The 56,635-nt window shown below is 72.2% G+C and carries 49 protein-coding genes and 1 riboswitch (1 of these 50 running past the window's edge); of the genes, 26 read left to right on the top strand and 23 right to left on the bottom strand.

Going from position 1 to position 56,635, the window contains the following annotated elements; translation table 11 throughout:
* From ACZ619_RS05105 to ACZ619_RS05070, 8 genes are all read right to left on the bottom strand, one after another.
* A protein-coding gene (locus tag ACZ619_RS05105; protein WP_469594515.1) for a DUF4240 domain-containing protein crosses the window boundary here: on the bottom strand, positions 1-467 show its 5' portion. It extends 52 nt beyond the left edge of the window; only the first 467 of its 519 coding nucleotides appear in the window; its start codon is at positions 465-467; the stop codon falls past the left edge of the window.
* Between the two features lie 56 nt (positions 468-523).
* A complete protein-coding gene (locus ACZ619_RS05100) occupies positions 524-1,513 on the bottom strand; it encodes a helix-turn-helix transcriptional regulator (protein WP_469594250.1) in 990 nt (329 codons plus the stop codon).
* Between the two features lie 135 nt (positions 1,514-1,648).
* Complete coding sequence (aceE, locus tag ACZ619_RS05095) at positions 1,649-4,351, bottom strand: pyruvate dehydrogenase (acetyl-transferring), homodimeric type (protein WP_469594248.1); 2,703 nt, start codon at positions 4,349-4,351, stop codon at positions 1,649-1,651.
* 312 nt (positions 4,352-4,663) lie between these two features.
* Positions 4,664-5,287 (bottom strand): GntR family transcriptional regulator, encoded by a 624-nt coding sequence (locus ACZ619_RS05090; RefSeq protein WP_469594245.1) that lies wholly within the window; start codon positions 5,285-5,287, stop codon positions 4,664-4,666.
* A 470-nt stretch (positions 5,288-5,757) separates the two neighbouring features.
* The gene (gene sucB, locus ACZ619_RS05085; RefSeq protein WP_469594243.1) at positions 5,758-7,566 is read right to left on the bottom strand and encodes a 2-oxoglutarate dehydrogenase, E2 component, dihydrolipoamide succinyltransferase; all 1,809 of its coding nucleotides are present in this window, start codon (positions 7,564-7,566) and stop codon (positions 5,758-5,760) included.
* Between the two features lie 60 nt (positions 7,567-7,626).
* A complete protein-coding gene (gene lpdA, locus ACZ619_RS05080; RefSeq protein WP_469594241.1) occupies positions 7,627-9,015 on the bottom strand; it encodes a dihydrolipoyl dehydrogenase in 1,389 nt (462 codons plus the stop codon).
* Positions 9,016-9,348: 333 nt separating this feature from the next.
* Positions 9,349-10,884 carry a leucyl aminopeptidase gene (locus ACZ619_RS05075; RefSeq protein WP_469594239.1) on the bottom strand — a complete coding sequence of 512 codons (1,536 nt, stop codon included), beginning with the start codon at positions 10,882-10,884 and terminating at the stop codon, positions 9,349-9,351.
* Between the two features lie 297 nt (positions 10,885-11,181).
* On the bottom strand, positions 11,182-11,964 hold the full coding sequence (locus ACZ619_RS05070; protein ID WP_469594237.1) for an adenosylcobinamide-GDP ribazoletransferase: 783 nt from the start codon (positions 11,962-11,964) through the stop codon (positions 11,182-11,184).
* A gap of 82 nt (positions 11,965-12,046) precedes the next feature.
* Between ACZ619_RS05070 and ACZ619_RS05065 the strand changes: the two genes are divergently transcribed.
* Positions 12,047-12,814: a hypothetical protein gene (locus tag ACZ619_RS05065; RefSeq protein WP_469594235.1), complete on the top strand. Its 768-nt coding sequence runs from the start codon at positions 12,047-12,049 to the stop codon at positions 12,812-12,814.
* Here ACZ619_RS05065 and ACZ619_RS05060 read toward each other — a convergent pair.
* From ACZ619_RS05060 to cobT, 3 genes are all read right to left on the bottom strand, one after another.
* Positions 12,709-13,476 (bottom strand): hypothetical protein, encoded by a 768-nt coding sequence (locus tag ACZ619_RS05060; protein ID WP_469594233.1) that lies wholly within the window; start codon positions 13,474-13,476, stop codon positions 12,709-12,711. The genes ACZ619_RS05065 and ACZ619_RS05060 overlap by 106 nt on opposite strands.
* 10 nt (positions 13,477-13,486) lie before the next feature.
* On the bottom strand, positions 13,487-15,271 hold the full coding sequence (locus ACZ619_RS05055) for a phosphatidylglycerol lysyltransferase domain-containing protein (protein ID WP_469594231.1): 1,785 nt from the start codon (positions 15,269-15,271) through the stop codon (positions 13,487-13,489).
* A 111-nt stretch (positions 15,272-15,382) separates the two neighbouring features.
* Positions 15,383-16,465: a nicotinate-nucleotide--dimethylbenzimidazole phosphoribosyltransferase gene (gene cobT, locus ACZ619_RS05050; protein ID WP_469594228.1), complete on the bottom strand. Its 1,083-nt coding sequence runs from the start codon at positions 16,463-16,465 to the stop codon at positions 15,383-15,385.
* A 153-nt stretch (positions 16,466-16,618) separates the two neighbouring features.
* On the opposite strand from cobT, the gene ACZ619_RS05045 reads away from it, so the two are divergent.
* Positions 16,619-17,575 (top strand): class I SAM-dependent methyltransferase, encoded by a 957-nt coding sequence (locus ACZ619_RS05045; protein WP_469594226.1) that lies wholly within the window; start codon positions 16,619-16,621, stop codon positions 17,573-17,575.
* 12 nt (positions 17,576-17,587) lie between these two features.
* Here ACZ619_RS05045 and ACZ619_RS05040 read toward each other — a convergent pair whose 3' ends face one another.
* Positions 17,588-18,787, bottom strand: a complete 1,200-nt coding sequence (locus ACZ619_RS05040) for a bifunctional adenosylcobinamide kinase/adenosylcobinamide-phosphate guanylyltransferase (protein ID WP_469594224.1) — start codon at positions 18,785-18,787, stop codon at positions 17,588-17,590.
* 176 nt (positions 18,788-18,963) lie between these two features.
* Between ACZ619_RS05040 and ACZ619_RS05035 the strand changes: the two genes are divergently transcribed.
* A complete protein-coding gene (locus tag ACZ619_RS05035; RefSeq protein ID WP_469594222.1) occupies positions 18,964-19,176 on the top strand; it encodes a hypothetical protein in 213 nt (70 codons plus the stop codon).
* 51 nt (positions 19,177-19,227) lie between these two features.
* Here the strand turns inward: ACZ619_RS05035 and ACZ619_RS05030 are convergent, their stop codons facing one another.
* The 3 genes from ACZ619_RS05030 to ACZ619_RS05020 form a co-directional block, all read right to left on the bottom strand.
* Positions 19,228-20,307 carry a S1C family serine protease gene (locus ACZ619_RS05030; RefSeq protein ID WP_469594220.1) on the bottom strand — a complete coding sequence of 360 codons (1,080 nt, stop codon included), beginning with the start codon at positions 20,305-20,307 and terminating at the stop codon, positions 19,228-19,230.
* A 73-nt stretch (positions 20,308-20,380) separates the two neighbouring features.
* Positions 20,381-21,082, bottom strand: coding sequence for a class I SAM-dependent methyltransferase (locus tag ACZ619_RS05025; RefSeq protein WP_469594217.1), 702 nt, complete (start codon positions 21,080-21,082; stop codon positions 20,381-20,383).
* An 83-nt stretch (positions 21,083-21,165) separates the two neighbouring features.
* Positions 21,166-21,840: a DUF3043 domain-containing protein gene (locus tag ACZ619_RS05020; RefSeq protein WP_469594216.1), complete on the bottom strand. Its 675-nt coding sequence runs from the start codon at positions 21,838-21,840 to the stop codon at positions 21,166-21,168.
* Between the two features lie 198 nt (positions 21,841-22,038).
* On the opposite strand from ACZ619_RS05020, the gene ACZ619_RS05015 reads away from it, so the two are divergent.
* The 5 genes from ACZ619_RS05015 (at position 22,039) to ACZ619_RS04995 (ending at position 27,718) form a co-directional block, all read left to right on the top strand.
* Complete coding sequence (locus tag ACZ619_RS05015) at positions 22,039-22,830, top strand: PspA/IM30 family protein (RefSeq protein WP_469594214.1); 792 nt, start codon at positions 22,039-22,041, stop codon at positions 22,828-22,830.
* Between the two features lie 28 nt (positions 22,831-22,858).
* Positions 22,859-23,137 (top strand): PspA-associated protein PspAA, encoded by a 279-nt coding sequence (pspAA, locus tag ACZ619_RS05010; RefSeq protein ID WP_469594513.1) that lies wholly within the window; start codon positions 22,859-22,861, stop codon positions 23,135-23,137.
* A gap of 128 nt (positions 23,138-23,265) precedes the next feature.
* Positions 23,266-24,510 (top strand): sensor histidine kinase, encoded by a 1,245-nt coding sequence (locus ACZ619_RS05005; protein WP_469594211.1) that lies wholly within the window; start codon positions 23,266-23,268, stop codon positions 24,508-24,510.
* Positions 24,507-25,190, top strand: coding sequence for a response regulator (locus ACZ619_RS05000; RefSeq protein WP_469594209.1), 684 nt, complete (start codon positions 24,507-24,509; stop codon positions 25,188-25,190). Before ACZ619_RS05005 ends, ACZ619_RS05000 begins: the two co-directional genes overlap by 4 nt.
* Before the next feature lie 182 nt (positions 25,191-25,372).
* On the top strand, positions 25,373-27,718 hold the full coding sequence (locus ACZ619_RS04995; protein ID WP_469594206.1) for a protein kinase domain-containing protein: 2,346 nt from the start codon (positions 25,373-25,375) through the stop codon (positions 27,716-27,718).
* A gap of 19 nt (positions 27,719-27,737) precedes the next feature.
* On the opposite strand, the gene nadA is transcribed toward ACZ619_RS04995, so the two are convergent.
* Positions 27,738-28,934: a quinolinate synthase NadA gene (nadA, locus tag ACZ619_RS04990; protein ID WP_469594203.1), complete on the bottom strand. Its 1,197-nt coding sequence runs from the start codon at positions 28,932-28,934 to the stop codon at positions 27,738-27,740.
* 277 nt (positions 28,935-29,211) lie between these two features.
* Between nadA and ACZ619_RS04985 the strand changes: the two genes are divergently transcribed.
* A complete protein-coding gene (locus ACZ619_RS04985) occupies positions 29,212-29,568 on the top strand; it encodes an iron-sulfur cluster assembly accessory protein (protein ID WP_030951236.1) in 357 nt (118 codons plus the stop codon).
* A gap of 72 nt (positions 29,569-29,640) precedes the next feature.
* Here the strand turns inward: ACZ619_RS04985 and ACZ619_RS04980 are convergent, their stop codons facing one another.
* On the bottom strand, positions 29,641-31,914 hold the full coding sequence (locus ACZ619_RS04980) for a hypothetical protein (protein WP_469594201.1): 2,274 nt from the start codon (positions 31,912-31,914) through the stop codon (positions 29,641-29,643).
* Positions 31,915-32,016: 102 nt separating this feature from the next.
* On the bottom strand, positions 32,017-32,226 hold the full coding sequence (locus tag ACZ619_RS04975) for a hypothetical protein (RefSeq protein WP_469594198.1): 210 nt from the start codon (positions 32,224-32,226) through the stop codon (positions 32,017-32,019).
* Between the two features lie 132 nt (positions 32,227-32,358).
* Between ACZ619_RS04975 and ACZ619_RS04970 the strand changes: the two genes are divergently transcribed.
* Positions 32,359-33,333, top strand: a complete 975-nt coding sequence (locus tag ACZ619_RS04970; protein WP_469594195.1) for a carbohydrate kinase family protein — start codon at positions 32,359-32,361, stop codon at positions 33,331-33,333.
* Between the two features lie 60 nt (positions 33,334-33,393).
* Here ACZ619_RS04970 and ACZ619_RS04965 read toward each other — a convergent pair whose 3' ends face one another.
* Positions 33,394-34,776: an aminotransferase class V-fold PLP-dependent enzyme gene (locus tag ACZ619_RS04965; protein WP_469594193.1), complete on the bottom strand. Its 1,383-nt coding sequence runs from the start codon at positions 34,774-34,776 to the stop codon at positions 33,394-33,396.
* Positions 34,777-35,097: 321 nt separating this feature from the next.
* Here ACZ619_RS04965 and ctaC point away from each other — a divergent pair, with 321 nt between their 5' ends.
* From ctaC to ACZ619_RS04945, 4 genes are all read left to right on the top strand, one after another.
* On the top strand, positions 35,098-36,057 hold the full coding sequence (gene ctaC, locus ACZ619_RS04960; protein WP_469594190.1) for an aa3-type cytochrome oxidase subunit II: 960 nt from the start codon (positions 35,098-35,100) through the stop codon (positions 36,055-36,057).
* On the top strand, positions 36,054-37,787 hold the full coding sequence (ctaD, locus tag ACZ619_RS04955; RefSeq protein WP_469594187.1) for an aa3-type cytochrome oxidase subunit I: 1,734 nt from the start codon (positions 36,054-36,056) through the stop codon (positions 37,785-37,787). The genes ctaC and ctaD overlap by 4 nt, the downstream gene beginning before the upstream one ends.
* Positions 37,784-38,182 (top strand): cytochrome c oxidase subunit 4, encoded by a 399-nt coding sequence (locus tag ACZ619_RS04950; RefSeq protein WP_469594184.1) that lies wholly within the window; start codon positions 37,784-37,786, stop codon positions 38,180-38,182. Before ctaD ends, ACZ619_RS04950 begins: the two co-directional genes overlap by 4 nt.
* Before the next feature lie 151 nt (positions 38,183-38,333).
* Positions 38,334-39,596, top strand: coding sequence for a L,D-transpeptidase (locus ACZ619_RS04945; protein WP_469594182.1), 1,263 nt, complete (start codon positions 38,334-38,336; stop codon positions 39,594-39,596).
* 41 nt (positions 39,597-39,637) lie between these two features.
* Here the strand turns inward: ACZ619_RS04945 and ACZ619_RS04940 are convergent, their stop codons facing one another.
* Complete coding sequence (locus ACZ619_RS04940) at positions 39,638-40,039, bottom strand: response regulator (RefSeq protein ID WP_469594179.1); 402 nt, start codon at positions 40,037-40,039, stop codon at positions 39,638-39,640.
* A 178-nt stretch (positions 40,040-40,217) separates the two neighbouring features.
* Between ACZ619_RS04940 and ctaE the strand changes: the two genes are divergently transcribed.
* The 6 genes from ctaE to ACZ619_RS04910 all read left to right on the top strand — a co-directional run bounded on the left by ctaE (position 40,218) and on the right by ACZ619_RS04910 (position 47,376).
* Complete coding sequence (gene ctaE / locus ACZ619_RS04935) at positions 40,218-40,838, top strand: aa3-type cytochrome oxidase subunit III (RefSeq protein ID WP_469594177.1); 621 nt, start codon at positions 40,218-40,220, stop codon at positions 40,836-40,838.
* Between the two features lie 77 nt (positions 40,839-40,915).
* Positions 40,916-41,728 (top strand): cytochrome bc1 complex diheme cytochrome c subunit, encoded by an 813-nt coding sequence (qcrC, locus tag ACZ619_RS04930; protein ID WP_469594175.1) that lies wholly within the window; start codon positions 40,916-40,918, stop codon positions 41,726-41,728.
* Positions 41,725-42,798 carry a cytochrome bc1 complex Rieske iron-sulfur subunit gene (gene qcrA / locus ACZ619_RS04925; protein WP_469594174.1) on the top strand — a complete coding sequence of 358 codons (1,074 nt, stop codon included), beginning with the start codon at positions 41,725-41,727 and terminating at the stop codon, positions 42,796-42,798. Before qcrC ends, qcrA begins: the two co-directional genes overlap by 4 nt.
* The gene (gene qcrB, locus ACZ619_RS04920; protein WP_469594172.1) at positions 42,795-44,432 is read left to right on the top strand and encodes a cytochrome bc1 complex cytochrome b subunit; all 1,638 of its coding nucleotides are present in this window, start codon (positions 42,795-42,797) and stop codon (positions 44,430-44,432) included. Before qcrA ends, qcrB begins: the two co-directional genes overlap by 4 nt.
* A gap of 132 nt (positions 44,433-44,564) precedes the next feature.
* Complete coding sequence (trpD, locus tag ACZ619_RS04915; RefSeq protein ID WP_469594169.1) at positions 44,565-45,629, top strand: anthranilate phosphoribosyltransferase; 1,065 nt, start codon at positions 44,565-44,567, stop codon at positions 45,627-45,629.
* Positions 45,630-45,735: 106 nt separating this feature from the next.
* Positions 45,736-45,852, top strand: a riboswitch (SAM riboswitch).
* A gap of 162 nt (positions 45,853-46,014) precedes the next feature.
* Positions 46,015-47,376, top strand: a complete 1,362-nt coding sequence (locus ACZ619_RS04910) for an aminotransferase class V-fold PLP-dependent enzyme (protein ID WP_469594167.1) — start codon at positions 46,015-46,017, stop codon at positions 47,374-47,376.
* Positions 47,377-47,539: 163 nt separating this feature from the next.
* Here the strand turns inward: ACZ619_RS04910 and ACZ619_RS04905 are convergent, their stop codons facing one another.
* Both ACZ619_RS04905 and ACZ619_RS04900 read right to left on the bottom strand, forming a co-directional pair.
* The gene (locus tag ACZ619_RS04905; protein WP_469594165.1) at positions 47,540-47,821 is read right to left on the bottom strand and encodes an Lrp/AsnC family transcriptional regulator; all 282 of its coding nucleotides are present in this window, start codon (positions 47,819-47,821) and stop codon (positions 47,540-47,542) included.
* Complete coding sequence (locus tag ACZ619_RS04900; RefSeq protein WP_469594162.1) at positions 47,818-48,561, bottom strand: rhomboid family intramembrane serine protease; 744 nt, start codon at positions 48,559-48,561, stop codon at positions 47,818-47,820. Before ACZ619_RS04900 ends, ACZ619_RS04905 begins: the two co-directional genes overlap by 4 nt.
* 153 nt (positions 48,562-48,714) lie before the next feature.
* Here ACZ619_RS04900 and ACZ619_RS04895 point away from each other — a divergent pair, with 153 nt between their 5' ends.
* From ACZ619_RS04895 to ACZ619_RS04875, 5 genes are all read left to right on the top strand, one after another.
* Entirely contained in the window at positions 48,715-48,954 is a 240-nt protein-coding gene (locus ACZ619_RS04895) for a hypothetical protein (protein WP_009309707.1), read from the top strand.
* Between the two features lie 39 nt (positions 48,955-48,993).
* Complete coding sequence (locus tag ACZ619_RS04890; RefSeq protein WP_469594159.1) at positions 48,994-50,337, top strand: NYN domain-containing protein; 1,344 nt, start codon at positions 48,994-48,996, stop codon at positions 50,335-50,337.
* A 212-nt stretch (positions 50,338-50,549) separates the two neighbouring features.
* Entirely contained in the window at positions 50,550-51,584 is a 1,035-nt protein-coding gene (locus ACZ619_RS04885) for a C40 family peptidase (protein WP_469594157.1), read from the top strand.
* A 262-nt stretch (positions 51,585-51,846) separates the two neighbouring features.
* Complete coding sequence (locus ACZ619_RS04880) at positions 51,847-52,860, top strand: C40 family peptidase (RefSeq protein ID WP_469594155.1); 1,014 nt, start codon at positions 51,847-51,849, stop codon at positions 52,858-52,860.
* A gap of 30 nt (positions 52,861-52,890) precedes the next feature.
* Positions 52,891-54,087, top strand: coding sequence for a hypothetical protein (locus ACZ619_RS04875; protein ID WP_469594153.1), 1,197 nt, complete (start codon positions 52,891-52,893; stop codon positions 54,085-54,087).
* Positions 54,088-54,100: 13 nt separating this feature from the next.
* On the opposite strand, the gene ACZ619_RS04870 is transcribed toward ACZ619_RS04875, so the two are convergent.
* Positions 54,101-55,321, bottom strand: coding sequence for a glycosyltransferase 87 family protein (locus ACZ619_RS04870; RefSeq protein ID WP_469594151.1), 1,221 nt, complete (start codon positions 55,319-55,321; stop codon positions 54,101-54,103).
* 135 nt (positions 55,322-55,456) lie between these two features.
* Here ACZ619_RS04870 and ACZ619_RS04865 point away from each other — a divergent pair, with 135 nt between their 5' ends.
* Positions 55,457-56,599 carry a glycosyltransferase family 4 protein gene (locus tag ACZ619_RS04865; RefSeq protein ID WP_469594149.1) on the top strand — a complete coding sequence of 381 codons (1,143 nt, stop codon included), beginning with the start codon at positions 55,457-55,459 and terminating at the stop codon, positions 56,597-56,599.
* The last annotated feature ends 36 nt before the right edge of the window (positions 56,600-56,635 follow it).

Here is a 56,635-nt window from a genome sequence, read left to right as displayed (position 1 = left end):
TCGTTCTCCAGGTCGACCGGGGCGCCCTCGGGTTCGGAGGGCGCGGGGGCGATGCCCAGGTCCGGTGCCACCGTCCCGGTGAGCTGCTCGTACGCCTCGTCCGCCGCGTACCCCAGCTCCTCGCCGTCGCCGTCGATCTCCTCGTCGAAGTCGCCCAGCAGCTCCGCCAGCGAGTCCGGGTCGTGCACGGCGCCCTCGTAGACCTCCCGGCCCTGGCCGATCAGCCAGCACCGGAAGAAGTCGAACGCGTCGTCGCTGGCCCCGTCCAGGAGCACCCAGGCGGCGCCCCACAGGTCCCAGCGGTACGCGCGGTTGTAGCGGGCCTCGAAGTGACGGGCGAAGTCCAGGACCATGTCGGGGTCCAGCTGGAGCAGCCGCTCCACGAGCAGGTCGGCCTGGTCCTCGGGGTCGCCCTCGGCGCCGTCGCGCGTGGCGTCGACCAGCTCCCAGAACTCCGTCTCGTCCATCACTGGTCCAGCATCGTGCCTGGGCGGCGGGGCCGCACGCGGAGTGGTGCGGATTGTTATCCGCCGTCACCCCGCCGTGTGTACAGACCCGCCAGCCGGGCCGCGTCCGCGGCGAGACGCGCCCGCAGCTCCGGCGGCGCGACCACCTCGGCCTCCGGTCCCAGCGCGGTCAGCTGGCCGTGCGCCACCTCCAGGCTCTCCACCGGGAGCGTCACCGTCACCCACCCCCGCGCGTCCGGGGTCCCCGCCGCCGCGACCGCCTGCCGCGCGGCCACCGGATCGACGGCGTACGGCAGCCTCCGCACCCCGGCCGGCGACAGCCGCACCACCGCCTCGGCCCGCAGGATCGACCGCGCGAACTGCTCCGCCCGCCGCTCCCAGAACCCCGGCAGGTCGAACTCCTCGTCCCGCGCGAACCGCTCCTCGCCGGCCTCCACGGAGGCGAACCGGTCGATCCGGTACACCCGGTAGGAGTCGCCCTCCGCGACCCGCGCGCACAGGTACCAGACACCGGCCTTCAGCACGAGGCCGTACGGCTCTAGCTCCCGCCGCACCTCCATGTCGTCGCGCCGGTAGCGCGCGACCACCCGCCGGTCGTCCCACACCGCGTCGGCGACGGCGGGCAGCAGGGCGGGGGTCCCCGGCTCGGTGAACCAGCCGGGCGCGTCGAGATGGAAGCGCTGCGCGGCGGTGCGGGACGCGTCCCGCAGGGAGGGCAGCAGCGCGGCGGACACCTTCAGCCGGGCGGCACTGGCGGCGTCCTCCAGCCCCATCTCCCGCAGGGCACCCGGCACCCCGCTCAGGAACAGCGCCTCGGCCTCGCTCCGCGCCAGCCCCGTCAACCGCGTCCGGTACCCCCCGACCAGCCGGTACCCGCCGGCCCGCCCCCGGTCCGCGTACACCGGCACGCCCGCCTCCGACAGCGCCTGCGCGTCCCGCATCACGGTCCGCTCGGACACCTCCAGCTCCGCGGCCAGCTCACCGGCGGTCATGACGGACCGGGACTGGAGCAGAAGCACCATCTTGATGAGCCGCGCGGCACGCATGCGTCTCATGATGCCGGGACACACCGGCGGCGGGGACCCGGGCCGGGGAACGGCGGAACGGCGGGACGGCGGCTCGAACGGAACAGCGGCGGGCGGGAAGGCGCAACCGCCCTCCCGCCCGCCGCGCAGACGTTCCTACAGCCCGTACTTCTCCCGGGCCTCCTTCACCGCGGTCGCCTTGATCTCGCCGCGGCGGGCCAGCTGGGCCAGGGCCGCGACGACGATCGACTCGGCGTCGACGCCGAAGTAGCGGCGGGCCGCCTCGCGGGTGTCGGAGAGGCCGAAGCCGTCCGCGCCCAGCGAGGACCAGTCCTGCTCCACCCACTGCGCGATCTGGTCCGGGACCTGGCGCATGTAGTCGGACACGGCCAGCACCGGGCCCTCGGCGCCCTGCAGCGCCTGGCGGACGAACGGCACCCGCTCCTCGCCGCGCAGCAGGGCCGCGTCGGCCTCCAGCGCGTCCCGGCGCAGCTCCGTCCAGGACGTCGCCGACCAGACGTCGGCCGCCACGCCCCACTCCTCGGCGAGCAGCCGCTGCGCCGCCAGCGTCCAGTGGATCGCCGTACCGGAGCCGAGGAGCTGGATGCGCGGGGCGTTGGCCGGGACGGTCACGCCCGCGGACTCCGCCGTGTTGAAGCGGTACAGGCCCTTGACGATGCCCTCGTCGATGCCGAGGCCGGCCGGCTTGGCGGGCTGCGGCATCGGCTCGTTGTAGACGGTCAGGTAGTAGAAGACGTTGGAGTCCTCGCCCGGTGCCGCCTCGCCGTACATCCGGCGCAGACCGTCCTTGACGATCGCCGCCACCTCGTAGGCGAACGCCGGGTCGTACGTCAGCGCCGCCGGGTTGGTCGCGGCGATCACCGGGGAGTGGCCGTCGGCGTGCTGGAGGCCCTCGCCGGTCAGCGTCGTACGGCCGGCCGTCGCGCCGACGAGGAAGCCGCGGCCGAGCTGGTCGCCGAGCTGCCACATCTGGTCGGCGGTCCGCTGCCAGCCGAACATCGAGTAGAAGATGTAGAACGGGATCATCGCCTCGCCGTGCGTCGCGTACGCGGTGGACGCGGCGATGAAGTCGGCCATCGAACCGGCCTCGGTGATCCCCTCGTTGAGGATCTGGCCGTTCTTGGCCTCCTTGTAGTACATCAGCTGGTCGCGGTCGACCGGCTCGTACGTCTGGCCCTTGGGCGAGTAGATGCCCAGCGACGGGAACAGGCTCTCCATGCCGAAGGTGCGCGCCTCGTCGGGGACGATCGGCACCCAGCGCTTCCCGGTCTCCTTGTCGCGGACCAGGTCCTTGACGAGCCGGACGAAGGCCATGGTGGTCGCCACGTTCTGCGAGCCGGAGCCCTTGTCGAACGCGGCGAACGCCTTGTCGGCGGGGGCGGGCAGCGGCGCGAGGGCGTGCGTACGGCGGGCCGGGGCCGGACCGCCGAGGGCGGCGCGCCGCTCCTGGAGGTAGCGGACCTCGGGGGAGTCGGCGCCGGGGTGGCCGTAGGGCACCTTGCCGTCGACGAAGGCGCTGTCCGGGATCGGCAGCTCCAGCAGGTCCCGCATCACCTTGAACTCGTCCACCGTCAGCTTCTTCATCTGGTGGTTGGCGTTCTTCGACGCGAAGCCCTCGCCGAGGGTGAAGCCCTTGACCGTCTGGGCCAGGATCACGGTCGGCGCGCCCTTGTGCTCGACGGCGGCCTTGTACGCGGCGTACACCTTGCGCGCCTCGTGACCGCCGCGCGAGAGGTGGAAGCACTCCAGGATCTTGTCGTCGCTCAGCAGCTTCGCGATCTCGGCGAGCGCCGGGTCCTTGCCGAAGAAGTCGGCGCGGATGTAGGCGGCGTCGCGGGTCTGGTACGTCTGCACCTGCGCGTCCGGTACCTCGCGCAGCCGCCGTACCAGCGCACCGGTGGTGTCGAGCGCGAACAGCTCGTCCCAGGCGGTGCCCCACAGCGACTTGACGACGTTCCAGCCGGCGCCGCGGAACTGGGCCTCCAGCTCCTGCACGATCTTGAAGTTCGCGCGCACCGGGCCGTCGAGGCGCTGCAGGTTGCAGTTGATGACGAAGGTGAGGTTGTCGAGACCCTCACGGGAGGCGAGTGCGAGGGCGGCCGTGGACTCCGGCTCGTCCATCTCGCCGTCGCCGAGGAACGCCCAGACGTGCGACTGCGAGACGTCCTTGATGCCGCGGGCCGTCAGGTAGCGGTTGAAGCGGGCCTGGTAGATGGCCGAGAGCGGGCCGAGGCCCATGCTCACCGTCGGGAACTCCCACAGCCAGGGCAGGCGGCGGGGGTGCGGGTACGACGGGAGGCCGTTGCCGCCGGCCTCCTGGCGGAAGTTGTCGAGGTGCGCCTCGGACAGCCGGCCGTCGAGGAAGGCGCGGGCGTAGATGCCCGGGGAGGCGTGGCCCTGGATGTACAGCTGGTCACCGGAGCCGTCCCCCTCCTTCCCCTTGAAGAAGTGGTTGAAGCCGGTCTCGTACAGCCAGGCGGCGGAGGCGAAGGTGGCGATGTGGCCGCCGACGCCGTGCTTGCTGCCCCGGGTGACCATCGCGGCCGCGTTCCACCGGTTCCACGCGGTGATACGGCGCTCGATCGCCTCGTCGCCGGGCACGGGGGCCTCGGCGGCGGTGGGGATGGTGTTGAGGTAGTCCGTCTCCAGCAGCTTCGGCAGCGCGATGCCGCCCGCCTCGGCGCCCTCCAGCGTGCGCCGCATCAGGTACGCGGCGCGGTGCGGCCCGGCCTCCCTGGCCACGGCGTCCAGTGAGGCCCGCCATTCGGCGGTCTCCTCAGGGTCGCGGTCCGGGAGCTGGTCGAGCGCGCTCGGCTGAATGGCGTTGGGGTCGGTCATGTCGCCGCCTTCCTCAGTCGAAGGGGGTTCCCTCATCGGTAAGGGTTCGGGTGTGCCCTTGGTCTTTGGCAGGACAGGGCGGAGGGCCCGGGTGTGAGCCCGTCGGCGACTCTAGCTCCCTGATCGATGATCGATCAAAGGGTTGAAGGGCAAAACCTCTCGATTCCGAGAAAGTCGGCACGGGGTGCCTTCGGCGGTGGCACCGGGTGACGCTCAGGGGGGAGATTTCCGCAGGTGGGACGGTGTGTGAGCGGGGGTGCGCTCGGGTGGGTGGGGGTGAGGGCGGGGGTGTGGGAGGGGCGGGCCGAGGCTTCAGGCCCGCGGGGCGCAGCCCAGCACATGGGCCTTGACGATCTCCGCGATGCGCGGGTCGCGGCGCTGGAAGGCGGCGACGAGCTCCTGGTGCTCCTCGGCGTAGGACTGCTGGACCGTGCCCAGCCAGCGGATGGACAGGGCCGTGAAGACCTCGATGCCCAGGCCCTCCCAGGTGTGGAGCAGGACCGAGTTGCCGGCCGCCCGGACCAGCTCGCGGTGGAAACCGACCGTGTGCCGGACCTGGGCCGTGCCGTCGGCGTTCCGGTCGGCCTCGTAGAGCGCGGCGACGTGCGGTTCCAGCGCCGAGCAGTCCTGCGCGAGGCGCTCCGCCGCCAGCTCCGCGGCGATCGCCTCCAGGCCGGCCCGCACCGGGTAGCTCTCCTCCAGGTCGGCCGCGGTCAGGTTCCGCACCCGCACGCCCTTGTTCGGCGCGGACTCGATCAGCCGCAGCGACTCCAGCTCGCGCAGCGCCTCCCGCACCGGCGTCTGGCTGACCTCCAGCTCCGTCGCGATCCGCCGCTCCACGATCCGCTCGCCCGGCTGCCAGCGCCCGCTGACGATCCCCTCCACGATGTGCTCGCGGATCTGTTCGCGCAGCGAGTGGACGACGGGCGCGGTCATGAGAGCTCCTTAAGGGCGTTTGACGTTTAGACAATAAGGCCGGACAGCCTTCCGGGAGCGGCGCACGGGGGCGCTTTCGCGCAGGTGAGACGAGACTTACACGCTCCCCGCCCCGACGCGATCCGCAAACCGCGGTGCGTCGGGGTGTGCCGCCGCCCGGCGGGGGACGGGCATCGGGGGAGAGGCGGCCGGCCGGGCGCCACCGTGACGTGCGGGCCCGCGGGGACGTACGGGGCGGGGGCCTGCGGAGACGCGTGGGGCGGCGGGACGGTCGGGTGCCGGCGGGACGGTCGGGTGCCGGTGGAGGGGGCGACCGTGTGCGGCGTGCGGGCGGGGCACGGTGGTGGCCGGCGTGGTGGGGCGTGCGGGCGGGGCATGGTGGTGGCCGGCGTGGTGGGGCGTGCGGGGAAGACGACGGTGCCCCGTCCGGAAGGGGTCCGGACGGGGCACCGTGGAAGGGCGTGCGGGGGTCAGAGGCCGAGCTCGACCTCGAACTCGCCCGCCTCCAGGATCGCCTTGACGGCCGTCAGGTAACGGGCCGCGTCGGCGCCGTCCACCAGGCGGTGGTCGTAGGAGAGGGTCAGGTACGTCATGTCGCGGACGCCGATGACCGTGCCCTCCTCCGTCTCGATGACGGCCGGACGCTTGACCGTGGCACCGATGCCGAGGATCGCGACCTGGTTCGGCGGCACGATGATCGTGTCGAACAGCGCGCCGCGCGAGCCGGTGTTGGAGATGGTGAAGGTCGCGCCGGACAGCTCGTCCGGGGTGATCTTGTTGGCGCGGACCTTGCCGGCCAGGTCGGCCGTGGCCTTCGCGATGCCGGCGATGTTGAGGTCGCCCGCGTGCTTGATGACCGGGGTCATCAGGCCCTTCTCCGAGTCCACCGCGATACCGACGCTCTCGGTGTCGAAGTAGGTGATCGTGCCCTCTTCGACGTTGATCCGGGCGTTGATGGCCGGGTGGGCCTTCAGCGCCTGGGCCGCCGCCTTCACGAAGAACGGCATCGGGGAGAGCTTGACGCCCTCGCGCGCGGCGAAGGAGTCCTTGGCCTGGGCGCGCAGACGCATCAGGCGGGTCACGTCGACCTCGACGACCGAGGACAGCTGCGCCTGCTCGTGCAGCGCCTTGACCATGTTGTCGCCGATGACCTTGCGGATGCGGGGCATCTTGACGGTCTGGCCGCGGAGGGGGGAGACCTCCAGCGCCGGGGTCTTCCTGGCAGTGGCGGCGGCCGGAGCGGCGGCCACGGGGGCCGGAGCCGCGGCGGCGGCCTTCGCGGCCGCGGCGGCGGCGAGCACGTCCTGCTTGCGGATACGGCCGCCGACACCGGTGCCCTTGACGGCGCCCAGGTCGACGCCGTTCTCGGCGGCGAGCTTGCGGACCAGCGGGGTCACGTAGGCACCCTCGTCGACCGCGGCGGCCGGAGCCGGAGCCGGGGTGACGGGGGCGGGGGTGGCGACCGGTGCCGGGGTGGCGACCGGTGCCGGGGTGGCGACCGGTGCCCCGGCGGCTCCGGCGACCGGGGCCGGAGCGGCAGGGGCGGGCGCCGGGGCGGCCGGAGCCGGAGCGGCGGGCGCGGGGGCCGGAGCCGCCGGGGCGGCGGGGGCCGGAGCGGCGGCGGGCGCCGGGGCCGGGGCGGCGGGGGCGGGGGCCGGAGCGGCACCCGGGGCGCCGATGACGGCGAGCTTGGCGCCGACCTCGGCGGTCTCGTCCTCGCCGACGACGATCTCCAGCAGGACACCGGCGACCGGCGCCGGGATCTCGGTGTCGACCTTGTCGGTGGAGACCTCCAGGAGGGGCTCGTCCTCCGCGACCTCCTCGCCGACCTGCTTCAGCCAGCGGGTGACGGTGCCCTCGGTGACGGACTCGCCGAGCGCGGGCAGGACCACGTCCGTGCCGGACGCGCCGCCGGCCGGAGCGGCGGGGGCGGCGACGGGCTCGGCGGGGGCGGGGGCGGCCGGGGCCTCGGCGACCGGCGCGGGGGCCGGGGCGGCGACGGGCTCGGCGGCCGGGGCCGGAGCGGCGGCCGGGGCACCGGTGCCGTCGTCGATGATGGCCAGCTCGGCGCCGACCTCGACCGTCTCGTCCTCGGCGACCTTGATCGAGGCCAGGATGCCCGCGGCGGGGGCCGGGATCTCGGTGTCGACCTTGTCGGTCGACACCTCGAGCAGCGGCTCGTCGGCCTCGACGCGCTCGCCCTCGGCCTTCAGCCAGCGGGTGACAGTGCCCTCGGTGACGCTCTCGCCGAGCGCCGGAAGGGTTACGGAAACCGCCATGGTTTCGGTTGCTCCTTACGAATTGCGGAAGTCTGAGTCGTCGCTTGCTTCGACCGAGGGTCAGTCGTGCGAGTGCAGCGGCTTGCCGGCCAGGGCAAGGTGCGCCTCGCCGAGCGCCTCGTTCTGCGTCGGGTGGGCGTGGATGAGCTGGGCGACCTCGGCCGGCAGGGCCTCCCAGTTGTAGATCAGCTGGGCCTCGCCGACCTGCTCGCCCATGCGGTCGCCGACCATGTGGACGCCGACCACGGCACCGTCCTTCACCTGGACGAGCTTGATCTCGCCCGAGGTGTTGAGGATCTTGCTCTTGCCGTTGCCCGCCAGGTTGTACTTCAGAGCGACGACCTTGTCCGCGCCGTAGATCTCCTTGGCCTTGGCCTCGGTGATGCCGACGGAGGCGACCTCGGGGTGGCAGTACGTCACCCGCGGCACGCCGTCGTAGTCGATCGGGACGGTCTTCAGGCCGGCCAGGCGCTCCGCCACCAGGATGCCCTCGGCGAAGCCGACGTGCGCGAGCTGGAGCGTCGGGACCAGGTCGCCGACGGCGGAGACGGTCGGGACGTTCGTCCGCATGTACTCGTCGACCAGGACGTAGCCGCGGTCCGTCGCGATGCCCTGCTCCTCGTAGCCGAGACCGGCGGAGACGGGCCCGCGGCCCACCGCGACCAGCAGGACCTCGGCCTCGAACTCCTTGCCGTCGGCCAGGGTGACCTTGACGCCGTCGGCGGTGTACTCGGCCTTCGAGAAGAAGGTGCCCAGGTTGAACTTGATGCCGCGCTTGCGGAAGGCGCGCTCAAGAAGCTTGGAGGAGTTCTCGTCCTCGACCGGGACCAGGTGCTTGAGGCCCTCGACGACGGTGACGTCGGCACCGAAGGACTTCCAGGCGGAGGCGAACTCGACGCCGATCACGCCGCCGCCCAGGATGATCGCGGACTTGGGCACGCGGTCCAGGACGAGGGCGTGGTCGGAGGAGATGATCCGGTTGCCGTCGATCTCCAGGCCCGGCAGCGACTTCGGCACGGAGCCGGTCGCGAGGAGCACGTGGCGGCCCTGGACGCGCTGCCCGTTCACGTCGACGGAGGTGGGGGAGGAGAGACGGCCCTCACCCTCGATGTACGTCACCTTGCGGGAGGCGACGAGACCCTGGAGGCCCTTGTACAGGCCGGAGATCACGCCGTCCTTGTACTTGTGGACCCCGGCGATGTCGATGCCCTCGAAGGTGGCCTTGACACCGAACTGCTCGCTCTCGCGGGCCTGGTCGGCGATCTCGCCCGCGTGCAGCAGGGCCTTGGTGGGGATGCAACCCCGGTGCAGGCAGGTACCGCCGACCTTGTCCTTCTCGATCAGGGCGACGTCCAGGCCCAGCTGAGCCCCGCGCAGGGCCGCGGCGTAACCACCGCTACCACCGCCGAGGATCACTAGGTCGAAAACGGTGCTGGCGTCGTTCGCCACGTCACGTCCTCCATGCATGTGCGCCGTACGCCGGTCAACGGTGACCGCGCGGCGGCTGGTGTCCGGCCGCTCTTCTTCGGCCCTGTGGTGGGGGCCCTGTCCTGCCGAGCCCCATCTTCGCACTTGTCGGAGGTGAACGAGACGCCGGGCCGGGGTGTGAGACACCACACGCTCACTTGATGACGCCGTGGGGACAGCGCCCCGCAAGGGGCGCGGGGAACCGCGCGAGCGACCCCCGCGGCCCGCGGCCGCCCGGCGACGGAACGGGCCGGGTCCAGGGGCGACGGGACCCCGCCCTACCCGCGTGCGGGGTCCCGTCCGCAAAACCCGACGTCAGCCGAGGTCACCGGCCGCGGTCTGCTCCGCGAGCCGCACCAGCGTGCGCACCGCCGACCCGGTCCCGCCCTTCGGCGTGTACCCGAACGGGCCGCCCTCGTTGAACGCCGGCCCCGCGATGTCGAGGTGCGCCCAGGTGATCCCCTCGCCCACGAACTCGCGCAGGAACAGTCCGGCGACCAGCCCGCCGCCCATCCGCTCGCCCATGTTCGCGATGTCGGCCGTGGACGAGTCCATGCCCTTGCGCAGGTGCTCCGGCAGCGGCATCGGCCACGCCGGCTCGCCGACCTCCTCCGCGGCCTCGTGCACCGCGGAGCGGAACGCGTCGTCGTTCGCCATGACGCCGAACGTCCGGCTGCCCAGCGCCAGCATCATCGCGCCGGTCAGCGTCGCCACGTCGATGATCGCGTCCGGCTTCTCCGCCGACGCCGCCCACAGCGCGTCGGCGAGCACCAGCCGGCCCTCCGCGTCCGTGTTGAGGACCTCGACCGTCTTGCCGCTGTACATGCGCAGCACGTCACCCGGCCGCACCGCGGACCCGGACGGCATGTTCTCGGCCAGCGCCAGCCAGCCGGTCACGTTGACCCGCAGGCCCAGCCGGGCCGCCGAGACGACGGCCGCGAAGACCGCCGCCGCCCCGCTCATGTCGCACTTCATCGTCTCGTTGTGGCCGGCCGGCTTCAGCGAGATACCGCCGGAGTCGTAGGTGATGCCCTTGCCGACGTAGGCGAGGTGCTTCTCGGCCTCGGCGTGGGTGTACGACAGCTTCACCAGGCGCGGGGTCGCCGCGGAGCCGCCGCCGACGCCGAGGATGCCGCCGTAGCCGCCCTTGGTGAGCGCCTTGTCGTCGAGCACCTGGATCTTGATGCCGTGTTCCTTGGCCGCGGTCTGCGCGATGCTCGCGAAGATGGCCGGCGTCAGGTCGTTCGGCGGGGTGTTGACCAGGTCACGGGCGCGGTTGAGCTCCTCGGCGACGGCGGTGGCGCGGGCCACGGCCGCCTTGTGGGCCGCGTCCCGCGGCTTGCCGCCGAGCAGCGCGGCCTCGGCGAGCGGCGCCTTGCCGTTCTTCGCCCTGGCGGCCGGCGCCGACGGGCGGGCCTGGTCCTTGTACGTGTCGAAGACGTACGCGCCGAGCAGCACGCCCTCGCCGATCGCGCCGACGGCGGCCGCGTCCTCGACGGGCAGCGCGAAGGCCGCCTTCCTCGCCCCGTTCAGCGCGCGGGCGGCGACACCGGCCGCCTTGCGCAGCGTCTCGGCGGCGAAGTCGCCGTCCTCGGGCTCTGCGCCCAGGCCGACCGCGATGACCAGCGGGGCCTTGAAGCCCGCGGGCGCGGGCAGCTTCGTCAGTTCGCCCTCGGCACCCGAGGCACCGAGGGTCTCCAGGACGTCGGCGAGCTTGCCGTCGTAGGCCTTGTCCACGGCCTCGGCGCCCGGTGCCACGACCGGGCCCTTGGCGCCCTTGGCGACACCGATCACGATCGCGTCGGCCCGGAGGCCGGGCGCCGCTGAGGTGCTGAGAGTGAGAGCAGTCACGGTGGTGGAATCTCGCTTCCGATGTTGAGTTGCGGTGGCCGAGCGGGTGGGTCGACCGGGCCCGGGAAGCGACCCTAGGACTGACCTCGGGGCGCGTTGCGACCGGGGCCGTCACCCAGTCGGCGAACACCCGGGACGAGCCTACGCGTGTGTCCGCTCCGGCTCATTCCTCCGGGTGTTCACCTGCGGGTGGCGTCATCGTCACCTCCCACCCCGCCGGCCTGGGCGCGGACGCCTCGGCGCTCGGCTCCGGCGGCTCCGGTCCCGCCCGTCAACAGCGGTGCGGCGATGTGCCGTTCAGCCGAGACAGAGGGCGACCAGCGCCACCGTCGCGGCGGTCTCGGCGAGCGCTCCGAACACGTCTCCGGTCACCCCGCCGAAGCGGCGCCGGCAGTGCCGCAGCAGTCCGTCGGTCGCGGCCTCGGCCACCACCACCGCGAGCAGCGCCCGCAGGCTGTCCGCCGAACCGAGCAGCGCGCCCGCCCCGGCCGCCGCCGCCATCACCGCGATCGTGACCGCGGAGGCGCCCGCCTTCGGCACCACTCCGGCGACCGCCGCGCCCAGCCCCTCCGGGCGGGCGGCGGGCACGCCCTCCACCGCGGCCAGGGTGAGCGCCAGCCGGGCCACCGTCGCCGAGACGACCGCGGCGAGCATCCCCCGCTGCCACGAGTCCCCGTACGCCTGGGCCAGCGCCGCCACCTGGGCGAGCAGCACGAACACGAGGGTGATGACCCCGAACGGTCCGATGTCCGACTGCTTCATGATGCGCAGCGCGTCCTCGGCGGGCTTGCCGCTGCCCAGCCCGTCGGCGGTGTCGGCGAGCCCGTCCAGGTGCAACCCCCGGGTGAGCGCGGCCGGTACGGCCGCGGCGGCGACCGCGGCCGGCAGCGCGCTCGCGCCGGCCGCCAGCAGCAGCGCGCCGGCCGCGCCCGCGCAGACGCCGACCGCGAGACCGGCCAGCGGTGCGGACAGCATGCCGCCGCGAGCCGCCGCACGGTCCCAGCGGGTGACCTTCACGGGGAACACGGTGAGGGTGCCGAAGGCGAAGCGAAGGCCGTCCGGCCAGGGCGTTTTGGACACCGGCGCAGGTTACCGGGTGGTCAGGAAGGCGGGCGGCCGGGAAGGCCGGTGCCCCGGCTCCGGTCGGGGATAAAGTGCGCACATGGGACATTGGCTGTACCGGAACATCATCGAGCCGGGAAAACTCCCCCTGTTGCTCGCCCTGACGGCCTTCGTCCTGACCTTCGTGGTCACCCGCGTCATCACCCGCCTCATCCGGGCCGGGAAGGGCCCGTTCGGCAACGTGAAGGCGGGCGGTCTGCACATCCACCACGTCGTGCCGGGAGTCGTCCTCGTCGTGATCGGCGGCTTCGGCGCGGTCGCCAGCGACCGGCACGCCGTCGGCGCGGCCCTCGCCGCGGTCGTCTTCGGCGTCGGCGCGGGACTGGTCATGGACGAGTTCGCGCTGCTCCTGCACCTCGACGACGTCTACTGGACCGAGGAGGGCCGCAAGAGCGTCGAGGTCGTGGTGATCACCGCCGCGCTGGTGGGGCTGCTGCTCGCCGGGTTCTCGCCGTTCGGCGTCAACGACCTCTCGGCGGACGAACTCCAGGACCGGGGCGCCGTCATCGCGAACGTCGTCGGGAACTTCGTCTTCTCGCTGATCGCCCTGAGCAAGGGCAAGGCCCGCACCGCCATCTTCGGGGTGATCGTCCCGCTGGTCGCCGTCGTCGGCGCGGTCCGCCTGGCCCGCCCCGGCTCCGCCTGGGCCCGCCGCTTCTACGGCAACCGGCCGCGCGCCCGGGCCAGGGCCGGACTGCGCGCCTACCGCCACGACCGCCGCTGGTCCCGTCTGAGCCGCACCCTCCAGGACTGGATCGGCGGCAAGCCCGACCGGCCCGAACCGGCCCGGCTGCCCGGCCGCCGCTGACCGAGGCGGAACCACAGCCGCCGCCGCGCCGCCACCGCCGCGCACAGCGCCACCACGCCCACGATGGCCGCCAGATGCTCCTTGCCGGCCAGGTTCTCCTTCACCGCGACCTCGGCCACCATCGCCGCGGCCACCGCACCGGCGGTGACACAGGCGCCGTAACGCCAGCCGAGGAAGACCGCCAGGCCGACCACGGCCGCCGACGGGCCGGTGTCCACCACCCGGGAGTCGGAGACCGCCAGGCCCAGCGGGCCGTGCGGGCCGAGCCAGATCCCGAGCCGGGCGTAGAGCGTCCCGGCGAGCGTCGCCGCGTACGCGACGGCCAGGGTCCGCCACCAGCCCAGGCACACCTCGGCGAGGCCGAACACCACCAGGATCTGCACCAGCGCGCCCCACACCGGCAGGTCAAGCGCCGGCACGAACAGCGACAGGGGAGTGCGCAGCAGGGCCGGCCCGAGCGGGTCCGCGGCCCGGACCGCCCCGACCTCCTGCACGAACTGGTAACCCCAGGGCCGGTTCTGGACGAACTGGAGCAGCGCGGTCAGGCACACCGCCCCGGTCGCCATCGGCACCGCCCGCAGCCGCCGCTCGGCCAGCGGACCGCGCACGGCGGCGTACAGCAGCCCCCACTCGGCGCGGGCCCAGCGCGCGAGCGGCGTCATCCGGCGGTCCTCATCCGCGTGTGTCCAGGTGCCGGCGGTTCACCCACTTCGGGAGCCCCGGCACCTCCAGGAACCCCTCCGCGCTCGCCGACGCGAGACCGATGCGCGGCAGGTCGGCGCTCTTCTCGAAGAGCAGGAACCGGGGTTCCCAGATGGGCCGGTACTTGGCGTTGGCCCGGTACAGGGACTCGATCTGCCACCACCGGGAGAAGAAGCTCAGCAGGGACCTCCACAGCCGCAGCACCGGCCCCGCGCCCAGCCGCGCGCCGCGTTCGAAGACCGACCGGAACATCGCGAAGTTGAGCGAGACCTGCGTGATCCCGATCTCCCCGGCCCGCTGGAGCAGTTCGATGACCATGAACTCCATCAGCCCGTTGTCGGAGTCCCGGTCACGCCGCATCAGGTCCAGGGAGAGCCCGCCCGGCCCCCACGGCACGAAGGACAGCAGCGCCCGCAGCTCACCCGCCGCGTCCGAGCACTCCAGCATCACGCACCGTCCGTCCCGGCCGTCGCCGAGCCGCCCCAGCGCCATGCTGAACCCGCGCTCGGTGGCACCGTCCCGCCAGTCGTCGGCGCGCCGGACCAGGTACGCCATCTCGTCCGCCGGGATGTCCTCGTGCCGGCGGACCCGCACCGTGTAACCCGCCCTCCGCACACGGTTGCAGGCCTGCCGGACGGTGCGCATCGCCCGTCCCTCCAGCGTGAACTCGGCGACCTCGACGATCGCCTCGTCCCCGAGTTCCAGCGCGTCCAGCCCGTGCCGCGCGTACACGGTCCCGGCCTCCTCGCCGGCCCCCATCACCGCCGGGATCCAGCCGTGCGCCCGCGCCTCGGCCAGCCACGGCACGATCGCCCCCGGCCAGGCCTCCGGGTCCCCGATCGGATCCCCGGAGGCGAGCGACACCCCGCCCACCACCCGGTAGGCGACCGCCGCCTTCCCGGTGGGCGACCACACCACGCTCTTCTCCCGCCGCAGCGCGAAGTACCCGAGGGAGTCCCGCTCGCCGTGCCGCTCCAGCAGCGCCCGCAGCAGCTTCTCGTCGTCGTCGGTGATCGGGTCGACCGCCCGCCGGGAGCGGAAGGCGGCGTACAGGACGGTGAGCACGAGGAGCGTGCTGAGCACGTTGACGACGACGTTCACCCAGTTGGGCGGTGCGATGTACGGGAACCGGGACGCGTCGGCGGCGACCGACACCAGCCGCAGGGTGCCGTAGTGCCAGCGCTCCGGGAACGTCGAACGCGCCGCGTTCGGCGCCTGGTTGGTGACGGTGACCAGGAGCGCGGCGAGCAGCGAGGCGGCCAGGCCGCCGCCGACGGCGACGGTGGCGGCGAGCCGCGGATTGGACCGGTCGCCCTTCGCGTAGAACTCCTGGCGGCCGACGAGCAGGGCCACCACGAAGGCGGCCGTCAGCACGATCGAGATCCAGTTCTGCGGATACCGCCGGATCTCCGGGAACGCCATGGCGAACGCGAACAGCGCGAGGAACGACCCGCTCAGCACCAGGTTGAGGATCCACGCGGCCCGCTTGCGGCGCCGCATGGTGATGGCGAGGAACGCGGTGAACACACCGGAGGCGAAGCCGGCCGTCAGCAGGTACGGCGTGAAGAAGTTCTCCTGGTTGTGCCGCCGTACGTCCTGCCCCAACGACACCCACACCGCGCTGAGGAAATTGACGAAGGCGACACCGCGCAGGTACCACACGGCGAAGGCGGCGGCCCGCTGGGAAACCCCGGCACCCCGCCGCCCCCGCTCACGTTCGTCGCACTGCTCAACGGCAATTCGGGCATCTCCCATGGAGACGGATCATAGGTCCGCCAACCCGGCTGACCCCGTCACCCATGCCCAAACCCCGTCATCGCACCCTCGCGTCCGCGGCCCCCGGGGAGGCGGGCCGGCCGTGAGCGGCTACTCGGGCTTCTCGTCGTCCTCGGCCTTCTCGGGGTCCGGCTGCTCCGGGAGCTCCGCCGCCAGGGCCGCCGCGGCCTGCACCAGGGGCAGGGCCAGCAGCGCGCCCGCGCCCTCGCCGACGGTCACGCCCTGCTCCAGCAGCGGCTCCAGGGCCATCCGGTCCAGCGCCTTCGCCTGGCCCGGCTCCCCGCTGTCGTGGCCGGCCAGCCACCAGTCCGGCGCCCGGAACGCGATCCGCTGCGCGACCAGCGCGCACGCGGCCGTCACGACGCCGTCCAGCACCACCGGCAGCTTGCGCACCGCGGCCTGGAGCAGGAACCCGGTCATCGCCGCGAGGTCCGCCCCGCCGACCGTCGCCAGCAGCTGCAGCTGGTCCCCGAGCACCGGCCGGGCCCGCCGCAGCGCGTCCCGGATCGCCGCGCACTTGCGCATCCACGCGAGGTCGTCGATCGTCAGCCCGCCCCGCCCGGTCACCACCGACGCGTCGGTCCCGCACAACGCGGCGACCAGCACGCAGGCCGCCGTGGTGCCGCCGACGCTCACATCGCCGAGCACGACCAGATCGGTGCCCGAGTCGGCCTCCTCGTCGGCCAGCGCGGCACCCGCCCGGAACGCCGTCTCGGCCTCCTCCAGGGTCAGCGCGTCCTCGATGTCGATCCGGCCGCTGCCCCGCCGCACCCGGTGCCGCACGACCTCCTCTGGCAGCGCGTCCGGGTCGCAGTCCAGCGCCATGTCCACGATCCGTACCGGCACCCCGAGCCGCCGGGCGAGCACCGCCACCGGGCTGGCCCCCTCCAGGACCGCCCGGACCAGCGTGTGCGCGCCGCCCGCGGGCCGCGCGGAGACGCCCAGTTCCGCGACGCCGTGGTCACCGGCGAAGAGCAGGACCCGCGGCCGTTCCACCGGCCGTACCGGTACGGAACCCTGCGCGGCGGCCAGCCACTCGCCCAGGTCGTCGAGGCGGCCCAGCGACCCGGGCGGCACGATCAGCCGCTCCCGGCGCGCCTCCGCGTCACGGCGCACACCGCCGTCGGGGCGCTCGATCAGATCGGTGAAGTCGTCGAGATTAAGCGAGCTCATTCGCCGAACAGTACCGGCACGCGACGAACGCTTCGGAGTCAGATCGCCACCACACCCGCACGGCGTCTTGGCACGCATGATCGGTATCCCATACGTTCCGTTTTGCAGTGGATTGCGTACGGGGAGCCGTACCGGGAGCACAGGGAGCCGCCCATGCCGCCCACGCCCGAACCCGCCGAGGGCGCCGACCGGTTCCACGAACCGCGCCGCGAGGACTGCCCCTGGTGCGGCTCCGGCCGCCTGCGCACCCGGCTGCGCGCACCCGACCTCCGCGACCACCGGCCCGGCACCTTCGCCGTCGACGAGTGCCGCGACTGCGCGCACACCTTCCAGAACCCCCGGCTGTCCCCGCGGGGCCTCGCCCGCCACGACCACGACGGGAACCGCCCGCAGGAGTGCGCCGACCGCCTCGCCGCCACCCGCGACGGCCGCCGCCGCCACCACGCCGCCGTGCGGGCGCTGCCGCCCCGCGAGCCGGAGAGCTGGCTGGACGTGGGCACGGGCCACGGCCACTTCCCGCGCGCCGCGAGGGAACTCCTCCCCTACACCTCCTTCGACGGCCTGGACCCGACCCCGGGAGTGACCCGGGCCCAGGCCGAGGGCCACATCGAGGAGGCCCACCGCGGCCACCTGACCGCCCCCGAGGTGCTGGCCCGGCTGCGCGGCCGCTACGACGTCGTCAGCATGTTCCACCACCTGGAACACACCCCCGACCCGCGCGCCGAACTCCGCGCCGCCCTCAGTGCGCTGCGCCCCGGCGGCCACCTCGTCGTCGAGGCCCCCGACCCGCGCAGCGCGTTCGCCGCGCTCCTCGGCAAGTGGTGGCTCCCGCACGGCCAGCCCCGACACCTGCACCTGATGCCGATGGCCAACCTCCGCGCGGAACTGGAGGCCCAGGGCTGCACCGTCCTGTCCACCGACCGCAGCGGCCCCCACGTCCCCTACGACCTCTCGGCCGCGCTCTCCCTCGTCCTCGCCCGGTTCCTGCCGCGGCGGGCGGCGGCCCCGCTGGTGGCCGTGGCGACGGCCGCCGACCACGCCCTGGCCCCCCTGCTGCGCCGCACCCGCTTCTCGAACGCGTACCGGATCGTCGCCAGGAAGGACGCGTGAACGGCCCGGCCCCTACCTGAGCACCAGCGCCTGCCCGGCCACCACCAGCACCACCTGCTCGCACTCGCCCGCGAACGCCGCGTTCAGCCGCCCCAGCTCATCCCGGTACCGCCGACCCGACGCCGTCGCCGGGACGATCCCCGACCCCACCTCGTTGGAGACCGCGACCACCGTCCGCCCGGTCGCCCGCACCGCGTCCGTCAGCTCCCGCACCCGCTCCCGCAGCGCCTTCTCCCCGCCCGACGCCCACTCCGCGTCGTCCCACGCCCCGACGGAGTCCATCGCGTCCGTCAGCCACAGCGACAGACAGTCGACCAGCAGCGGCGCCCCGTCCCGCGCCAGCAGCGGCACCAGGTCGCAGGTCTCCGCCGTCCGCCACGAACCCGGCCGCCGCTCCCGGTGCACGGCCACCCGGTCCGCCCACTCGGTGTCCCCGCCGCGCGTACCGCCCGTGGCGACGTACAGCACGTCCGGGAACGACTCCAGCCGCCGCTCGGCCTCCACCGACTTCCCGGACCGCGCACCGCCCAGCACCAGCGTCCGCCGGGGCACGTCGGGCACGTCCTCGTACACCCCGACCGTCAGCGTCGTCCCGTCCGGCACGGCCCGCGCCCCGGCCGCCGCCAGCCGCCGCCGCAGCTCCGGGCCGGGCGGCACGTCGTGGTCCAGGTGCACGGCCACCACGTCGGTCGCCGGGCCCACCGCCGCCACCGCCCGCAGCCGCGCCAGCGCGTCCGGGCGCCCCACCACGTCGAGCAGCACCATGTCGTACGAGTCCGCGCTCCCGTTCTCCAGCCCGGCCGGCGCCCCGCCCGGCGGCAGGTACAGCAGCCGCTGCCCGTCCGGACCGGTCACCGCGTACCCGGTGCCGCCCGCGTCCATCGCCACGGCCCGCACCCGGTGCCCGGTCAGCAGCGCCAGCTCCCGCCCGTCCGGCACCCGCCCTGGCTGCGGCAGCCCGGCCGGCACCTCCACGGCGGGCCCGTCGTGCGGATGCGACAGCAGCACCTGCCGTACGCTCCCGAGCGACCGCCCGGCCCGGGCCGCCGCGAACGCCGCGCCCGGCGTCAGGTCCAGCAGCAGCGTCCCGTCCACGAGCACCGCGGTGGCGGCCCGCGCGTCCGGCCCGACCGCCGGCGCGCAGGCCGCGCACGGACAGCCGGGGCGAGGCAGCCCCGCGGGAGCACCGGTACCGAGCAGAGTCACTTCCACGAGACCGATTCTCACCCGCCCGCGCGGCCGACGCTGCGTGCAGGGCCCCTGAAAGGGGCGCGGGGAACCGCGCGACAAGTTCCCGCGGACCCGTGGACACCCCACAACCAGCGGAGTTATACCGGCACTCGCCGTGAAACGCATACGATGCCCCAGTTGGATCAAAGGAGGCCTGCATGGCGGCATGGACGTGGCGGTTCGAGAAGGCCGACGGGACGGAGGTCCAGCCCGCGGTGGAGCCCGAGGAGTTCACCACCCAGGGCGACGCCGAGTCCTGGCTCGGCGAACAGTGGAAGGCGCTGCTGGCCGGCGGCGCGGACCAGGTACGGCTCTACGAGGACGCCACCGAGATCTACGGCCCGATGAGCCTGCACGCGGACGGGTCCTAGGGAGCGGCCCCGGTGGGGGCGGCCCTCGCCGGCCGCCCCGCCGTCCCCGCGCTACTGCTCGCCCAGCGTGACGTCCACCGTCCTCTCGGCCCCGTCGCGCCGGTACGTCACCGTGGTCCGCTGCCCCGGCTTCTTCCCGGCCAGCGTCACCGAGAGCGACGTGAGGGTGGTGATGTCCTCGTCGCCCACCGCGGTGATGACGTCCCCCGGCCGGATGCCCGCCCTCCCGGCCGCGCCGCCCGGCTCCACGCTCACGACGGCGACCCCGGCCGGCCGGTAGTCCTGGTCGACGACCGTGCGCGCGGTGATGCCGAGCGCGGCCCGCCCCGAGTCGGTGACCCTGCCCTGCCTGACGATCTGGTCGGCGATCGTCCGCACCATCGACGCCGGGATGGCGAACCCGATCCCCGGCGCCGCGCTGCCCCCGAGGTCGGGGTCGCTCGCGGCGAGCGTGGGGATGCCGATGACCCGACCGTCGAGGCCGACCAGGGCGCCCCCGCTGTTGCCGGGGTTGATGGCGGCCGAGGTCTGCACCATGTCGGCGATGGTGGCGCCCGTGCCACCGCCCTGGGGGTTCTCGCTGACGGTCCGTCCGGTCGCCGAGACGATGCCCTCGGTGACGCTGGAGGACAGCCCGAGCGGTGAGCCCATGGCGAGCGTGATCTGCCCGACCTGGACCTTCCCCGAGTCCCCGAAGGTGGCCGCCCGCAGCCCGGCCGGGACCTTGTCGAGCCTGATCACCGCCAGGTCCTGCTCGGGGTAGGAGTACACGAGCGTCGCGCTCAGCGGTTCCTCGCTGTTGGCGGTCGTCACCCTGAACGTCTTCTCGTCCTTGACCACGTGCGCGTTGGTGACGATGTGTCCGCCGCCGTCGTAGACCACCCCCGAGCCCAGGTCGTTCCTGGCCTCGATCTGCACCACCGACGGCAGGACGTCCCTGATCACCTGCTGGTACCGGTCCTGGAGGTCGGTCGCCGACATCGGGACCGCGGCCGCCCGCGCCGCCTGCGCGTCCGTGGTCCGTCCGGCCGTGGCGCTCCCGGGTGCGGAGCATCCGGCGACGAGGGCCAGGCAGCAGGAGCCGAGCGCGGCGGTCGTGCGGAGGGTCCGGCCGGTACGGGAAGCGTCCATGCCCCGAGTCTCGCCTCGGCCCCCGGGCCCGGCCCGCGCTGCTGGCCCGAACGGGCCCCGGCACACGCCTCGGTCAGCCGCGGACCCCGCACAGGTGCAGCAGCGCCGCGACCGACCGGTAGGGGTCCGTCCGCCCGGCCCGCTCCTCGGCCGCGAGCAGCGTCCGTACGTCGGCCGGCGCCTCGGCGCCGTCGGCGGCCGTGTCCGTGAACACCCGCACCCCGTACCAGGCGTACAGCGGCGCCCCGATCCCGGCGAGGGTGGCCGTCAGCGTGCCGAGCCGGTCGGCCCGGACATCGAGCCCCAGCCGGTTGCGGTAGGAGACGGTGTCGAACGCGCCGAGCGCCCCCGCCCAGTCCCCGGCCAGCCCCGGCCGCATCGCCAGCGCGTCGGCGTTGCGCACCAGCAGGGACAGCAGACCGCCGGGCGCCAGCATCCGGGCCAGCCCGGCCAGCAGCGCGTCGGGCTCCCCGACGTACATCAGCACCCCGTGGCAGAGGACCACGTCGAAGCTGCCCGGCAGGAAGTGGACCCCCGTGTCCCGGCCGTCCCCGTGCACGATCCGCACCCGCTCGCGGATGCCCTCCGGCTCACCGGCCAGGGCCTCGCGCGCGGCCGCGATCATCGACGGCTCCTGCTCGACACCGGTCACCTGGTGACCGGCCCGGGCCAGCCGCAGCGCCTGCGTGCCCTGGCCCATCCCCACGTCGAGCACCCGCAGCCGCTGTCCGACCGGGAACCGCCCGGCCATCTGCTCGTCCAGCTGCCGGGCCACCAGCTCCTGCCGTACGACGTCCCGCAGTCCGCCCAGCTTGTCCAGCCAGGCCTCGGCGGCCCCCCCGGTGAAAGGCTCTGCGCTCAGGGCCGCTCTCCGCGCTTGACCTGCGGCTTGGGCAGCCGGAGCCGGCGCATCTGGAGGGAACGCATCAGACCGTAGGCGACGGCGCCCTTCCTGTTCTGGTCCGGGAAGCGCTCGGCGAGCCGCCCCCGCAGCCGGAAGCCGCTGACCGCGGCGTCGAGCACGATCAGCACGATCACGACCAGCCACAGCAGCAGCGCGAGGTTCTTGATCGCCGTGTTGTTGATCACGCTCATGACCAGGATGACCACGGCGAGCGGCAGGAAGAACTCCGCCACGTTGAAGCGCGAGTCGACCCAGTCACGGGCGAACTTGCGGACCGGGCCCTTGTCACGGGCCGGGAGGTACCGCTCGTCGCCGGTGGCCAGCGCCTGGCGCTGGCGCTCCATGGCGGCGCGCCGGTCGTCGCGCTGACGCTTGGCGGCGTCCTTGCGCGTCGTCGGCGTGTTGGCCACGCTGCGGCGCTGGGACTGGGCCTCACTGCGCTTGGGCGTGGGCCTGCCCTTCGGGGCCTGCGGGTCACGGGTCTGCTTGGAGTCGGTCACCACCGCCTTGTCGGCGGGGCCCTTCTCTTCCTTGGCACGGCTTCGGAACACAAAACCCAAGGGTACGGGGTTTTGGGGTGTGGGCCCTAGTCCGGTGGGGAACGATCCCGCAACGCCAGTCGTCTCCATGGGGACAGAGGGGATGTTGCAGACGTTCGGCTCGGGGGTCACTCTCCTACCTGTGCCGGAGCGGAACTGTCCGCAGTCGTCCTTGGGGATGAGCGCATCGGTCCCCGGACAGTGCGGTAATGGATGCAGGGCCCGTACTGTGGGTTCTGTCGCAGGATCGGTGAGCTGGAGTCCGTCAGAAGGGGGCGCGCGAAGCCCATGAGCGGTGTCATGAAGCGTATGGGGATGATCTTCCGCGCGAAGGCGAACAAGGCCCTGGACAGGGCCGAGGACCCGCGCGAGACCCTCGACTACTCGTACCAGAAGCAGCTCGAGCTGCTGCAGAAGGTCCGTCGCGGCGTCGCCGACGTGGCGACCAGCCGCAAGCGGCTCGAACTCCAGCTGAACCAGCTCCAGCAGCAGTCCACCAAGCTGGAGGACCAGGGCCGCAAGGCGCTCGCGCTCGGCCGTGAGGACCTCGCCCGCGAGGCGCTGTCCCGCCGTGCCGCCCTCCAGCAGCAGGTGACCGACCTGGAGACGCAGCACGCCACCCTCCAGGGCGAGGAGGAGAAGCTGACCCTCGCGGCGCAGCGCCTCCAGGCCAAGGTGGACGCCTTCCGCACGAAGAAGGAGACCATCAAGGCCACCTACACCGCCGCCCAGGCCCAGACCCGCATCGGCGAGGCCTTCACCGGCATCTCCGAGGAGATGGGCGACGTCGGCCTCGCCATCCAGCGAGCCGAGGACAAGACCGCCCAGCTCCAGGCCCGCGCCGGCGCGATCGACGAGCTCCTCGCCTCCGGCGCCCTCGACGACCCGACCGGCATGGCCAAGGACGACATCGCCGCCGAGCTGGACCGCATCTCCGGTGGTACGGATGTGGAGCTGGAGCTCCAGCGCATGAAGGCCGAGCTCGCCGGAGGCTCGCCCCAGCAGGCGATCGAGGGCGGCACCGGCCAGGGGCAGCAGGCGCAGCAGCCGCAGGACACCCCGCGCTTCGACAAGCAGTAGCCGACGCCTGGAGGGCGACATGGCCGACATGGTCGTACGGATCATGGGGGAGGGCCAGGTGAGGCTGGCCGACAGCCACCTCGCCGAACTGAACAAGCTCGACGACGAACTCCTGGCCGAGACGGAGACGGGCGACGAACCGGCGTTCCGCCGCACCCTGACCGCCCTCCTCGACCAGGTCAGGGAGCTCGGCACCCCGCTCCCCGACGACGCCCTCCAGCCCTCCGACCTCATCCTCCCGTCGCCGGACGCGACCCTGGACGAGGTCCGGGCCCTGCTGCGCGACGACGGCCTGATCCCGGGCTGAGGGCGGCCCCACCCAGGGCTGAGGACACCCCGCCCCGCGGGAGCGCGGAAGCGACCGGCCCGGTCCCGGGCCGGCGGGCGGTGAAACCCCGGTTCCGGGGCCGGGGTCGCCGCCGTACCGTTCAGGGCGTGAGCACTCTCGACAAGGCCCGTTGCCGGGCAGACGCCCACCCGCTCGCCGTGGACGCGGTGATCGCCGCCGGCGTCCTCGTCTGCATGGTCGCCGGCTCCTTCGTCGTACCGCACGTGGCGCACGCCACCCGGTGGGGCGTCCGGGCGCCGGACCAGCTCAGCCTCGTCCTGATGACGCTCGCCGCGGCGACCCTGGTCTTCCGCCGCCACGCCCCGAGGACGGTCCTCGCCGTCACCGGCGCCGCCTCCGCCGTCGAGTGCGTCACCGGCGACCCCCGGGCCCCCGTCGTGATGGCCGCCGTGGTGGCCCTCTTCACCGTTGCCGCCACCACCGACCGCCGCACCACCCTGCGGGCCGGCCTGGTCACCATGACCGTGCTGACCACCGCCGCGATGGTGGCCGGATCCCTGCCGTGGTACGCCCAGGAGAACCTCGCGATCTTCGCCTGGACCGGCATCGGCGCCACCGCGGGCGACGCCGTCCGCAGCAGACGCGCCGTCGTCCAGGCCATCCGCGACCGCGCCGAACGCGCCGAGCAGACCCGGGAGGAGGAGGCCCGCCGCCGCGTCGCCGAGGAGCGGCTGCGCATCGCCCGCGACCTGCACGACGTCGTCGCCCACCACATCGCCCTGGTCAACGTGCAGGCCGGGGTCGCCGCGCACGTCATGGACAAGCGGCCCGACCAGGCCAAGGAGGCCCTCGGGCACGTCCGCGAGGCCAGCCGCTCCGCCCTCAACGAACTGCGCGCCACCGTCGGCCTGCTCCGCCAGTCCGGCGACCCGGAGGCACCGACCGAGCCCGCCCCCGGCCTGCACCTGCTCGAAGAACTCGCCGACACCTTCCGCAACGCCGGCCTCCAGGTCGAGGTCGCCCGCGCCGACCAGGGCACCACCCTGCCCGCCGCCGTCGACCTGGCCGCCTACCGGATCATCCAGGAGGCCCTCACCAACGTGCAGAAGCACGCCGGCCCCGAGGCCAAGGCCGAGGTCAGCGTCGTCCGCGTCGGGCCGAACACCGAGGTCACCGTCCTCGACGACGGCTCCGGCGACGAAGCCGCCCCCGAGGCGGGCGGCGGCCACGGACTGCTCGGCATGCGCGAGCGGGTCACCGCCCTGCGCGGCACCCTCACCACCGGTCCCCGCTACGGCGGCGGTTTCCGCGTCCATGCGATCCTGCCGGTCAAGGCCGACACGAAGGACCGTACGAAGGGCCGTACGGCAGCCCGGGGGGATTCCGTATGACGATCCGTGTCCTGCTCGCCGACGACCAGGCGCTGCTGCGCAGCGCGTTCCGCGTGCTCGTCGACTCCGAGCCCGACATGGAGGTGGTCGGCGAGGCCTCCGACGGCGCCGAGGCGGTCCGGATGGCCGGGCGGTGCGGCGCCGACGTGGTCCTGATGGACATCCGGATGCCGGGCACCGACGGACTCGCCGCCACCCGCCTGATCAGCGCCGACCCCGCCCTCGACCAGGTCAGGGTGGTCATCCTGACGACCTTCGAGGTCGACGACTACGTCGTCCAGGCGCTGCGCGCGGGCGCCTCCGGCTTCCTCGGCAAGGGCAGCGAGCCCGAGGAACTCCTGAACGCCATCCGTCTCGCCGCCGGCGGCGAGGCGCTGCTCTCCCCGGCCGCCACCAAGGGCCTCATCGCCCGCTTCCTCGCCCAGGCCGACGCCGGCGACGACGTCCGCGACCCGGCCCGCGCCGGGCGCCTGGACGCGCTCACCTCCCGTGAGCGCGAGGTCCTGGTCCAGGTCGCCGGCGGCCACTCCAACGACGAGATCGCCGAGCGCCTGGAGGTCAGCCCGCTGACCGTGAAGACACACGTCAACCGGGCCATGGCCAAGCTGGGCGCGCGGGACCGGGCCCAGCTCGTGGTGATCGCCTACGAGTCCGGGCTGGTCCGCCCGAGGACGGACTGACCTCCACCGGGTCCAGCGGCGGCGGCGAGCGCGCCGCTCGGACTCCGCGAGGAGCGCCGGCCGACTCCCGACGGCGCCCGGCGTCTTACGGCCGGGGCCAACCTCTCGGTACCCGGCCGTCGCACGGTGCCGTTCCGTATTCTGTGGCTCGAACTGATCTGCTGCGGAAGGAAGTTCGGGCGGTGCCACTGCGCGGTGAGGACCCGAGGTCCGTCGGCGGCTACAAGCTGGTCGGCCGGCTCGGGGCCGGAGGCATGGGGATCGTCTACCGGGGCAGGTCGCGCTCCGGGCGCGAGGTCGCCGTCAAGGTGGTGCACGCCCAGTACGCCGAGGACGGCGTCTTCCGGGCCCGCTTCCGGCAGGAGATCGAGGCCGTCCGCCGGGTGAGCGGCGCCTTCACCGCGCCGGTCGTGGACGCCGACCCGGACGCGCCCCGCCCCTGGATGGCCACCCAGTACGTGGCCGGCCGCTCCCTCGCCGACCGGATCCGTGCCCAGGGTCCGCTGCGCGGCGCCGAACTGCGGCGGCTGGCCCTGGGGCTGGTCGAGGCGCTGCGGGACATCCACCGGGCGGGTGTGGTGCACCGCGACCTGAAGCCGGCCAACGTCCTGATGGCCGAGGACGGGCCCCGCGTCATCGACTTCGGCATCTCCAGGGCGGTGGAGAACGGCACCACCCTCACCGAGACGGGCCAGATGATCGGCACCCCGCCCTTCATGTCCCCGGAGCAGTTCACCGACCCGCGCGCGGTCGGCCCGGCCTCGGACGTCTTCTCGCTCGGAGCACTGCTGGCCTACGCCGTGACCGGGAAAGGGCCCTTCGACGCGGAGAGCCCCTACCTCACCGCGTACTGGGTGATCCACAACCCGCCCGCCCTCGACGGCGTCCCGCAGCCGCTGCACTCCGTCCTGGAGCGCTGCCTCGCCAAGCGGGCCGCGGACCGCCCCGGACTCGACACCCTGGCCGAGGAGTTCGCCGGCCTGCCGGAACCGGAGGAGACCGACCCGGCCACCGTGACGCTGCGCGCCCGCGACCTGCCGTCCACCGACCGGCCGTCCACCGACCCGCCGTCCACCGGTCTGCCCTCCAGCGGCCGGACCCGTCCCGGGCACGGCTCCGGCACGACGGCCGGAGACACCCCGGGCCGCCCCGGCCCCCGCGGCCGCGGCGCTCGCGGCCCGGTCCGCGGGCGCCTGTTCCCCGCGCGCCGCCGCCGTGGCCGCCCGGCGCTGCTCGCCGCCGTGGTGGCCGCCGCGCTGGGCCTCGGGCTGCTGGGGTACGAGCGGTACGGGCCGGGGCTGCTGGACGGCTCCTCGACGGCGGGTTCCGCGACGGCCGCGCGCTGGACCGCCGTCCCCGCCGGCTGGCGGCCCTGGCGGACCACCGTGTACAAGCAGGCGGAGCGCGGCGAGGCCGACGCGCTGGCCGGGGCCGACGGTTCGTACACCAGCCGGTCCGCGTGCGTGAGCCAGGGCGACGCCGTCTACTGCGGCGGCGACGGCCTGCTGCCGGTACGGCTGGACGGCCGGACCGGGAAGACCCTGTGGCGCGCCTCCCTCGCCTCGCCCGGCAGCGACCCCACCCTGTACGACTCCTCTGTCCTCGGCGTGAGCGACGGCGCGGTCCTGGTCCGGGAGACCCTCTCCGAGGACGGCGCCGCGAACGACCTGGTCTACGTCGTCGCTCTCGACGCGACGAGCGGCGAACGGCTGTGGATCCGCAGGACCTACGACGACAACGCCGACCTGGTGACGGCCGGCGGCGCCGTGCTGACCGCCGGCTCCGACGGCCGGACGGTGACGGCCCGCGCCGCACGCACCGGCACCGCCCGCTGGTCCATGACCCTGCCCTCCGGCACCTACTGCGCGTTCGCGTCGGCGGGCACCGACCTGTACGCCCAGTGCTATCCGACGGAGGCCGACGCCAAGTACGCCGTGCTCCTGAAGGTGGACCGCACCGACGGCACGGTCGTCGCCCGTCAGGAGGTCCCCTTCGAGAGCGGCTTCCTCGGTGTCGCCGAGGGACTGGTGGCCCTGGTCCTGGCCGACGACGAGAGCGGCTCGGTGGGCCTGGAGGACTCCAGGATCAGCAGGATCCTCCTGGCCGAGCCGCTGACCGGGGGCAAGCGGACGACGAAGCTCGCCAGGACCTACGAGGGCTCGGTGACACTGGCGTCCGGCACCCTGTGGTTCACGGGCTCGAACGGCCTGGTGACGGCGGTGAACCCGCTGACCGGCAGGGAACTCTGGCGCACCCGCACCAGCGTGGAGAACTCCGGCTCCCCGGCCTACGACTCCCGCACCCGCACCCTCTACCTGGCCAGCCCCAGCGGCCGGGTCGCGGCCCTGGACACCCGCGAGGGCACCCTCCTGTGGGAGACCTCCCCGCGGGCCTCGGCGACCACGACCGCCGACGCGTACAGCCCGCGGGTGCTGCTCTACGGCGGTGCCGTCGTCGTCACGACCCCCGACGGCACCCTCTTCAGCCTCGACCCCGCCCACCCCGACCGGACGTCCGCGTCGGGGTGAGGGCGGGGGCGGCGGCCACCTACGGCAGCGCGAGCATCCGCTCCAGGGCGAGCTTGGCGAACGCCTCCGTCTCCTCGTCGACCTCGATCCGGTTGACCAGGTTGCCCTCGGCCAGGGACTCCAGGGTCCAGACCAGGTGCGGCAGGTCGATGCGGTTCATGGTCGAGCAGAAGCAGACCGTCTTGTCGAGGAAGACGATCTCCTTGCCCTCGGGCGCGAAACGGTTCGCCAGGCGGCGGACCAGGTTCAGCTCGGTGCCGATGGCCCACTTGGAGCCGGCCGGGGCGGCCTCCAGGGCCTTGATGATGTACTCGGTCGAACCCACGTAGTCGGCGGCGGCGACGACCTCGTGCCGGCACTCGGGGTGGACGAGGACGTTCACGCCCGGGATGCGCTCGCGCACGTCGTTCACCGAGTCCAGGCTGAAGCGGCCGTGCACCGAGCAGTGGCCGCGCCACAGGATCATCTTCGCGGCCCGCAGCTCGTCGGCGGTCAGGCCGCCGTTCGGCTTGTGCGGGTTGTAGACGACGCAGTCCTCCAGGGACATGCCCAGGTCGCGGACGGCGGTGTTGCGGCCCAGGTGCTGGTCGGGCAGGAAGAGCACCTTGGTGGCACCGGCCTCGCCCTGGCCGAAGGCCCACTCCAGGGCCCGCTGGGCGTTGGAGGAGGTGCAGATCGTGCCGCCGTGCCTGCCCGTGAACGCCTTGATGTCCGCGGACGAGTTCATGTACGAGACGGGCACGACCTGCTCGGCCATGCCGGCCTCGGTCAGCACGTCCCAGCACTCGGCGACCTGCTCGGCCGTCGCCATGTCGGCCATCGAGCAGCCGGCGGCGAGGTCGGGGAGGACCACCTTCTGGTCGTCGGAGGTCAGGATGTCGGCGGACTCGGCCATGAAGTGCACACCGCAGAAGACGATGTACTCGGCCTCCGGGCGGGCGGCCGCGTCCCGGGCCAGTTTGAACGAGTCGCCCGTGACGTCGGCGAACTGGATGACCTCGTCGCGCTGGTAGTGGTGGCCGAGGACGAAGACCTTGTGGCCGAGCTTCTCCTTGGCCGCGCGGGCGCGCGCGACCAGGTCCGGATCGGACGGCGAGGGCAGGTCGCCGGGACACTCGACGCCCCGCTCGCTCCTCGGGTCGGCCTCACGGCCGAGCAGCAGCAGGGCGAGCGGAGTCGGCTGTACGTCGAGTTCCGTGGTCTGGGCGGTGGTCACGACACGCACCCTTTCTACTTTTCGTCGTTCTGACGCTATCTATCATAACCGCTTCACGTCACCTTGACGATGGCCATAGCGTCGATGTGACATGAATCCCGGTGCCTTGCGGAACGACCGCTGTGCGTGACCTGCGGCGTGTGCGAGCATGGGGACCGTAGGAAGAACGCGGAAACGCGAAAGTGCGAGAAAGCGAATGCCGGCCCGGAATGAATCAGCGGCCCCGCCGGTTGCACTCGTCGGCAAGCAGTCTCCGTACAACCCGGGAGAGATGTAGATGTCCGTATCGGACGAGACCAGCACCGCCACCGACGGCATCATCCTGAGTGACGCCGCCGCGGCCAAGGTCAAGGCCCTGCTCGACCAGGAAGGCCGTGACGACCTCGCCCTGCGTGTCGCCGTCCAGCCCGGCGGCTGCTCCGGCCTGCGCTACCAGCTCTTCTTCGACGAGCGTTCCCTCGACGGCGACGTCGTCAAGGACTTCGGCGGGGTCAAGGTCGTCACCGACCGCATGAGCGCCCCGTACCTGGGCGGTGCGTCGATCGACTTCGTCGACACCATCGAGAAGCAGGGCTTCACGATCGACAACCCCAACGCGACCGGCTCCTGCGCCTGCGGCGACTCCTTCAGCTGAGCCCGGCGGCAGCGACAGCGCGAAGGCGGCGGCCCCTTTCCGGGGGGCCGCCGCCTTCGTCGTACCCGGTGCTCAGCCCACCTGCGGGTTCAGCTCCGTCACCCGCTCCTTCGGGACCGCCCTGCCGTCCGTGCCGACCACCTTCCGGCCGTCCAGCGGTGTGTCGAGGCGGACCGCCTGGTGGTACTGCTTGGCGATCAGCACGCAGACCTTGTCCGGCCAGGGGGTCTCGGTCACCTTGACCTCCACCTGCTCCGAGGTCTCCTCCGCCGTCACCTCGTAGTCGGCGCACACCCCGCCGGTGAAGGCGACGACCAGCTCACGGTCGTCCACGGTGTAACCGTCCGCCTTCACGTCCTTGGTGCCCGCGGACGAACCGGCGCCCGCCGAGGGCGACGAGGAGGAGGACGGGGACGACGCGGAGGCGGAGGGTGAGGCCGAGGCCGGGGCGAGGTACTTCGGATCCACGGCCGGGTACGTGACGGTGTACGAGTCCGCCGCCCCCCGCACCTGGAACAGCCAGGACGGCACCAGCGCCTGCCGGCCGGCGACCGACTGCGCGGCCAGCCCGAACACCGCCCGCTCGATCACCGCCGAGGACCCCGACGGCGTCGACGCGGCGCACGGCTGCTCCAGCCGGTCCTTCAGCGGTACGGAACTGGCGCAGCCGCCGATGCCCATCCGGTGGTCGGACCGGGGCGCCGCGTTCATCAGGGCCAGCGTCTTCGAGGCGCCGAGCACCGGATACGTGTCGCCCTCGGCCGGCGTCGCCAGCATTCCGTTGCCGCCGACCACCTCTCCCTGCCTGTCGACGGTCAGCCCGGTCGACCAGCCGTACGTCGGCAGCCCGCCGACCACCGGATCGGCGTTCACCACCCGCTGCGCGCCCATCACCTGGCCCGCGTCGAGCTTCGCGTCGTCCTGGCCGACCGCCTTCAGCACGGGCGCCGCGGCCTTGTCCGCCACGGCGACGCTCACCGGGGTGCCGGCCGGTGACGCCGGGTCCTGCACGCACGCCGTGGTGCCCTTGCAGTCGTCGGTGCCGGGCGCGTAGCGGCTGTACGACCAGATGCCCGGGGCGGCCCTGTTCACCTGGAGACTGCCGCCGGAGCCGTCCTCGCCGGTGCCGACCTTCCACACCTGGCCCTCGGCCACCGGGGTCCCGTCGACCCCGAGCGCCTTCGCCAGCGCGGCCACCCGCTCCTCGGGGACCTCGCCGGAGGGCCGGTACACCGCGGCGGCCCCGGGCCCCGCGGGAAGCGTCCCGCTCGCGGTGTAGGTCACGCCGTAGGGGTTGGGCTCACCTGCGGCGATGCCGTTGCCGGACGAGTAACCGTCCAGCGCGAGAACCGGGGGAGCGGAACCCCCGCCCCCGCCCCGGCCGACCCCCACGTCCGTTCCCGCCCCCGCCGCCAGATACGCCCCACCGCCACCGACCACCAGCACGGCAGCGGCCACGACCCCCACCACCACCGACGAACGCCGCCCACCACGCCCCGGCAGCTCCCCGCCCACGACAACCTCAGTCACCGACAACGCCCCACGCCCTGCGAGCCCAGCACCCTCGGCTTCGCCGTGCGCCGAGGGCCCGGTCCGCTCGGCCTGCTCCGCGGGTGTGGCGTCCTCGGCGTGCTCCGCAGCCACGGCGCGCTCGACGTCGTCGGTGTGCTGCGTGGGCGGGGTGGTCTCGCCGCGCGCCGAGGGCTCAAGCCGCTCGGCGTGCTCCGCAAGCGCCGCGTCCTTCGCGTGCTGTGCGGGTACGGCGGTTTCGGCGTGCGCCGAGGGCCCGGTCCGCTCGGCCTGCTCCGCGGGTGTGGCGTCCTCGGCGTGCTGCGGCGCGGGCGTGCCGTGTGTGTTGCGCTCGGAGGACACGGCGCCCTCCGCGTCCTCGGCGTTCCCGGAGGGCGTGGTGTCCTCGGTGTGCTCCGCAGCCGCGGCGGTTCCGGCGTGCGCCGAGTGCTCGGGCCGCTCGTCCTGCTCCGCCGCCGCGGGGCGTTCGGCGTGCTGCGTGGGCGCCGTGGCCTCGGTCTGCTCTGCGGCCCTGTCGGCGGGCCCCGTGGGTGCAGTGTGCTTCGTGGCCTCGGCGGGCTCTGCTGGTTCGGCCGCGCTTGTGGGGCCGGTGCCCTCGTCGGTCCCGGCGGCGCCCTTCGTCTCGGCAGCGCGTTCTGTCTGCTCCGGCGCGGCGATCCTCTTCGGCTCGGCGATGCGTTCCTGCTCGGCGGCGTTCTCCGTCCCGGCGGAGGTTTCCGGCCCGGCGGCGCTCTCCGGCCCGGTGGTCCGCTCCGGGTCGGTGGTCTTGTTCTGCCCGGGGGCCGCGTCGTCGTTGTCGGGTCGCTCGCTCTTCACCGCATCGCTCCTCGCCGTGTCGTATCCCGCCTCCCCCGCAAGGGGGACGGCGATGGGACGCGGGAGGGGAGCGCGCGGTTCCCCGGAAACGCGCCGGGCGGCTCAGTCGCCGTAGTCGGACATCGCGTCCAGCATCCTGGCGGACTTCTTCGGCACGGTGACCCCGTGGATGAGCGACGGCGGCACCGGACGGGCGGCACCGCGGTCGGGGACCGCCCAGTGCGGAGCCATCCGGGCGCAGTCACCGCGCAGCGACGCCAGATCGCCGTCGAGGTCGGCCGGGGCGGAGGCGTTGACCCTGAGGTTCGTCATGAAGGCACGGTATGCACGCCGGCCCCCGCGAAGAAAGATCTACTATCGGGTAGTTCTGGCACCTTCAGAGCACCCCGCCGACCCGGTAGCGTTAACTGTCATCCAAGCCTCCCCCTCAGGAGAGTCCCAGCCGTGCGCATCGCAGTCACCGGCTCCATCGCCACCGACCACCTCATGACCTTCCCCGGCCGCTTCGCCGACCAGTTGGTCGCGGACCAGCTGCACACGGTCTCGCTGTCCTTCCTGGTCGACAACCTGGACGTACGCAGGGGCGGCGTCGGCGCGAACATCGCGTTCGGCATGGGACAGCTCGGCACCCGGCCGGTCCTGGTCGGCGCTGCGGGCTTCGACTTCGACGAGTACCGGGCCTGGCTCGACCGGCACGGCGTCGACACCGACTCCGTCCGCATCTCCGAGACGCTGCACACCGCGCGGTTCGTGTGCACGACGGACGCCGACCACAACCAGATCGGCTCCTTCTACACCGGCGCGATGAGCGAGGCCCGGCTGATCGAGCTCAAGACGGTCGCCGACCGGGTGGGCGGCCTCGACCTGGTCCTGATCGGCGCGGACGACCCCGAGGGCATGCTCCGCCACACGGAGGAGTGCCGCACCCGCGCCATCCCCTTCGCCGCGGACTTCTCGCAGCAGATCGCCCGGATGAACGGCGACGAGATCCGGATACTGCTGGAAGGCGCGACGTACCTCTTCTCCAACGAGTACGAGAAGGGGCTCATCGAGACGAAGACCGGCTGGAGCGACGAGGAGATCCTCGCCAGGGTCGGCCACCGGGTCACGACGCTCGGCGCGCGCGGCGTGCGGATCGAGCGGGTCGGCGAAGAGGCCATCGAGGTCGGCTGCCCCGACGAGGAGCGCAAGGCCGACCCGACGGGCGTCGGCGACGCGTTCCGCGCCGGGTTCCTGTCCGGGCTCGCCTGGGGCGTCTCGCTGGAGCGCGCGGCGCAGGTCGGCTGCATGCTGGCGACTCTCGTCATCGAGACGGTCGGCACGCAGGAGTACCGGCTGCGCCGCGGGCACTTCATGGAGCGCTTCACGAAGGCGTACGGGGACGAGGCCGCCCAGGAGGTCCGCGGTCACCTGGTCTGAGTTCCGGGTCCGGGCGCGTGGGGGCCGGCCGCACGGTTCCCCGCGCCCCTGCCGGGGCGCTCAGGTGAGCCGGCGGACCAGGTACGCCGTTCCCCGCTCCGCCGGCTCCTCGCCCACGTACTCCTGATCCCGCATCTCGCACCACGCCGGGATGTCCAGCCGTGCCGCCTCGTCGTCCGACAGGACCCGGACCGTGCCGCCCACCGGCACGGTCCCGATGACCTTCGCCAGCTCGATGACCGGGATCGGGCACCGTTTGCCCAGCGAGTCGACGACCGTCTCCGCGGGCCCCACGGCCGCCGCCGGCGCCGGTGCCGGAGCCCCCAGCTTCTCCCGCACCCCGGCCACCACCCCCGGCAGCACCTCCAGGAACCGCTCCACCTCCGCCCCGGCCGTACCCGCCGGCAGCGACACCCGTACGTTGCCCTCGCTCAGCACGCCCATCGCCCTCAGCACATGGCTCGGCGTCAGCGTGCTGCTCGTGCAGGACGATCCGGAGGAGACCGAGAAGCCCTCCCGGTCCAGCTCGTGCAGCAGTGTCTCCCCGTCGACATAGAGACAGGAGAAGGTGACGATCCCCGGGAGCCGGTGCTCCGCGTCCCCCACCACCTCCACGTCCGGCACCAACTCCGGTACCCGGGAGCGGATCCGCGCCGTCAGCTCCCGCAGCCGTACGGCCTCCCGCTCGGCCTCCGCCCGCACGGCCCGCAGCGAGGCCGCCGCGGCGACGACGGCGGGCAGGTTCTCGAAGCCGGCCGCCCGGCCCGACTCCCGCTCGTCCGACGCCCCTTGCACCGCGAACCGCACGCCCTTGCGCACGACGAGCAGCCCCACCCCGGACGGCCCGCCCCACTTGTGCGCGCTGGCCGTCAGCAGCGACCAGTCGCCCTCGACCCCGCCCCACCCCACCGACTGCGCCGCGTCCACCAGCAGCGGCACCCCGGCCGCCCGGCACGCCTCGGCGACGGCCGCCACCGGCTGCACGGTGCCCACCTCGTGGTTGGCCGACTGGAGACAGGCGAGCGCGGTGTCGGGGCGGAGCGCCGAGACGTACGACCCGGCGTCCACGGCACCGGCGCGCGACACCGGCACACGCGTCACCTCTCCGCCCTCGGCTTCGAGCACTTCGGCCGAATGGAGTACAGAGGAGTGTTCGACGGATGACACGATCAGGTGACGTCCGATCCGCCGCCGTCCGGCCAACGCCCCGGCCACACCGGTGTGCACGGCCCGGGTGCCCGACGGGGTGAAGGTCAGCTCGTCCGCCCGGCACCCGACCGCCTCGGCGGCCGCCTCCCGGGCGGCGTCCAGCAGCATCCGGGCCCTGCGCCCCTCCCGGTACAGCCGGGAGGGATCGGCCCAGCCGTCGTCGAGGGCGGCCAACAGGGCCTGACGGGCGACAGGATGAAGGGGAGCGGCGGAGGCGGCGTCGAAGTAGGACACGCACAAACGGTAGAACGCGGGAAGGCGAACCGGCGGCGCGGGGCCGGGGTCCGCACACGGCCGTGCCCCACAAGGGTGACGAGCCGCAACGCGCCCGCGCCCGCAACGCAAACCGCGACAACCCGAGCTATTGGGCGCCCATTCCCACCCCTACCGAGTGACCCGCGGCGCGTATGCCCCCCTCCCCGCGACCCCCCGAATCGCGTCGGCTAGGGTTTGGTCCGCATAAACATCCAAACCCCTGCCCGACGCAGGGCGGCGACCGACCAGCGAGAAGGCCGCAGCCGAACCGCGCGGGCGAGACTCTCGGGAAGGCGCTACGTGAGTCCCAACGGCTCCGACCGCTCGCCGCGGCGCCCGATGCGGCGGAAGCTGCTGCAGGCAATGACCGCGGGCCTGGTCCTTGCGACCGCTACCGGTTGCACATACAAGGACTTCCCCCGCCTTGGTATGCCCACCCCGACCACGGAAGAGGCTCCGCGGATCCTCTCCCTGTGGCAGGGCTCCTGGGCCGCCGCGCTCGCCGTCGGCGTGCTGGTGTGGGGTCTGATCATCTGGAGCGCCATCTTCCACCGGCGCAGCCGCACCAAGATCGAGGTACCGGCGCAGACCCGGTACAACATGCCGATCGAGGCCCTGTACACGGTGGTCCCGCTCATCATCGTCTCGGTGCTGTTCTACTTCACCGCGCGCGACGAGACGAAGCTCCTCAGCCTCGACAAGAAGCCCGACGTGACCATCAACGTGGTCGGCTTCCAGTGGAGCTGGGGCTTCAACTACATCGAGAACGTCGACGGCGTCACCGGTGACGCGAAGACCGACAAGAACCTGGACACCATTCCGGACCGGTTCAAGAAGGACTTCAAGAGCGCCGCCGGCGGTGTCTACGACGTCGGTACGCCGGGCACGAAGAACCCGCAGACCGGCAACCCCGGTCCGACGCTCTGGCTCCCCGAGGGCGAGACCGTCCGCTTCGTCCTCACCTCGCGTGACGTCATCCACTCCTTCTGGGTGGTGCCGTTCCTGATGAAGATGGACGTCATCCCGGGCCACACCAACGCGTTCCAGGTGACCCCGAACCAGCAGGGCACCTTCCTCGGCAAGTGCGCCGAGCTCTGCGGCGTCGACCACTCCCGGATGCTGTTCAACGTGAAGGTCGTCTCGCCCGAGCGTTACCAGCAGCACCTCAAGGACCTCGCCAAGAAGGGGCAGACCGGTTACATTCCCGCCGGCATCGCGCAGACGAGCCACGAGAAGAACCGGGAGACGAACAACCTGTGAGCATCCTCAACGAACCTCAGGGTGCCGCGGCAGCTGAACCCTCGTACGAGGACGAGCTGCCGGTCAGGCGCAAGCAGCCCGGCAACGTGGTCGTCAAGTGGCTCACCACCACCGACCACAAGACCATCGGCACGCTCTATCTGGTCACGTCGTTCGCGTTCTTCCTGATCGGCGGCGTGATGGCGCTGCTCATGCGCGCCGAGCTCGCTCGCCCCGGTCTGCAGATCATGTCGAACGAGCAGTTCAACCAGGCGTTCACGATGCACGGCACGATCATGCTGCTGATGTTCGCGACGCCGCTGTTCGCCGGCTTCACGAACTGGATCATGCCGCTCCAGATCGGCGCCCCGGACGTCGCCTTCCCGCGGCTGAACATGTTCGCCTACTGGCTCTACCTGTTCGGCTCGACCATCGCCGTCGGCGGCTTCCTCACCCCGCAGGGTGCGGCCGACTTCGGCTGGTTCGCCTACTCCCCGCTGTCGGACGCGGTCCGCTCGCCGGGCATCGGCGCCGACATGTGGATCATGGGTCTGGCCTTCTCCGGCTTCGGCACCATCCTCGGTGCGGTCAACTTCATCACCACGATCATCTGCATGCGCGCGCCGGGCATGACCATGTTCCGCATGCCGATCTTCGTGTGGAACGTGCTGCTGACCGCCGTGCTGGTCCTGCTCGCCTTCCCCGTCCTCGCCGCCGCGCTCTTCGCGCTGGAGGCGGATCGGAAATTCGGGGCACACGTCTTCGACGCGGCCAACGGCGGAGCACTGCTCTGGCAACACCTCTTCTGGTTCTTCGGCCACCCAGAGGTGTACATCATCGCGCTGCCGTTCTTCGGCATCATCTCCGAGGTCATCCCGGTCTTCTCCCGCAAGCCGATGTTCGGCTACATGGGTCTGATCGCGGCCACCATCGCGATCGCCGGTCTGTCCGTGACGGTGTGGGCCCACCACATGTACGTCACCGGCGGTGTGCTGCTGCCGTTCTTCTCGTTCATGACCTTCCTGATCGCGGTCCCGACCGGTGTGAAGTTCTTCAACTGGATCGGCACCATGTGGAAGGGCTCGCTGTCCTTCGAGACGCCGATGCTCTGGGCCACCGGCTTCCTGATCACCTTCACCTTCGGTGGTCTGACCGGTGTCATCCTGGCTTCGCCCCCGATGGACTTCCACGTCTCCGACTCGTACTTCGTGGTGGCCCACTTCCACTACGTGGTCTTCGGCACGGTCGTCTTCGCGATGTTCTCCGGCTTCCACTTCTGGTGGCCGAAGATGACGGGCAAGATGCTCGACGAGCGGCTCGGCAAGATCACCTTCTGGACGCTGTTCGTCGGCTTCCACGGCACCTTCCTGGTCCAGCACTGGCTGGGCGCCGAGGGCATGCCGCGTCGCTACGCCGACTACCTCGCGGCCGACGGCTTCACCACGCTGAACACGATCTCGTCGATCAGCTCCTTCCTGCTCGGCCTGTCGATCCTGCCGTTCCTCTACAACGTCTGGAAGACGGCGAAGTACGGCAAGAAGGTCGAGGTCGACGACCCGTGGGGCTACGGCCGTTCGCTGGAGTGGGCGACCTCCTGCCCGCCGCCGCGGCACAACTTCCTCACCCTGCCGCGGATCCGCAGCGAATCCCCGGCGTTCGACCTGCACCACCCTGAGATCGCCGCCCTGGAGCAGTTGGAGCACGGTCACGCCGCCGCCGCTGTCACGGGCAGCAAGGAGGCCGGCAAGTGAAGATCCAGGGCCGCATGTTCGTGTGGCTGAGCGTCTTCGTCCTCGCCATGGCGATCGTCTATGGCGTGTGGTCGAAGGAGCCGGCCGGTACCACGGCGCTCTTCCTGGCCTTCGGCCTGTGCATCATGATCGGCTTCTACCTGGGCTTCACGGCCTCGCGGGTGGACGCCGGTGCTCAGGACGACAAGGAGGCCGACGTCGCGGACGAGGCCGGCGAGCTGGGCTTCTTCAGCCCGCACAGCTGGCAGCCGCTCGCCCTCGGTGTCGGTGGCGCGCTGGCCTTCCTCGGTGTCGCCGTCGGCTGGTGGCTGCTGTACTTCTCGGCGCCCATCATCATGATCGGCCTCTTCGGCTGGGTGTTCGAGTACTACCGCGGTGAGAACCGCACCCAGTAGGCACGCCGAAGCGCACCCGGAGCCCGGACCCACCGTCAGGAGGGTCCGGGCTCCGGCTTTCCCCCGTCCGTTGCTGCCTTCGGCGCAGTGTCGGTCCCTCGTCCGGGTTACCTAACGCGCTTGTACGGAAAACGTCTCATAGCGTGACCATATGAGTCACTCTCCGTGCGCCCGTACCGTCGTCAGCTGCGCTCTGCTGGTGACAGCCCTCGGCGCGGGCCTCACCGCCTGCGGCTCGGACGACAACCCGTTGTCGGCCAAGCCGTACGACGCGGCGGACCAGATCTCCTTCAACACCCCCACCGGGGCGGGCAAGCGGGCCGACCCTGACAAGCCCCTGGAGGTCGTCGCCAAGAGTGACGACGAGCGCATCACCGACGTCACGGCCCAGGACGCCACCGGCCGCTACGTGGCGGGCGAACTCGACGCCGACGGCAGCCGCTGGCACAGCACCTCCCCGCTGGCCGCCAACGCCCACTACACGGTCCAGGTCAGCACCGAGGACGAGGACGGCGCCCCCGGCCGCAAGGTCCTCGCCTTCGACACCCGTCAGCCCACCACCAAGCAGCGGCTGAAGGTCACCTTCGGCCCGCAGGCGGGCGAGTACGGCGTGGGCCAGCCCGTCACCGCCCAGCTCGACCAGGAGATCAAGGACAAGGCCCAGCGTGCCGTCGTCGAGCGCGCCCTGCGGGTCGACTCCGTCCCCGCCGTGCAGGGCTCCTGGTACTGGGTGAGCGACAAGGAGCTCCACTACCGGCCCAAGGACTACTGGCCCGCCCACGCCACCGTCCAGGTGCACAGCAACCTGGACGGTGTGCGGATCAGCGACCGCCTGTGGGGCGGCGCGGCCAAGCCCCTCAAGCTCACCGTCGGCGACAAGCTCCTCGCCGTCACGGACGCGGCCGCCCACCAGATGACCGTCTACCGGAACGACAAGGTGATCAACCAGCTCCCGGTCACCACCGGCAAACCCGGCTTCGAGACCCGCAACGGCGTCAAGGTCGTCCTGGAGAAGCAGTACTTCGTACGTATGCGCAGTACCACCGTCGGCATCGCCGAGGGCACCTCGGACTCGTACGACCTGCCGGTCTACTACGCCACCAGGGTCACCTGGTCGGGTGAGTACGTCCACGCCGCGCCCTGGTCCGTGGGGTCCCAGGGCTACGAGAACGTCAGCCACGGCTGCACCGGCATGAACACCGCCAACGCCGAGTGGTTCTACGACACGTTCCACCCCGGCGACCTGGTGAAGGTCGTCAACTCCAACGGCGAGCAGATGGAGCGCTTCGGCAACGGCTTCGGCGACTGGAACCTCACCTGGCAGGACTGGCGCAAGGGCAGCGCCCTGACCGCCGGCACCCAGGACACCCCGCAGTCCGCGGACGCGGCGAGGGTGCAGCCAGCGGCACTGTGAACCACCCCGGTGGGGCGCGGCGCCGCCGCGCCCCACGCCCCCTAGGCGCTCTGCAGCCTCTTCTGGCGCAGCAGGGACGCCAGGGCGGCCGCGAACTCCACCGGCTCCACAGGCAGCGTCACAGCCGCGTCAGCTCGGCTCCACGTGGCCAGCCACGCGTCCTGCGGCCGTGCGATCAGCAGCAGCACCGGCGGGCACGAGAAGACCTCGTCCTTGATCTGGCGGCACATCCCCATGCCCCCCATGGGCACGGCCTCGCCGTCGAACACGCAGACGTCGATCCCGCCCTTGTCGAGCTCGGTGACGACGGCCGCGGGTGTCGCGCACTCCACGAACTCGACCGGCGGCACATCGGGAGCCGGCCGCCGGCCGGCGGCGAGCCGTACCTGCTCGCGGGTGTTGGAGTCGTCGCTGTAGACCAGCACCGTGGCGGTCGGCTGCATTGTTCCTCCGAGACGTCAGCGTCGTACGGACAGGACCGATGGGCCGGATGCTACTCCCATGAACACCTCGTCAACACCTGTTGGAACACCGCTTCGATGGGCCATCCGGGCAGTCCACACGCTGCGGACACTCCGAACGGCACCCCCCGGAGTGAGCGCGAGATAAGCGACCGACATAATGTCGGTCGTGGCGACAGCAACGACAGTAGAAACCGGGCACGCGCACCCGTCGGTCAACCGGCCGAACCTCACCAGCGTCGGAACCATCATTTGGCTGAGTTCCGAGCTGATGTTCTTCGCGGCCCTCTTCGCGATGTACTTCACCCTGCGATCGGTGACCGGTCCGGATCACTGGAAGGCGATGGCGAGCCATCTCAACCTTCCGTTCTCCGCGACCAACACCACGATCCTGGTGCTCTCCTCCCTCACCTGCCAGCTCGGCGTGTTCGCCGCCGAGCGCGGGGACGTGAAGAAGCTCCGGGGCTGGTTCATCGTCACCTTCATCATGGGTGCGATCTTCATCGGCGGTCAGATCTACGAGTACACCGAGCTGGTCAAGGAGGACGGGCTCTCGCTCTCCTCCGACCCGTACGGCTCGGTGTTCTACCTGACCACCGGCTTCCACGGCATGCACGTGACGGGCGGTCTCATCGCCTTCCTGTTCGTCCTGGGGCGCACCTACGCGGCGAAGAGGTTCACGCACGAGCAGGCGACCGCGGCCATCGTCGTGTCCTACTACTGGCACTTCGTCGACGTCGTCTGGATCGGCCTTTTCGCCACGATCTACCTGATCAAGTAGCCGGGCCGGCTGCACGCGCCGTAGAAGCGCACCACCAGAACGCATCGACGCAGAAGATCCTGACACCGGGGTAATCCGTGAAAAAGCTCTCCGCACGACGACGCCATCCGTTGGCGGCGGTCGTCGTCCTACTCCTCGCGCTGGCATGCACAGGGGGGCTGTACGCCGCGTTCGCACCCGCGGGCAAGGCGCAGGCCGATGAAACGTCCCAGTCCCTGACGATCGAGGAGGGCAAGAAGCTCTACTCGGTCGGCTGCGCCAGCTGCCACGGCACCGGCGGTCAGGGTTCGTCCGACGGCCCCAGCCTGGTCGGCGTGGGCGCCGCGGCCGTCGACTTCCAGGTCGGCACCGGCCGGATGCCGGCCGCCACCTCGCAGGGCCCGCAGGTCGTCAAGAAGAAGAACATCTACACCCAGGCCCAGATCGACCAGCTCGCGGCGTACATCGCCTCGCTGGGCGCCGGTCCCGAGGTTCCGACCAAGGAGCAGTACGGCGCCGACGGTGCCGACATCGCCGCGGGCGGCGAGCTCTTCCGCACGAACTGCGCCCAGTGCCACAACTTCGTGGGTGCCGGCGGTGCCCTCACCAAGGGCAAGTTCGCGCCGAGCCTCGAGAATGTCGACCCGAAGCACATCTACGAGGCCATGCAGACGGGCCCGCAGAACATGCCGTCCTTCCCCGACACCACGCTGACGGAGAAGAACAAGAAGGACATCATCGCGTACCTCGACTCGGTCAACAGCAGCAAGACGGTGAACCCCGGCGGTCTCAACCTGGGCGGCCTCGGGCCGGTCAGCGAGGGTCTGTTCGCGTGGATCTTCGGTCTCGGTGCGCTGATCGCGGTCGCCGTCTGGGTCGCCGCTCGGACCGCAAAGGCCAAGAAGTCATGAGTAGCCAAGACATTCCAGAAGAGAGCCTGCCGGCTGAGCAGTCCGCAGGACACGAGAAGCACGCGCACGGCGCCGTGAGCGTCGCGGACGAGAAGAACCCGTTCGCGGACCCGGGTCTGCCGCCCCACGAGCACCGGATCCAGGACATCGACGACCGGGCCGCCAAGCGGTCCGAGCGCGTCGTGGCCCTGCTGTTCACGGTCTCGATGCTCGCCACGGTCGGCTTCATCGCCTCCTACGTGACGATCCCGCCGGACAAGGCGATCTTCGTCTTCCCGATCGGTCACATCAGCGCGCTGAACTTCGCGCTGGGCCTGACCCTCGGTACGGCGCTGTTCTGCATCGGCGCGGGCGCGGTCCACTGGGCCCGCACCCTGATGTCCGACGTGGAGGTCGCCGACGAGCGGCACGCGATCGCGGCCCCGCCGGAGGTCAAGGCCAAGGTTCTGGCCGACTTCAAGCAGGGTGCCAAGGAGTCGGCGATCGGCCGGCGCAAGCTGATCCGCAACACGATGTTCGGCGCGCTGACCCTGGTCCCGCTCTCCGGTGTCGTGCTGCTGCGCGACCTCGGCCCGCTGCCCCACAACTCGCTGCGCCACACGGCGTGGTCGAAGGGCAAGCTCCTCGTCAACATGAACACCAACGAGCCGCTCCGTCCCTCGGACGTGGCCGTCGGCTCGCTGACCTTCGCCAAGCCCGAGGGCCTGGAGGAGACCGACGAGGAGTTCCAGAACGAGATGGCCAAGGCGGCCCTGATGATCATCCGGCTCCAGCCGGACAACATCAAGGACAAGCGCGAGCTCGAGTGGTCGCACGAGGGCATCGTCGCCTACTCGAAGATCTGCACCCACGTCGGTTGCCCGATCTCGCTGTACGAGCAGCAGACGCACCACGTGCTCTGCCCGTGCCACCAGTCCACCTTCGACCTCTCCGACGGCGCCCGAGTGATCTTCGGTCCTGCCGGTCACGCCCTGCCGCAGCTGCGCATCGGCGTGAGCGAGGAGGGTTACCTCCAGGCGCTCGGCGACTTCGAGGAGCCCGTCGGTCCTGCATTCTGGGAGCGCGGATGAGCACTTCAGAGAACACAGAGTCCCGCGAACGCGGGAAGGCACCGGCCGGCGAGCGCGTAGCCGACTGGGCCGACGGACGGCTCGGGATCTACTCCCTGGCCAAGTCCAACATGCGCAAGATCTTCCCCGACCACTGGTCGTTCATGCTCGGCGAAGTGTGCATGTACAGCTTCATCATCATCATCCTGACGGGTGTGTACCTGACGCTGTTCTTCCACCCGTCGATGAACGAGGTGGAGTACCACGGCAGCTACGTCCCGCTCCAGGGCCAGCTGATGTCCGAGGCGTTCAACTCGACCCTGCACATCTCCTTCGACGTGCGCGGTGGCCTGCTCATCCGGCAGATCCACCACTGGGCCGCGCTGATCTTCCTCGCCGGCATGTTCGTGCACATGATGCGCGTGTTCTTCACCGGCGCGTTCCGCAAGCCGCGTGAGATCAACTGGCTGTTCGGCTTCCTGCTGTTCGTCCTCGGCATGTTCACCGGTTTCACCGGTTACTCGCTCCCGGACGACCTGCTCTCCGGCACCGGTGTGCGCTTCACCGAGGGCGCGATCCTGTCCATGCCGATCGTCGGCACGTACATCTCGTTCTTCCTCTTCGGCGGCGAGTTCCCCGGCCACGACTTCGTGGCCCGGTTCTACTCGATCCACATCCTGCTGCTGCCGGGCATCATGCTCGGCCTGATGGTGGGCCACCTGATCCTGGTCTTCTACCACAAGCACACGCAGTTCGCGGGTCCCGGAAAGTCCGAGAAGAACGTCGTCGGCATGCCGCTGCTGCCGGTCTACATGGCCAAGGCCGGAGGCTTCTTCTTCCTGGTCTTCGGTGTCATCGCGGTCATCGCCGCGACCACCCAGATCAACCCGGTCTGGGCCATCGGCCCCTACCGTCCGGACCAGGTGTCCACCGGCGCCCAGCCCGACTGGTACATGGGCTTCGCCGAGGGTCTGATCCGCTACATGCCGGGCTGGGAGATCAACTTCTGGGGCCACACCCTGGTCCTGGGCGTCTTCATCCCGCTGGTCCTGTTCGGTCTGGTCCTCGCGGTCATCGCGGTCTACCCGTTCATCGAGTCCTGGGTCACCGGTGACAAGAGCGAGCACCACATCCTGGACCGCCCGCGCAACGCCCCGACCCGCACCGCCTTCGGTGTCGCCTGGGTGACCGTGTACATGATCGGCCTGGTCGGTGGTGGCAACGACCTCTTCGCCACCCACTTCCACCTGTCGATCAACGACGTGACCTGGTTCGTCCGGATCTTCTTCTTCGCCGGACCGGTGATCGCGTTCATCGTCACCAAGCGCATCTGCCTCGGCCTCCAGCGCCGGGACAAGGACAAGGTGCTGCACGGTCGCGAGACCGGCATCATCAAGCGCCTGCCGCACGGTGAGTTCATCGAGATCCACGAGCCGCTCTCGCAGGAGCAGCTGCACACCCTCACGGCTCACCACCAGTACGAGCCGGCCCAGGTCGGTGCGGCGGTCGACGAGAACGGTGTCGAGCGCAAGGTCAAGGGGCCCGAGAAGCTCCGCGCGAAGCTGAGCGGTGCCTACTACGGCGAGGACAACCAGATCCCGAAGCCGACTGTCGAGGAGTACAAGGAGATCACGAGCGGCCACGGCCACCACTGATCCACGGCGTCGCCACGCCACGGTCGAAGGGCCCCCGTCCGGTGTACGGACGGGGGCCCTTCGCCATGCCCGGGGCTGGATAAGGTGGGGGTCGTACACCATCATCCCCGTACGACGATCAGGAGCGGCCTTATGAGCGCTGTGACCCCCGCTGGAGGCGACACCGCGGCGGGCCTTTCCTGGCCCGGGGTACTGAACGCGCTGCTGTACGGCCAGGACCAGAGCGCCGACGCGACGGCCTGGGCGATGGACCAGATCATGCGCGGCCAGGCCACCGACGCCCAGATCGCCGGTTTCGTCGTCGCCCTCAGGGCCAAGGGCGAGACGGTCGAGGAGATCAACGGGCTCGTCCGCACGATGTACGAGCACGCGAACGTCATCGAGGTGCCGGGCCGCACCGTCGACATCGTCGGCACCGGCGGCGACGGCGCGAAGACGGTGAACATCTCGACCATGTCGGCGCTGGTGGTGGCCGGCACCGGAGCGAAGGTCGTCAAGCACGGCAACCGCGCGGCCTCCTCCGCGTCCGGCGCCTCGGACGTCCTGGAGAAGCTCGGCGTCAACCTCGACCTGACCCCGCGGCGGGTCGCCGAGGTCGCCGAGGAGGCCGGGATCACCTTCTGCTTCGCCGTCAAGTTCCACCCGGCGCTGCGTCACGCGGGCGCCGCGCGCGGCCAGTTGGGCATCCGCACGGTGTTCAACATCCTCGGCCCGCTGACCAACCCGGCGCGGGTGCGCGCCCAGGCGGTCGGCGTGGCGGACCCCCGGATGGCCCCGGTGGTCGCGGGCGTCTTCGCCGAGCGCGGCCACTCCTCCCTGGTCTTCCGCGGCGACGACGGCCTCGACGAGCTGACGACGACCGGCACGTCCCACGTCTGGATCGTGCGCGACGGCAAGGTCACGGAGGAGACCTTCGACCCGCGCGAGGTCGGCATCGAGCCGGTTCCCCTGGAGGCGCTGCGCGGCGGCGACCCGTCGTACAACGCGGAGGTCGCCCGGCGCCTCCTGGACGGCGAGCGGGGCCCGGTGCGGGACGCGGTGCTGCTGAACTCGGCGGCGGCCCTGGCGGCCCTGGAGCCGGGCCCGGGCACGCTCGCCGAGCAGCTGCGGGCGGGCATGGACAAGGCGGCCGAGTCCATCGACTCCGGGGCGGCCAAGCGCGCGCTGGAGCGCTGGGCGGCGGCGACGAACAAGTAGGGGCGTCGCGGAGTCCGGCCCCGCCGGACTCCGCGGGACCTGCCCTCGTCCCGTCATCCGGACAGAAGTTGCGCATCGGCGATCACTTCACCTACTTTTCTTTTCAGGTCATGAGTGACAGTCATGAGGCCCCGGCCGACTGTCCGGCAACCCTCCGTCCGTGGCGGGGTGCCCCGGGTGAAGACCAGGCCGTAGGCAGCGAGGTCTGCGGCAAGCGCGGACCCCTCGAAACACCAGGGGTCCTGGTCGTACGAGGGAGCCTTCTGTGAGCAAGCGAATGCGATAGGGCGTAGAGCCCCGCCTCCGCGTACCCCTTTCACTTTCCCCGCGCCGTCGACGTACCGTCCGGCGCGGCGGTTCCGCTCACCCTCACAGGAGCTTCGCCATGTCCGTCTCCACCGCTGCCTCCGCCCGGTCCGTCTGTGCCCCGCTGCCCGTTCTGGGCCGGGATGTCACCGTCCCGCTCGTCACCGGCGGCGAGGTCGCCTACGCGGCCCTCGACTACGCGGCCAGCGCCCCCGCGCTCCAGCGGGTCTGGGACGACGTCGCGGCCTACGCGCCCTACTACGGCAGCGTCCACCGCGGCGCCGGCTACCTCTCCCAGCTCTCCACGGACCTCTTCGAGAACGCCCGCCGGACCGTCACCGAGTTCCTGGACTGCCGCCCCGACGACCAGCTGATCTTCACCCGCTCGACGACCGATTCCCTGAACCTCCTGGCCCGCGCCCTCCCCGCCGACTGCCAGGTCTTCGTCTTCGAGACCGAGCACCACGCCTCCCTGCTGCCCTGGCAGGACGCCCGGGTCACCTACCTCAACGCCCCGCGCACCCCGCGGCAGGCCGTGGCGACCCTGGAGCGCGCGCTGGCCGACCGTGACCCCCACGGCCCGGCCCTGGTCTGCGTCACCGGCGCCTCCAACGTCACCGGCGAGCTGTGGCCGGTGCGCGAGCTGGCCGCCGCCGCGCACGCGCACGGCGCCCGGATCGTCCTGGACGCGGCCCAGCTGGCTCCGCACCACCCGGTCTCCGTCCGCGACCTCGACGTCGACTGGGTCGCCTTCTCCGGCCACAAGCTCTACGCCCCCTTCGGCGCCGGTGTCCTGGCCGGCCGCGCCGACTGGCTCCAGGCGGCCGAGCCGTACCTCGCGGGCGGCGGCGCCAGCCGCAAGGTCGCCAGGCGCGAGGACGGGGGAGTGGCCGTGGAGTGGCACGAGAGCGCCGCGCGGCACGAGGCCGGGTCGCCCAACGTGATCGGCGCCTACTCCATCGCCTCCGCCTGCAAGGCGCTCACCGAGGCCGGTTTCGACACGCTGGTCGCCCGTGAGCGGCACCTCATCGACAAGGTGCGGGCGGGGCTGGCCGAGGTCCCGGAGGTCCGGGTCCTCTCCCTCTTCGGCGACGACGCCCCCCGCGTCGGCGTGATCAGCTTCGTGGTGGACGGCTGGAACAGCTCGCACTTCGCCGCGGCCCTCTCCGCGGAGTACGGCATCGGCGTCCGCGACGGCCTCTTCTGCGCCCACCCGCTGGTCAGGACGCTGCTCGGCTCCGACCCGCAGACCCAGGGCGAGTGCGGGGCGCCGGAGGCGGCGCCGGGCGAGAAGTCCCTCAACGCCATCCGGGTGAGCTTCGGCGCCGGTACGCCGGACGAGCATGTGGAGCGCTTCGTGACGGCGGTCCGGGAACTGGTGACCGACGGCGCCAAGTGGTCGTACCGTACGGAGGAAGGCCGCTGCGTCCCGGCGGTGTGATCAGCGCCCCGTCAGGGGCGCGGGCAACTGCGCGGCCGGCCACGACGGACACCCAGGGGATCGCGGTGCTTCGTGCCCGGCTGCGGGCCGGTGGGGGCTGGTCGCGCAGTTCCCCGCGCCCCTGACGGGGCGCGTCGCGGTCGGACGCCCGGAAAGTACCGGGCTAGTTGTCCAGGCCGATCGCGAAGGCCGCCTCCAGGTCGTGCTGGGAGTACGTGCGGAACGCGACGTGCGTGTCCGTCGCCTCCACGCCCGGGATCTTGCTGATGGAGCCGGGGATGACCTCGGCCAGGTCCTCGTGCCTGCGGACGCGGACCATGGCGATCAGGTCGTACGTGCCGGTGACGGAGAAGACCTCGCTGACGCTCTCCAGCGCGGCGATCCGTTCCGCGATCTCGGGGATCCGGTCCACGCTGGTCTTGATGAGGACGATCGCGGTGATCACGGCTGGTTCTCTCCCTCGGGGGCTGGAGCTGGAGTGGCTCTCACTTTAGTGCCACGGCCGTAGCGCACCCACGCGTAGCCGAAGCCCAGCCCGAATCCGACCAGGTGGGCGAGGTAGGCCACGCCGGGGCCGGCCGGGGCCCCGTCCAGGGCCAGCCACTGCAGGGCCGCCCAGAAGGGGAGCACCACCCAGGCCGGGAAGCGCAGGGGCAGGAAGAAGAGGAACGGGAGAAGACTGGTCACGCGGGCGCTGGGGAACAGGTAGAGGAACGCTCCGAGGACCGCCGAGATCGCCCCGGACGCCCCTACCAGCGACTGCTGGGACGTGGCGTTGGCGGCCGCGTAGCCGAGCAGCGCGAGACAGCCGCAGCCGAGGTAGAAGAGGGTGAACTCGGCACGGCCCATCCGCTCCTCGGTCATCGCCCCGAAGACGAAGAGGAAGAGCATGTTGCCGAGCAGGTGCACCCAGCTGCCGTGGATGAACAGCGCCGTGGCCGGGGTCAGCACCTCCCGCGCCGGGCCGCCGAACAGGTCGCCGGGGACCACCCCCCAGCGCCGGAAGTACGCCCGCTGGGCCGCCGCCAGTGCCTCCCCGGTGCCGTAGGACGGGGTGAAGCCGGACGACGGGCCGAGCACGAAGATCAGGCAGCACACGGCGATCAGCGTGTACGTCATGGGCGCGGACGTGCCCCTCGCGCCGCGCAGGGTCCGGACGGCCGTCGTGTTCCAGTTGCCGATCATGAACACAGAGCATGGCGTAACCGGACGCACCGGTGCAGATCGCCTCGCCGCCGTGGACGGGGCGGCGTCCACGGCCCGGCAGGCCGTAGGGTTACGAGCCACACGCGTCGGCACGGCGCGTCACGGACACTAGAAGGAAGCGAACAAGCCACGATGACGGTTCCCCTGCCGACCGCCACGACGCGGTGGCGCTGCACCCTCTGCGGCAACCTCACGCGCTTCGACGTGACCCGCTCGTCGAAGGTCGTCGAGTACGTGCACCTCGACCTGGCCGGTGAGCCCAAGGTCGAGGAGCGCGAGGTGGTCAGTGAGACCATCGAGTCGGTGCGCTGCCGCTGGTGCAACGCGGTGGACCAGGTGGAACTCGTGGACAGGCCGGGTGCCGACTCCTGAGACCGGGAGGCGGCCCCAACAGGTGATGGGGTGTGACGGATGGTGGAGACCACAGGCGGGGGGCCGGGCGACGGCACCGCCGAGGTGCTTGACCGTCCGTTGCCCGACGGCGTGCGGCGGCGGGTCGTGCAGATCGTGTCGGACGGCTTCGGCGGTCTGACGGTCGCCGAGCTGCCCGCGCAGCTGCGGCAGTACGCCCGGTTCGCGCCGAACCGGCGGGCCAAGTTCGCCGGGAACGCCATGGCGGCCGCGCTGGAGACGGACACCCTCTTCCGGCAGCGGATCGGGGAGAAGCTGAGAGAGGCCCAGCCGGAACTGGCCGGCGCCCTCGACTCCGGCTCCCCGCCCCCGGCCGCGGACCCGCTCGACGTGGCGGCCGCGGCCTACGTACTGCGCCCCGCCGGCTGGGTGAAGCTCGTGACGGCCGCCGGCGAGGAGGCCCAGCGGGCCGACGCCGAGCGCGCCGACGAGGAGAGCCGGGCCGAGCTGGAGCGGCTGCGCGAGGAACTCGACCGGGCCCGGGAGCAGACCCGCTCCGAGACCGAGCGGCTGCGCGCCGAGCTGGACGCGGCCAAGAAGGAAGCGGAATCGCTTCACCGCAAGCTGAGGGCCGCCCTCAGCGACGTCAAGCGGGGCGAGGCCGCCCTGCGCAAGATCCACACCGAGGCGGAGGCCGCACGGGCCGACGCGCAGGCCCAGGTGTCCACCGCGGAGAGCGAGAGCCGGCGGCTCAAGGCGCGGCTCGGCGAGGTCGAGGCCGCGCTGGAGGCCAGCCGCCGGGCCGCCCGGGAGGGGCGCAGCGTCGAGGACATGCGGCTGCGGCTGCTGCTCGACACGGTCCTGGAGTCGGCCCAGGGGCTGCGCCGCGAACTGGCGCTGCCGCCGGCGTCGACGCGTCCCGCCGACACCGTGGACGCGGTGGAGCCGGGGCGGATGACCCCGAAGGACATCGCGGCCCGCGCGCTGTCCGAGCACGACCCGGCCGTCCTCGACCAGTTGCTCGCCCTGCCGCAGGCGCACCTGGTCGTCGACGGCTACAACGTGACCAAGACGGGCTATCCGCAGATGCCGCTGGAGAAGCAGCGGCTGCGGCTGCTCGGCCAGCTCTCCCAGCTCGCCGCGCAGACCGGCGCGGAGGTCACCTGCGTCTTCGACGGCGCCGAACTGGCCGCGCCGGTGCTGCTCGCCCCGCCGCGCGGGGTCCGGGTCCTCTTCTCCAAGCCCGGTGTCACGGCGGACGAGTTGATCCGCCAGCTGGTGCGTGCCGAGCCGCCGGGCCGCCCGGTGATCGTCGCCTCGACCGACCGTGAGGTCGCCGACGGGGTGGCGCGGGCGGGTGCCCGACCGGTCGCTTCTGCGATGCTTCTGAAGCGACTGTCCTGAACGTTCGACGTGCATGGTTAATGCCCGAATTCGACCGAACCGTCACGCGACGTAGTGTCAATCGAGCATTACGGCACGTGAGTTATGTGCAAAGAGTGCGTTGCGTGACCAGAATTTTGACTGTTGGGATTTGAACTGATCACAAGTAGGTCACTAGGGTCAGGCCTCGAACCTCCACACGGGTGATCACTCAAAAGAAGGAGCCCGTCTCCGTGGCGTCCCATCGTCGACCCAAGCAGCCGAGTCGCGCACGCGTGACCGTGCTGACCACCGCAGCCGCCGCTGCCGTCGTCCTGAGTGCCAACGCCGCCAACGCGGCGCCCAGCGAGAAGCTGACCAAGGACGAGGTCAAGGCAAAGGTCGACAAGCTCTACGAGGAGGCCGAGCAGGCCACCGAGAAGCTCGACGGGGCCAAGGACAAGCAGCAGAAGCTGCAGAAGGAAATATCCACGATCCAGGACAACGTGGCTCGTGGCCAGGAGGAGCTCAACAAGCTGCGGGACAGCCTCGGCACGATGGCCACCGCGCAGTACCGCTCCGGCGGCATCGACCCGTCGGTCCAGCTCTTCCTCTCGTCCGACCCGGACGACTACCTCGACAAGGCCTCCACGCTCGACCAGTTGAGCAGCCAGCAGGTCGAGGCCCTCAAGAAGATCCAGGACAAGCAGCGCGAACTCGCCCAGGAGCGGGCGGAGGCCACCGACAAGCTCAAGGACCTCTCCGCCACCCGCACCGAGCTGGCCAAGCAGAAGAGCGCCGTCCAGAGCAAGCTCGCCGACGCGCAGAAGCTGCTCAACACCCTGACGGCCAAGGAGAAGGCGGCACTCGACGCCGAGCAGGCCCAGGCCGCCAGCCGCGCCTCCTCGCGGGTCAGCCTCGGCAGCACCGGGTCCGCCTCCAGCCGGGCCGCCGCCGCCTTCGCCGCCGCCCAGTCCGTGATCGGCTCGCCGTACGTCTACGGCGCCTCCGGCCCCTCCTCCTTCGACTGCTCGGGTCTGACCTCCTGGGCCTACGCCCAGGCCGGCGTCACCATCCCGCGCACCTCCGAGGCCCAGGCCAACGCCGGCACCCGGATCTACAGCCAGAGCGACCTCAAGGTCGGCGACCTCGTCATCTTCTACGGCGACTACCACCACGTCGGCCTCTACGCGGGCAACGGCCAGGTGCTGCACGCCCCGCACACCGGCGCCGTCGTGCGCTACGAGGCGATCGGCAACATGACCTTCGAGTTCGGCGTCCGGATCTGATCCCTTCCGGTCACGGCGACACCCGTACGGCCGAAGATCGACTCGCCGTGGCGCCCGAACGGGCGAATCACGGCGACCGGAACTGACTCCACGCCCCGCCGGTGACCTGCGCCAGCGGCGGGGCGTCACGCTCTGTTGCCGTCGAGGTCTTTGGCCGGGGTGTGGTCGCGCGGCTACTGTCTGGCGCGTTTCCTCCGGCACCGGGGCACCCCGTCCCCCGCGCCGGACGAAGCGGTACCTGTCCGCCAGCAGAAGGACCGCCGTGGGGTTTCATCGCCGTCTCGCACCGTCCGGCTTCGACCGGGGCGCCGGTGCCGCCCTCTGCGTGCTCTCGGCCGCGGCCGCCGCACTCGGTGCCGCCCCGGCGGACGCCGCCCCGCACGGGGACGCCCGCGCCGAACTGGACCGGCTGTACCAGCAGGCCGAGGAGGCGACCCAGGCCTTCGACAAGGCCGACGAGCGGGCCGACGCGCTGCGCCACGAGGTGAACGACGCCCAGGACCTGATCGCCCGCCAGCAACTGCGCGTCAACTCCATGCGGGAGGCGCTCGGTTCGCTCGCCGGCGCCCAGTACCGCTCGGGCGGCATCGACCCCACCGTCGCCCTGCTCTTCTCCGACGACCCCGAGGACTACCTCGCCAAGGCCTCCCTCCTCGACCGGATCGACGCCCGCCGGGCCGGACAGCTGCACGAACTCCGGGCGGCGCTGCGCGAACTCGCCCAGGAGCGCGCCGAGGCCGCCGGGAAACTCTCCGAACTGGAGCGCGGCCGCAAGGCGGTCGCCTCCCACAAGGCCACCGTGGAGAAGAAGCTCGCCAAGGCGCGGAGCCTGCTCGACGCGCTGCCCGCCGCCGACCGCGCCGCCTTCGAGCACGCCTCCCGGGGCAGCCGCGCCGACCTGTCCGGCCTCTCCGGCGTGGTCCCCCCGGACGCCCGCGCCGCGGCCGCCCTGGCCGCCGCCCGCTCCGCCCTCGGCAGACCGTACGTCTGGGGCGCCAGCGGCCCCTCCGGCTTCGACTGCTCGGGCCTGATGCAGTGGTCCTACGCGCACGCCGGACTCCACCTCCCGCGCACCTCGCAGGAGCAGCGCTACGCCGGCCACCAGGTCCCGCTCTCCCAGGCGCAACCCGGTGACCTGGTCGTCTACCGCTCCGACGCCAGCCATGTGGCCATGTACGTCGGCCACGGCCAGGTCATCCACGCCCCCTACCCGGGCGCCCCGGTGCGCTACGACCCGGTCGGGATGATGCCGGTCTCCTCGGTCACCCGGCCCTGACGGGCGGGCCCCGACCCGTACGATCGGCAGGTGGCTGGTCGACGTCGGGCGTGGCGCTCAGGAGCGGTGGGGCTGTGTCTGCTGCTCCTGCCGCTGACCGGATGCGGCGGAACGGGCTCCTCGGCCCCGACCGTGACGACCGAGGTGCAGCGGGTCCTGGACCTGCGCTCGGCCGCCGTCCTCGGCCACGACGAGCGGGCCTACGGCGAGAGCGGCACCCGCGCCTCCTACGCCGCCCTGCGCGCCGTACCGCTCGCCGAGTGGAGCTACCGGGTGACCGCCGTGCACCGGGACGGCGCCGGGGCCACCGCGGACGCCCGGCTGCGGTACCGGATCCGGGGCTACGACAAGGCGCCGGTCACCACCGACCGCACGCTCACCCTCGACCGCACCGCCGACGGCGGGTGGTACGTCAGCCACGACGGGCCCGCGAAGAAGACCGGCCAGCAGCTCTGGGACCAGGGCACGGTCACGGTCGTCAGGAGCGCCCACAGCCTCGTCCTCGGCGTCGGCCAGTCCGCGGCCACGCTGCGCGCCTACGCCCGCCTCGCCGACACCGCCGTCCCCGAGGTCTCCAAGGCCTGGGGCACCGACTGGACCCGCCGGGTGGTCCTCCTCGTACCGAAGTCGCTGGACGGCATGGCGGGCCTGCTCGGCGGCCCCGCCTCCGACTACCGGGGCATCGCCGCCGTCACCACCGGTGAGGCGGGCGGGTCCGGGGCGACCCCCGCGGACCGGGTCATCCTCAACCCCGAGGCCTACGCCGTCCTCGGCCAGGTCGGCCGCCAGGTGGTCCTCACCCACGAGACCACCCATGTCGCCACCCGTACCCGCACCACGGCCGCCACCCCGCTCTGGCTCTCCGAGGGCTACGCCGACTGGATCGGCTACCTCGGCACCGGCCGCACCCCCGCCGAGGCGGCCCCGGAGCTGGGCCGCGCCGTCCAGGACGGGGACGTCCCCGAGGACCTGCCCGCCGACAAGGACTTCGGCTTCACCGACGACCCCACCAGGCTCGCCCAGGCCTACGAGGGCGGCTGGCTGGCCTGCCGGATGATCGCCGCCCACTGGGGCGAGGAGCGGCTCGGCGCCTTCTACCGGGCCGTCGGCGCCCACAAGGAGCGGGCGGGCGCCGTCGAGGACGTGCTCGGCAAGGAGCTCGGCACGACCCTCGCGGACTTCACCGAGCGGTGGCGGCGCTACCTGCGCAACCAGCTGGGCGACTGAACCGGCCCCGGGCTCAGGAGGGGACCGAGGGCTCCTTAGCGCGGGTCGCGGGGGACGGCGACGGGGCGGCCGGGTCGTCGGGCACCGTGGAGCGCCACAGCAGGCGGGCCGCCCAGACCGTGGCCGCGACCAGCAGGCCGTTGCGCAGGGCCAGCAGGGCGACGCCGTACCCGTCGCTCACCACGACGTGCTCGAAGCCGACGGGGAACTCCAGGACCGTCACGAAGGCCGCCAGCAGGACCAGCACCGCCGGCCCGGTCATCCGGCCGGCCCGGAAGCACAGGCAGACGGCGGCCAGGCCCACCAGCCACACCATGTACTGGGGGCTGATCACCCGGCTGGTGACCGTGAACATCAGCACGGCGGTGAACGCGGCGTCCGCCAGCGTGTGGGACCGGGAGCGGGTCGCGGACAGCCGCCACAGCAGCAGCCAGCCGAACGCGAGCGCGGTCAGCAGCAGGGCCGCCGTGCTCACCGCCTTCACGTCCGGGCCGAGGAACTCGATCGAGCCGTAGTTCAGCAGCACCTGGCCGTTCCAGCCGTGGTGCCGGGCGATGTGGAAGACCAGCGCGCCGAGCGACTCCACCTCGGTGCCCCGGTCCCGCTGGAAGGTCAGGAAGGAGAACGCGCCGGGCATGGCCACCGCGAACAGGGCGCCGACCGCGCCCGCGGTGACCGCGGCGGACACCCAGGCCCGCCGCCGCAGGGCACCCACGAGGAGCAGCGCCGGCCACACCTTGACCATCGCGCCGAACCCGGCCAGCGCGCCCATGATCCGGGGGTGCCGGGCCCCGGCCAGCACCGCGGCGACGGCGACGGCGGTGACCATCACGTCGTAGCGGGAGTAGACCGTCGGGCCGAGCAGCGGGACGCCCGCCACCCAGACCGCGGCGCCGCGCAGGGAGCGGCCCGGGCGCAGGCCCGTGTACACGAGCAGGGTCAGGACGACCAGGTCGGCGAGGAAGGCCAGGACGAAGAAGGCGGTCGGATAGGCCAGGAAGGGCAGCAGCCCGGGGGAGAGGATCGCGAGGGCCGCCGCGGGCGGGTACTGCCAGGTGACGTCGTCCAGCGGAAACGTTCCGTGGCGCAGCACCTCGTACCAGCCCCGGTAGATCACCGACACGTCGCTGGTGACGTCCGCGCCCGGGAAGACGAACACCTTCAGGACGAACAGCAGCAGGACCACACGGGTGATCCACCAGCCGCCCAGCAGCAACGCCAGGGCACGCTTCACGCCCGTCCTGTCCACCTGAGCCCCTGTCCGTCGTGTCCGCCGGCCGCCGTGCGAGTGGGCCACATGATCTCCCGCCGCCCTGTGCGGAGGCCATGAAGCGCGGCCGAACACGCTGTGCGGGTAGGGTCGGCGGCGATGCACAAGACCCTCATCGTGACGAACGACTTCCCGCCCCGGCCGGGCGGCATCCAGGCCTTTCTGCACAACATGGCCCTGCGGCTGGACCCCGGACGGCTCGTCGTCTACGCGTCCACCTGGAAGCGGAGCCGGGAGGGCGTCCGGGCCACCGCCGAGTTCGACGCGGAGCAGCCCTTCACCGTCGTACGCGACCGTACGACGATGCTGCTGCCGACACCCGGCGCGACCGGGACCGCGGTCCGGCTGCTGCGGGAGCACGGGTGCACGTCCGTGTGGTTCGGGGCGGCGGCGCCGCTCGGGCTGATGGCGCCGGCGCTGCGCAGGGCCGGCGCGCGGCGGCTGGTCGCCACGACGCACGGCCACGAGGCCGGCTGGGCCCAGCTGCCGGCCGCCCGGCAGCTGCTCGGGCGGATCGGCGAGAGCACCGACACCCTCACCTACCTCGGCGAGTACACGCGCTCCCGGATCGCGGCCGCGCTGAGCGCCGAGGCGGCGGGGCGGATGGTGCAGCTGCCGCCGGGCGTCGACGAGAAGACCTTCCACCCCGGCTCCGGGGGCGAGGAGGTCCGGGCGCGGCTGGGGCTGCGCGACCGGCCGGTGGTCGTGTGCGTCTCGCGGCTGGTGCCGCGCAAGGGGCAGGACACGCTGATCCTCGCGATGCCGCTGATCCTGGCCGCCCAGCCGGACGCGGTGCTGCTGATCGTGGGGGGCGGCCCCTACGAGCGCGAGCTGCGGCGGCTGGCCCGGGAGACCGGGGTCGAGGCGTCCGTGCGGTTCACGGGCGCCGTGCCGTGGGCCGAGCTGCCCGCGCACTACGGGGCGGGGGACGTGTTCGCCATGCCCTGCCGGACCCGGCGGGGCGGGCTGGACGTGGAGGGGCTCGGGATCGTGTACCTGGAGGCGTCCGCCACCGGACTGCCGGTGGTGGCGGGGGACTCCGGGGGCGCGCCCGACGCGGTGCTCGACGGGGAGACCGGCTGGGTCGTGCGCGGCGGGTCGGTGGAGGAGACCGCCGAGCGCGTCACCGTACTGCTGGGGGACCCGGAGCTGCGGCGGCGGATGGGGGAGCGGGGGCGGTCCTGGGTCGAGGAGCGGTGGCGGTGGGACCTGCTGGCGGAGCGGCTGGAGGAGCTGTTGTAAAAGTCTGTTCCAAGGGGGTGCGGCAAAGAGCGCCGC

Source organism: Streptomyces sp. NPDC104367, from assembly GCF_055583825.1.
The sequence above is the reverse complement of the archived record's forward strand: the minus strand, read 5'-3'. Positions and strand labels throughout refer to the sequence as shown.

What these genes read in the sequence shown, in the direction of transcription:
- ACZ619_RS05100 (WP_469594250.1), bottom strand. Translation starts at nt 1,513, where the DNA reads ATGCGTGCCGCGCGGCTCATCAAGATGGTGCTTCTGCTCCAGTCCCGG.
- aceE (WP_469594248.1), bottom strand. Translation starts at nt 4,351, where the DNA reads ATGACCGACCCCAACGCCATTCAGCCGAGCGCGCTCGACCAGCTCCCG.
- ACZ619_RS05090 (WP_469594245.1), bottom strand. Translation starts at nt 5,287, where the DNA reads ATGACCGCGCCCGTCGTCCACTCGCTGCGCGAACAGATCCGCGAGCAC.
- sucB (WP_469594243.1), bottom strand. Translation starts at nt 7,566, where the DNA reads ATGGCGGTTTCCGTAACCCTTCCGGCGCTCGGCGAGAGCGTCACCGAG.
- ACZ619_RS05065 (WP_469594235.1), top strand. Translation starts at nt 12,047, where the DNA reads ATGGGACATTGGCTGTACCGGAACATCATCGAGCCGGGAAAACTCCCC.
- ACZ619_RS05060 (WP_469594233.1), bottom strand. Translation starts at nt 13,476, where the DNA reads ATGACGCCGCTCGCGCGCTGGGCCCGCGCCGAGTGGGGGCTGCTGTAC.
- ACZ619_RS05055 (WP_469594231.1), bottom strand. Translation starts at nt 15,271, where the DNA reads ATGGGAGATGCCCGAATTGCCGTTGAGCAGTGCGACGAACGTGAGCGG.
- cobT (WP_469594228.1), bottom strand. Translation starts at nt 16,465, where the DNA reads ATGAGCTCGCTTAATCTCGACGACTTCACCGATCTGATCGAGCGCCCC.
- ACZ619_RS05045 (WP_469594226.1), top strand. Translation starts at nt 16,619, where the DNA reads ATGCCGCCCACGCCCGAACCCGCCGAGGGCGCCGACCGGTTCCACGAA.
- ACZ619_RS05035 (WP_469594222.1), top strand. Translation starts at nt 18,964, where the DNA reads ATGGCGGCATGGACGTGGCGGTTCGAGAAGGCCGACGGGACGGAGGTC.
- ACZ619_RS05030 (WP_469594220.1), bottom strand. Translation starts at nt 20,307, where the DNA reads ATGGACGCTTCCCGTACCGGCCGGACCCTCCGCACGACCGCCGCGCTC.
- ACZ619_RS05020 (WP_469594216.1), bottom strand. Translation starts at nt 21,840, where the DNA reads ATGGAGACGACTGGCGTTGCGGGATCGTTCCCCACCGGACTAGGGCCC.
- ACZ619_RS05015 (WP_469594214.1), top strand. Translation starts at nt 22,039, where the DNA reads ATGAGCGGTGTCATGAAGCGTATGGGGATGATCTTCCGCGCGAAGGCG.
- pspAA (WP_469594513.1), top strand. Translation starts at nt 22,859, where the DNA reads ATGGTCGTACGGATCATGGGGGAGGGCCAGGTGAGGCTGGCCGACAGC.
- ACZ619_RS05000 (WP_469594209.1), top strand. Translation starts at nt 24,507, where the DNA reads ATGACGATCCGTGTCCTGCTCGCCGACGACCAGGCGCTGCTGCGCAGC.
- ACZ619_RS04985 (WP_030951236.1), top strand. Translation starts at nt 29,212, where the DNA reads ATGTCCGTATCGGACGAGACCAGCACCGCCACCGACGGCATCATCCTG.
- ACZ619_RS04975 (WP_469594198.1), bottom strand. Translation starts at nt 32,226, where the DNA reads ATGACGAACCTCAGGGTCAACGCCTCCGCCCCGGCCGACCTCGACGGC.
- ACZ619_RS04945 (WP_469594182.1), top strand. Translation starts at nt 38,334, where the DNA reads ATGAGTCACTCTCCGTGCGCCCGTACCGTCGTCAGCTGCGCTCTGCTG.
- ACZ619_RS04940 (WP_469594179.1), bottom strand. Translation starts at nt 40,039, where the DNA reads ATGCAGCCGACCGCCACGGTGCTGGTCTACAGCGACGACTCCAACACC.
- ctaE (WP_469594177.1), top strand. Translation starts at nt 40,218, where the DNA reads ATGTCGGTCGTGGCGACAGCAACGACAGTAGAAACCGGGCACGCGCAC.
- qcrA (WP_469594174.1), top strand. Translation starts at nt 41,725, where the DNA reads ATGAGTAGCCAAGACATTCCAGAAGAGAGCCTGCCGGCTGAGCAGTCC.
- qcrB (WP_469594172.1), top strand. Translation starts at nt 42,795, where the DNA reads ATGAGCACTTCAGAGAACACAGAGTCCCGCGAACGCGGGAAGGCACCG.
- trpD (WP_469594169.1), top strand. Translation starts at nt 44,565, where the DNA reads ATGAGCGCTGTGACCCCCGCTGGAGGCGACACCGCGGCGGGCCTTTCC.
- ACZ619_RS04910 (WP_469594167.1), top strand. Translation starts at nt 46,015, where the DNA reads ATGTCCGTCTCCACCGCTGCCTCCGCCCGGTCCGTCTGTGCCCCGCTG.
- ACZ619_RS04900 (WP_469594162.1), bottom strand. Translation starts at nt 48,561, where the DNA reads ATGATCGGCAACTGGAACACGACGGCCGTCCGGACCCTGCGCGGCGCG.
- ACZ619_RS04895 (WP_009309707.1), top strand. Translation starts at nt 48,715, where the DNA reads ATGACGGTTCCCCTGCCGACCGCCACGACGCGGTGGCGCTGCACCCTC.
- ACZ619_RS04890 (WP_469594159.1), top strand. Translation starts at nt 48,994, where the DNA reads ATGGTGGAGACCACAGGCGGGGGGCCGGGCGACGGCACCGCCGAGGTG.
- ACZ619_RS04865 (WP_469594149.1), top strand. Translation starts at nt 55,457, where the DNA reads ATGCACAAGACCCTCATCGTGACGAACGACTTCCCGCCCCGGCCGGGC.